41 protein-coding genes and 1 tRNA gene are annotated in these 44,471 nt (G+C 45.1%); 12 read left to right on the plus strand and 30 right to left on the minus strand.

What is annotated here, in order from left to right:
- Positions 1-447 precede the first annotated feature (447 nt).
- Positions 448-524, minus strand: a tRNA-Pro gene (locus B9J84_RS06140).
- Between the two features lie 275 nt (positions 525-799).
- On the opposite strand from B9J84_RS06140, the gene B9J84_RS06145 reads away from it, so the two are divergent.
- Both B9J84_RS06145 and rluF read left to right on the plus strand, forming a co-directional pair.
- The gene (locus B9J84_RS06145) at positions 800-940 is read left to right on the plus strand and encodes a DUF3149 domain-containing protein (RefSeq protein ID WP_010319399.1); all 141 of its coding nucleotides are present in this window, start codon (positions 800-802) and stop codon (positions 938-940) included.
- 391 nt (positions 941-1,331) lie between these two features.
- The gene (gene rluF / locus B9J84_RS06150) at positions 1,332-2,309 is read left to right on the plus strand and encodes a 23S rRNA pseudouridine(2604) synthase RluF (protein ID WP_094123760.1); all 978 of its coding nucleotides are present in this window, start codon (positions 1,332-1,334) and stop codon (positions 2,307-2,309) included.
- Between the two features lie 119 nt (positions 2,310-2,428).
- Here the strand turns inward: rluF and upp are convergent, their stop codons facing one another.
- A complete protein-coding gene (gene upp / locus B9J84_RS06155; protein WP_026027908.1) occupies positions 2,429-3,055 on the minus strand; it encodes a uracil phosphoribosyltransferase in 627 nt (208 codons plus the stop codon).
- Positions 3,056-3,223: 168 nt separating this feature from the next.
- On the opposite strand from upp, the gene purM reads away from it, so the two are divergent.
- A complete protein-coding gene (gene purM, locus B9J84_RS06160) occupies positions 3,224-4,264 on the plus strand; it encodes a phosphoribosylformylglycinamidine cyclo-ligase (RefSeq protein ID WP_010320092.1) in 1,041 nt (346 codons plus the stop codon).
- A gap of 3 nt (positions 4,265-4,267) precedes the next feature.
- Entirely contained in the window at positions 4,268-4,909 is a 642-nt protein-coding gene (gene purN / locus B9J84_RS06165) for a phosphoribosylglycinamide formyltransferase (protein ID WP_013856233.1), read from the plus strand.
- Between the two features lie 110 nt (positions 4,910-5,019).
- Here purN and B9J84_RS06170 read toward each other — a convergent pair whose 3' ends face one another.
- The gene (locus tag B9J84_RS06170) at positions 5,020-5,853 is read right to left on the minus strand and encodes a class II glutamine amidotransferase (protein ID WP_094123761.1); all 834 of its coding nucleotides are present in this window, start codon (positions 5,851-5,853) and stop codon (positions 5,020-5,022) included.
- 63 nt (positions 5,854-5,916) lie between these two features.
- On the minus strand, positions 5,917-6,492 hold the full coding sequence (gene lpcA / locus B9J84_RS06175; RefSeq protein WP_010320095.1) for a D-sedoheptulose 7-phosphate isomerase: 576 nt from the start codon (positions 6,490-6,492) through the stop codon (positions 5,917-5,919).
- Between the two features lie 347 nt (positions 6,493-6,839).
- Between lpcA and fadE the strand changes: the two genes are divergently transcribed.
- Entirely contained in the window at positions 6,840-9,284 is a 2,445-nt protein-coding gene (gene fadE, locus B9J84_RS06180) for an acyl-CoA dehydrogenase FadE (protein ID WP_094123762.1), read from the plus strand.
- A gap of 93 nt (positions 9,285-9,377) precedes the next feature.
- On the opposite strand, the gene B9J84_RS06185 is transcribed toward fadE, so the two are convergent.
- On the minus strand, positions 9,378-10,628 hold the full coding sequence (locus B9J84_RS06185; RefSeq protein WP_179217530.1) for a TIGR03503 family protein: 1,251 nt from the start codon (positions 10,626-10,628) through the stop codon (positions 9,378-9,380).
- Positions 10,629-10,636: 8 nt separating this feature from the next.
- Entirely contained in the window at positions 10,637-11,380 is a 744-nt protein-coding gene (gene dnaQ / locus B9J84_RS06190) for a DNA polymerase III subunit epsilon (protein ID WP_013856229.1), read from the minus strand.
- A gap of 56 nt (positions 11,381-11,436) precedes the next feature.
- Between dnaQ and rnhA the strand changes: the two genes are divergently transcribed.
- Positions 11,437-11,904 carry a ribonuclease HI gene (gene rnhA / locus B9J84_RS06195; protein WP_094123763.1) on the plus strand — a complete coding sequence of 156 codons (468 nt, stop codon included), beginning with the start codon at positions 11,437-11,439 and terminating at the stop codon, positions 11,902-11,904.
- On the opposite strand, the gene B9J84_RS06200 is transcribed toward rnhA, so the two are convergent.
- Positions 11,889-12,653: a methyltransferase domain-containing protein gene (locus tag B9J84_RS06200; RefSeq protein ID WP_094123764.1), complete on the minus strand. Its 765-nt coding sequence runs from the start codon at positions 12,651-12,653 to the stop codon at positions 11,889-11,891. The genes rnhA and B9J84_RS06200 overlap by 16 nt on opposite strands.
- Before the next feature lie 36 nt (positions 12,654-12,689).
- On the opposite strand from B9J84_RS06200, the gene gloB reads away from it, so the two are divergent.
- From gloB to B9J84_RS06215, 3 genes are all read left to right on the plus strand, one after another.
- Positions 12,690-13,448: a hydroxyacylglutathione hydrolase gene (gloB, locus tag B9J84_RS06205; RefSeq protein ID WP_026028526.1), complete on the plus strand. Its 759-nt coding sequence runs from the start codon at positions 12,690-12,692 to the stop codon at positions 13,446-13,448.
- Positions 13,449-13,520: 72 nt separating this feature from the next.
- Positions 13,521-15,092, plus strand: a complete 1,572-nt coding sequence (locus B9J84_RS06210) for a LysM peptidoglycan-binding domain-containing protein (protein WP_064625806.1) — start codon at positions 13,521-13,523, stop codon at positions 15,090-15,092.
- Complete coding sequence (locus B9J84_RS06215) at positions 15,089-15,775, plus strand: YIP1 family protein (RefSeq protein ID WP_013856224.1); 687 nt, start codon at positions 15,089-15,091, stop codon at positions 15,773-15,775. The genes B9J84_RS06210 and B9J84_RS06215 overlap by 4 nt, the downstream gene beginning before the upstream one ends.
- Before the next feature lie 7 nt (positions 15,776-15,782).
- Here the strand turns inward: B9J84_RS06215 and B9J84_RS06220 are convergent, their stop codons facing one another.
- The 21 genes from B9J84_RS06220 to rpsB form a co-directional block, all read right to left on the minus strand.
- Positions 15,783-16,625, minus strand: a complete 843-nt coding sequence (locus B9J84_RS06220; RefSeq protein WP_179217531.1) for an endonuclease/exonuclease/phosphatase family protein — start codon at positions 16,623-16,625, stop codon at positions 15,783-15,785.
- Between the two features lie 80 nt (positions 16,626-16,705).
- Positions 16,706-17,044 carry a nitrogen regulatory protein P-II gene (gene glnB, locus B9J84_RS06225; protein ID WP_010320105.1) on the minus strand — a complete coding sequence of 113 codons (339 nt, stop codon included), beginning with the start codon at positions 17,042-17,044 and terminating at the stop codon, positions 16,706-16,708.
- 110 nt (positions 17,045-17,154) lie between these two features.
- Positions 17,155-17,466: a cytochrome c gene (locus tag B9J84_RS06230; RefSeq protein ID WP_026028528.1), complete on the minus strand. Its 312-nt coding sequence runs from the start codon at positions 17,464-17,466 to the stop codon at positions 17,155-17,157.
- 60 nt (positions 17,467-17,526) lie between these two features.
- Positions 17,527-18,837 (minus strand): tRNA lysidine(34) synthetase TilS, encoded by a 1,311-nt coding sequence (gene tilS / locus B9J84_RS06235; RefSeq protein ID WP_094123766.1) that lies wholly within the window; start codon positions 18,835-18,837, stop codon positions 17,527-17,529.
- Between the two features lie 132 nt (positions 18,838-18,969).
- Complete coding sequence (gene accA / locus B9J84_RS06240) at positions 18,970-19,929, minus strand: acetyl-CoA carboxylase carboxyl transferase subunit alpha (RefSeq protein WP_013856219.1); 960 nt, start codon at positions 19,927-19,929, stop codon at positions 18,970-18,972.
- A gap of 47 nt (positions 19,930-19,976) precedes the next feature.
- Positions 19,977-23,456 carry a DNA polymerase III subunit alpha gene (gene dnaE, locus B9J84_RS06245; protein ID WP_017047313.1) on the minus strand — a complete coding sequence of 1,160 codons (3,480 nt, stop codon included), beginning with the start codon at positions 23,454-23,456 and terminating at the stop codon, positions 19,977-19,979.
- An 81-nt stretch (positions 23,457-23,537) separates the two neighbouring features.
- Positions 23,538-24,149 carry a ribonuclease HII gene (gene rnhB, locus B9J84_RS06250; RefSeq protein ID WP_026027914.1) on the minus strand — a complete coding sequence of 204 codons (612 nt, stop codon included), beginning with the start codon at positions 24,147-24,149 and terminating at the stop codon, positions 23,538-23,540.
- Positions 24,150-24,195: 46 nt separating this feature from the next.
- Positions 24,196-25,344: a lipid-A-disaccharide synthase gene (lpxB, locus tag B9J84_RS06255; RefSeq protein WP_094123767.1), complete on the minus strand. Its 1,149-nt coding sequence runs from the start codon at positions 25,342-25,344 to the stop codon at positions 24,196-24,198.
- A 105-nt stretch (positions 25,345-25,449) separates the two neighbouring features.
- Positions 25,450-26,238, minus strand: a complete 789-nt coding sequence (gene lpxA / locus B9J84_RS06260) for an acyl-ACP--UDP-N-acetylglucosamine O-acyltransferase (protein ID WP_010320113.1) — start codon at positions 26,236-26,238, stop codon at positions 25,450-25,452.
- A gap of 1 nt (position 26,239) precedes the next feature.
- Entirely contained in the window at positions 26,240-26,671 is a 432-nt protein-coding gene (fabZ, locus tag B9J84_RS06265) for a 3-hydroxyacyl-ACP dehydratase FabZ (RefSeq protein ID WP_179217532.1), read from the minus strand.
- Between the two features lie 116 nt (positions 26,672-26,787).
- Positions 26,788-27,819, minus strand: a complete 1,032-nt coding sequence (gene lpxD / locus B9J84_RS06270; protein ID WP_017046602.1) for a UDP-3-O-(3-hydroxymyristoyl)glucosamine N-acyltransferase — start codon at positions 27,817-27,819, stop codon at positions 26,788-26,790.
- Positions 27,820-27,826: 7 nt separating this feature from the next.
- Positions 27,827-28,336: an OmpH family outer membrane protein gene (locus tag B9J84_RS06275; RefSeq protein WP_013856212.1), complete on the minus strand. Its 510-nt coding sequence runs from the start codon at positions 28,334-28,336 to the stop codon at positions 27,827-27,829.
- 15 nt (positions 28,337-28,351) lie between these two features.
- Complete coding sequence (gene bamA / locus B9J84_RS06280; RefSeq protein WP_094123768.1) at positions 28,352-30,784, minus strand: outer membrane protein assembly factor BamA; 2,433 nt, start codon at positions 30,782-30,784, stop codon at positions 28,352-28,354.
- A 48-nt stretch (positions 30,785-30,832) separates the two neighbouring features.
- The gene (gene rseP, locus B9J84_RS06285) at positions 30,833-32,191 is read right to left on the minus strand and encodes a sigma E protease regulator RseP (protein WP_013856210.1); all 1,359 of its coding nucleotides are present in this window, start codon (positions 32,189-32,191) and stop codon (positions 30,833-30,835) included.
- The gene (ispC, locus tag B9J84_RS06290) at positions 32,188-33,396 is read right to left on the minus strand and encodes a 1-deoxy-D-xylulose-5-phosphate reductoisomerase (protein WP_094123769.1); all 1,209 of its coding nucleotides are present in this window, start codon (positions 33,394-33,396) and stop codon (positions 32,188-32,190) included. The genes rseP and ispC overlap by 4 nt, the downstream gene beginning before the upstream one ends.
- A 48-nt stretch (positions 33,397-33,444) precedes the next feature.
- Positions 33,445-34,287 carry a phosphatidate cytidylyltransferase gene (locus tag B9J84_RS06295; RefSeq protein WP_017047317.1) on the minus strand — a complete coding sequence of 281 codons (843 nt, stop codon included), beginning with the start codon at positions 34,285-34,287 and terminating at the stop codon, positions 33,445-33,447.
- A gap of 13 nt (positions 34,288-34,300) precedes the next feature.
- The gene (locus B9J84_RS06300; protein ID WP_013856207.1) at positions 34,301-35,056 is read right to left on the minus strand and encodes an isoprenyl transferase; all 756 of its coding nucleotides are present in this window, start codon (positions 35,054-35,056) and stop codon (positions 34,301-34,303) included.
- 95 nt (positions 35,057-35,151) lie between these two features.
- Positions 35,152-35,709 carry a ribosome recycling factor gene (gene frr, locus B9J84_RS06305; RefSeq protein ID WP_010320122.1) on the minus strand — a complete coding sequence of 186 codons (558 nt, stop codon included), beginning with the start codon at positions 35,707-35,709 and terminating at the stop codon, positions 35,152-35,154.
- Positions 35,710-35,744: 35 nt separating this feature from the next.
- Positions 35,745-36,476 carry a UMP kinase gene (pyrH, locus tag B9J84_RS06310; protein ID WP_010320123.1) on the minus strand — a complete coding sequence of 244 codons (732 nt, stop codon included), beginning with the start codon at positions 36,474-36,476 and terminating at the stop codon, positions 35,745-35,747.
- Positions 36,477-36,628: 152 nt separating this feature from the next.
- Entirely contained in the window at positions 36,629-37,474 is an 846-nt protein-coding gene (gene tsf / locus B9J84_RS06315; RefSeq protein ID WP_013856205.1) for a translation elongation factor Ts, read from the minus strand.
- Positions 37,475-37,602: 128 nt separating this feature from the next.
- Complete coding sequence (rpsB, locus tag B9J84_RS06320; protein ID WP_013856204.1) at positions 37,603-38,334, minus strand: 30S ribosomal protein S2; 732 nt, start codon at positions 38,332-38,334, stop codon at positions 37,603-37,605.
- Positions 38,335-38,718: 384 nt separating this feature from the next.
- Between rpsB and map the strand changes: the two genes are divergently transcribed.
- From map to B9J84_RS06335, 3 genes are all read left to right on the plus strand, one after another.
- Positions 38,719-39,561, plus strand: coding sequence for a type I methionyl aminopeptidase (gene map, locus B9J84_RS06325; protein ID WP_017044011.1), 843 nt, complete (start codon positions 38,719-38,721; stop codon positions 39,559-39,561).
- A 117-nt stretch (positions 39,562-39,678) separates the two neighbouring features.
- Positions 39,679-42,303, plus strand: coding sequence for a bifunctional uridylyltransferase/uridylyl-removing protein GlnD (gene glnD / locus B9J84_RS06330; RefSeq protein ID WP_013856202.1), 2,625 nt, complete (start codon positions 39,679-39,681; stop codon positions 42,301-42,303).
- A gap of 128 nt (positions 42,304-42,431) precedes the next feature.
- Positions 42,432-42,815, plus strand: a complete 384-nt coding sequence (locus tag B9J84_RS06335) for a DUF3461 family protein (RefSeq protein ID WP_026027637.1) — start codon at positions 42,432-42,434, stop codon at positions 42,813-42,815.
- Between the two features lie 144 nt (positions 42,816-42,959).
- Here the strand turns inward: B9J84_RS06335 and pgpA are convergent, their stop codons facing one another.
- Together pgpA and thiL are read right to left on the minus strand one after the other, a co-directional pair.
- A complete protein-coding gene (gene pgpA, locus B9J84_RS06340) occupies positions 42,960-43,463 on the minus strand; it encodes a phosphatidylglycerophosphatase A (RefSeq protein WP_047689286.1) in 504 nt (167 codons plus the stop codon).
- Positions 43,460-44,434, minus strand: coding sequence for a thiamine-phosphate kinase (gene thiL / locus B9J84_RS06345; protein WP_094123770.1), 975 nt, complete (start codon positions 44,432-44,434; stop codon positions 43,460-43,462). Before thiL ends, pgpA begins: the two co-directional genes overlap by 4 nt.
- Positions 44,435-44,471 lie beyond the last annotated feature (37 nt).

Genomic DNA, 44,471 nt, shown 5'->3' on the forward strand with positions numbered 1-44,471 from the left:
AAAGATCACATAAAAATGCATAACAAAAATGAATATATGAATAGAAATCACTACTCACGACAAGGCGAGAAGTTCATTAAAGGGATTTGACAGGTTAAATTGTGATATAGGTCATAAATTGTAATGACTCATCAAACGTCAAAATGCGCTAAAGTGACGTTTTTTACACATTCTAATTCTATTCATTATCGTGGAATATTGACTGCTATTTTCAATAGTTGAATTTGCTCGGTGAAGGGTGGACAGTGAAAGAGGCGAACCCTTTTCTCTTTGGTAACGAAAACTTACCGCTTCCAAATGTAACAAAGCCCCGCATTACTGCGAGGCCTTTAATGTGGTCGGTGAAGAGCCAGATAGTGAAAGAGGCGAACCCCTTTCTATTTGGTAACGAAAACTTACCGCTTCCAAATGTAACAAAGCCTCGCATTACTGCGAGGCTTTTAAATATGGTCGGTGAAGAGGGATTCGAACCCCCGACCCTCTGGTCCCAAACCAGATGCGCTACCAAGCTGCGCTATTCACCGAAATTTTTGCTCTGCACTTAGCGAGCAGTTCCGAGCTTTTTGCCTAGAACGGATGCGTATATTACTCATCTAAAACTAAGACGCAAGCCTTTAATCTTATTTCCATCAAATAACAAACTCATTGGCTAAATCACCATCAAATACACATAAAAACGTGACTAATTACACACCAATAGAAACATCAAGTTAACCTATGCAACATAATTGATCCAGATCAGTGTCAGCAAACAGAGCAAACTTTAACTTGGCTGTGTCTTCGAAACTTTGGAGGAAACATGGACTTTTGGCTTGATCTCCTATTTGGTAATGCTGTGGGACTATCTTCAATGATAGTAATCTTTGGTGCTTTTGGTCTTATGCTGTTTTATGGCGGTTTCTTCATTTATAAAGTGATGAATGACAAATCTCCTCACTAGATCGCTTAGCACCTATTGAAAAATAGTGTGACGCTATGCACCGGGGTGGATTATCTGTCTGCCCCGGTTTTTTATCGCGTTAATAACTCTATCTTCTTGATGAATGGCATCATTCGGCTACTCAAGGTCGGTTCGATAAGAACACCTGTCTCAAAATAGTTTCCATTTTCTCATACAAATAAAAGCATTCCCTCTTCGCATAAATAAAGACGTCAATGCCGTCTATATCTTGTTGAGGAAAAGTGATGGGGAAAGGCTGGAAACCATGAGTGTCATTAAAAACGCCTTGGTTAATTAATATTAACTGCTAAAATATCGCAACGTTAATAGGCAACACTTAGAGTGTTGCTTTCTTTTTATTCACCGCCGTTGGGAAACGTAAGAGCAATCTATGTCACAACAAGCCACCATTCGTTTAAACAAATACATCAGTGAAACTGGTTTTTGTTCTCGTCGAGAGGCCGATAAGTTAATTGAACAAGGCCGAGTAACCATCAATGGACTATTGCCGGAAATGGGCACTAAAGTCACGCCAAACGATGAGGTGTGTATTGATGGTAAGCCATTAAAATCAAAAGAAAAACCGATATACATTGCCCTTAATAAACCGACTGGAATCACCTGTACAACAGAGCGCGATATTCCAGGTAACATTGTTGATTTTATTGGCCACCACAAACGTATTTTCCCGATAGGTCGATTAGACAAACCATCTGATGGACTGATCTTTCTGACTAACGATGGTGACATAGTCAATAAGATATTACGTGCTGGTAATAACCATGAAAAAGAGTACGTCGTCCGAGTAGATAGACCCATCACCGATGAATTTCTACATAAGATGGCCTCTGGTGTGGAAATTCTTGATACGGTGACACTGCCTTGCAAAGTAACCCAAGAAACGAAGTTCTCCTTTAGAATTGTGTTAACACAAGGGTTAAACCGTCAAATTCGTCGTATGTGTGAGGCCTTAGGTTACGAAGTGTTTAAACTACGCCGAGTTCGTATTATGAACATCAGCCTAGACGGTATCCCTAATGGTGAATGGCGTTATTTAAGCGACGAGGAAGTCGCTGAAATATTAGCTATGTGCGAAAGTTCTTGCGGTACGGAAGGCGCGTCCAAGCTTGATGTGACGGGTAAGCGTATTCGCAAAGCTACCGATGCAAAACTGTATGATAGTCGTGAGCAAAATCAAACCTCGACGGCACGCAGAAATCAAAAGCCAAAAACGTTCCAAGGACGCAATGCCGATGAGTTTCGCCATGCTCCAAATACAAAAAGAGCACCGCGCCGACCCACAAATTCATCACAAGGTGCGCCAGCTAATAGCCACAGAAAAAGCAGTACGTTAAGTCTTAAAAAATAATCATCGAACAATGCGTTAATTCTGTTGAGCAATAAAATGACCGTAATGACGCATCACTGAAGCAACTATAAAAAAGGAGAAACTTTCGTTTCTCCTTTAAGACAGTATAAAATTAACGCTTATTTCGTACCAAAAATCTTATCACCAGCATCGCCAAGACCAGGAACGATATAACCTTTATCATTCAATTTCTCATCAATTGCCGCCGTATAGAGCTCAACATCAGGGTGCGCTTTTTCTAACGCCGCGATGCCTTCAGGCGCTGCAACTAAAACGAGAATTTTAAATTGGTTACAGCCGCGCTCCTTGAGCAAATCGATCGTCGCAATCATGGAACCGCCAGTTGCCAGCATTGGGTCAACCACAAGCGCAATTCGCTCCTCAATATTAGAAGCGAGTTTGTTGAAATAAGGGACAGGCTCAAGCGTTTCTTCATCACGATAGATGCCAACAACACTAATCCGCGCACTTGGAATGTGCTCCAAAACGCCGTCCATCATGCCAAGACCAGCACGCAAAATAGGTACTACCGTTACTTTTTTACCTTTGACTTGATCAATTTCAACTGGGCCATTCCAGCCTTCAATCGTCACTTTTTCTGTTTCAAAGTCTGAGGTTGCTTCATAAGTTAGTAGGCTACCCACTTCTGTAGCTAACTCACGAAAACGCTTAGTGCTGATATCCCCTTCCCTCATTAACCCAAGTTTATGCTTAACTAGAGGGTGTTTAACTTCAACAACTTTCATTTTCATCTCCGACGACATTTAAACAAACCTTCGAATTGTACACACTTTTTATGCTAATTTCAGTGCCAATTATAAACAAAAAAACTGACGCAAACGTTTTCCTTTTTGTTTTAAGCCCTGTTAGAATAGCGCCGTTTTCATATCCAACTTATGACCGAGGACTTCCCCGTGAGCGGTAATAACACTTCTCTTAGTTACAAAGATGCTGGCGTAGATATTGATGCAGGCAATGCACTTGTTGAACGAATTAAAGGCGCCGTCAAACGCACTCGTCGCCCTGAAGTTATGGGTGGCATTGGTGGTTTTGGCGCGCTTTGCGAGCTACCAACCAAATATAAACATCCTGTTTTAGTCTCTGGCACCGATGGAGTTGGCACAAAACTTCGCCTCGCATTGGATATGAATAAGCACGACACCATTGGCATTGACTTGGTTGCAATGTGTGTTAACGATTTGATTGTTCAAGGTGCTGAACCGCTTTTCTTTCTGGACTACTACGCCACGGGCAAATTGGATGTAGATACAGCTGCTGATGTGGTGTCGGGTATTGCCGATGGTTGTGTGCAAGCAGGTTGCGCTTTAATCGGTGGTGAAACCGCTGAAATGCCGGGTATGTACGAAGGTGAAGATTACGATGTCGCTGGCTTTTGTGTCGGTGTGGTTGAAAAAGAAGAGATCATCGATGGCTCAAAAGTAGCAGCAGGTGATGCTCTGATTGCGGTTGGCTCTAGCGGCCCTCACTCAAACGGCTATTCATTAGTTCGCAAGATCCTCGAAGTATCAGGTGCCGACAAAAATGAAGACTTGGCTGGCAAAACGATTGGTGAGCACTTACTGACACCAACCAAAATTTACATCAAATCAGCGCTTAAAATGATCGCCGAGCACGATATTCACGCCATTTCACACATTACTGGCGGTGGTTTCTGGGAAAATATTCCTCGCGTTCTTCCGCAAGGGACGAAAGCGGTGATTGACGGCAATAGCTGGGAATGGCCAATTATTTTCCAATGGCTGCAAGAAAAAGGGAATGTAACCACTCACGAAATGTACCGCACATTTAACTGTGGTGTAGGACTGATTGTTGCGCTTCCAATGGATCAAGCACAAGCGGCCGTTCAATTACTGCAAGCGGAAGGCGAAAATGCGTGGGTTATCGGTCATATTGCTGAAGCTCAACTCGATGAAGAGCAAGTAGAGATCAAATAACTGATGAAAAGTATTGTTGTTTTAGTTTCAGGAAATGGCACCAACTTACAGGCTATCCTTGATGCGTGTGAAACGAAAATTAAAGATGGCAAAGTAACGGCTGTTTTTTCAAACAAAGCAACTGCTTATGGCTTAGAACGAGCTAAAAAAGCAGGTGCGGCGGCGGTGCATATTGACCCAAATGCCTTTGACACGCGAGATGCGTTTGATGCGGTATTGATGGAGCAAATTGACCAATACGCGCCTGACTTAATCATTCTTGCTGGCTACATGCGTATTCTGAGTGGTGAGTTTGTGCGTCACTATTTAGGACGGATGCTCAATATTCATCCTTCTTTACTTCCTAAATATCCTGGGTTGAATACCTACCAACGCGCGATTCACGCGGGTGATGAAGAACATGGCACCAGTGTGCATTTTGTGACTGAACAACTTGATGGTGGCCCAGTCATTCTACAAGCAAAAGTGCCTATTTTTGATGAAGATACCGTTGAGATTTTGACTCAACGTGTCCAAGCTCAAGAGTATCGAATTTACCCACTAGTGGCACAATGGTTCGTTGAAGGGCGCTTGGAAATGCGTGAAGGTAAAGCCTATTTAGATGGCCAATTACTTGGCATGCATGGTTATGCTTTCGATGAATAAATCGTATCTCTAAATAGTGCGAAAAAGGTTGCCTCAACAGCAACCTTTTTTATTGTCATCTCAAATACAATTCAAACAGCAGTAAATAGACAAGCTTAAGAATACAAAACTTAAATGGGTGCTTGGCAGCTTGGCTTTGCCGCGGCAAACGGAATGTCAGCTAAGAACTGCGCATTGCCATCAACGTATTCGCCATAATGGAAAATCGCATATTCGCCTGGCTTCATTCGTTGCCAAGTTTCATTTCCCGTCAGTGGCTGAGTCGCAATCACTGACACAACATCATCAGGCGTTGTTTCTTCTTGGAAGTTAATCTCGACATCTTCATCAAGTAAACTTGCTTTCCCAAAGGGGGCACGTCGAGTAATCCAGTACAGATGATTCGTGCAATAGGTCACCACAAACTCACCGTCAGAAAGTAGCATATTAAACACACCTTGCTGCTTAAGTTGATCGCAACACTTCGCAACGAATTGAAACATGCTGAGCATATCTTGAGGCGGTTCAGGATAACGCGCTTCTAACTGCTTTAACAACCAACAGAAAGCTTGCTCGCTATCGGTTTCACCAACAGGGCGATAGCGCCCAGTTTCTAGCTGCTGGTGATCCGCCAATTGTCCATTGTGAGCGAACGTCCAATATCTCCCCCACAATTCTCGAGTGAATGGGTGAGTATTTTCCAAATTCACCCCACCCCGATTTGCTTGACGAATATGGCTAACCACTGCCCGACTTTTTATAGGGTAACTCTGCACAAGCTCTGCAATTTTTGACTGAAAGCTAGGGTTAGGATCTTTAAAGGTACGAAACCCCTTCCCTTCATAGAAAGTGATTCCCCAACCATCACGATGCGGCCCCGTGTTGCCGCCACGCTGAATCAACCCAGTAAAACTAAAGCAAATATCAGTCGGCACATTGGCACTCATACCGAGCAATTCACACATGGTTTAATGCACTCCCTTTTGCAACCACAAACACATTAAAAGAAAAGAACGATGTGGAACTTCTTACGCCATCTCTTTTTCAATCAGTTGGATAACGATGTGGATGATCTTGATATGGATTTCTTGGATACGATCCGCGTAGCCGAAGTGCGGGACACGAATCTCGATATCCGCTAAACCTGCCATTTTCCCACCATCTTTACCGGTCAGTGCAATGGTCTTCATCCCTTTGGCTTGGGCCGCTTCAATCGCTTTCAAAATGTTCCCCGAGTTACCAGAAGTCGATAGGCCAAACAGGACATCGCCTTTTGAGCCCACAGCTTCCACATAGCGAGAGAATACAAAATCGTAACCAAAATCATTGCTAACGCAAGACAAATGGCTTGGATCTGAAATAGCAATACCAGGATAACCCGGACGATTCTCGCGATAGCGCCCCGTTAGCTCTTCAGCAAAGTGCATTGCATCACAGTGGGAACCGCCATTGCCGCAAGAGAGCACTTTTCCGCCTTGCTTAAATGAGTCGGCAATCAGTTTTGCGGCGGCCTCAATTTGAGCGATGTTATGCTCATCATTAAGAAATTTGTTTAGCACGTCAGCCGCTTCGGTCAATTCACTTTTAATTAAATCCTGGTACATAGATATATTCTCTTTTTAATCTGTTTACCGATAGGCTCCATCAATCAAGAGCCAGTAACAGGCTTGAGTTTACCCAAACCATCCTTTCTGTCGATAGTTCGACTTCAAGAATTGTTGTTTTCTCCCGCTTCCCACTCCCAAAAGCCCTCTATGAGTTGTTTATTTTGAGGTTTTGCCCTACATGGATCACTTTTTGAACAATACAAGGTTTTACATTTCGTTAATAATTTGATTACACTTAACACTGGTTAGACCACTTACACAAACGAGACGACTAACAACACTTCCCAATGCACTGAGAAAAATCAGCCGCAATGGCGTGAATACAGTCTCAAAGGAATGAAATTATGGACATCTTGCTCTCTATACTTGGTTTTCTCACCGTGTTCGGTGTGTGCCTCTACCACCGAATGTCACTTTTTAGCGCATTAGTTGCGCTAACGGTAACCATGGTGGTTCTTACCCTGCTGGATTACACCGGGGTGATTGGATGGTTGCTGTATTTAGCGGCTATCGCTTTATTAGCCGTTCCCTCTATCCGTCAAAGCGTGATTAGCGAAAAAGCATTAACACTGTTCAAAAAAGTGCTGCCAGCAATGTCACAAACCGAAAAAGAGGCATTAGATGCAGGAACCGTTTGGTGGGAAGCTGAACTGTTTAAAGGCAAACCAAACTGGAACAAACTACACAAAATTGCAGCGCCGACATTAAGTGCACAAGAGCAAGCCTTTATTGATGGACCAGTCAACGAAGTGTGTGCCATGGTTAGCGATTATCAAGTTACGCATGAATTAGCCGACTTACCTCCTGAGGTTTGGCAATATTTAAAAGATCATAAATTCTTCGCCATGATCATTAAAAAACAATACGGCGGCTTGGAGTTTTCAGCTTATGCACAATCCATTGTGCTACAAAAGCTAACGGGCGTGTCTGGAGTGCTTTCATCCACCGTTGGTGTACCGAACTCTTTAGGCCCGGGCGAACTTTTACAACATTATGGTACTGAAGATCAGAAAAACCATTACCTGCCACGTTTAGCGGAAGGTAAAGAGATTCCCTGCTTTGCATTAACCAGCCCAGAAGCGGGTTCCGATGCAGGTTCAATTCCTGATTTTGGCGTGGTATGTAAAGGGAAATGGGAAGGAAAAGAAGTGTTAGGGATGCGCCTAACGTGGAACAAGCGCTACATCACGCTCGCCCCGGTTGCAACCGTATTAGGCCTAGCATTCAAACTGCGCGATCCTGACGGCTTACTTGGGGATAAAACAGAGCTTGGCATCACTTGTGCGCTCATCCCAACCCACTTAAAAGGAGTTGAAATTGGCAATCGCCACATGCCATTGAACGTTCCATTCCAAAATGGTCCGACACGTGCTAACGACTTATTTGTGCCGCTTGATTTCATTATTGGCGGACCAAGCATGGCAGGACAAGGCTGGCGTATGCTTGTAGAGTGTTTATCGGTTGGACGTGGCATTACGTTACCTTCTAACTCGACGGGCGGAATTAAAACTGCGGCGCTAGCAACAGGAGCTTACGCTCGGATTCGTCGTCAATTTAAGCAACCAATTGGCCATATGGAAGGTGTCGAAGAGCCATTAGCACGTTTAGGTGGTAACGCTTATGTGATGGATGCGGCGAGCAATTTAACCGTAGCTGGTATTGATCTGGGCGAAAAACCCTCGGTCATTTCCGCTATAGTCAAATACCACTGTACCCACCGTGGTCAACGCAGCATTATTGATGCAATGGATATCGTGGGCGGGAAAGGCATTTGTATTGGTCCTGCTAACTTTTTAGCTCGCAGCTACCAAGGTGCACCGATTGCCGTAACCGTCGAAGGGGCCAATATTCTGACTCGCTCAATGATCATCTTTGGTCAAGGCGCTATCCGTTGTCATCCTTATGTTTTAGAAGAAATGAACGCCGCTTATTCACAAGATTCTGATGCCGTTGAGAAATTTGACGCCGCTCTTGCAGGTCACGTCAGCTTCACCATGAGTAATCTTGTGCGCAGTATTTGGTTTGGTGTCACCGATGGTTTTGGTTCATCTGCACCGACTAATGATGCAACCAAACGCTACTATCAACAACTAAACCGTTACAGCGCTAACTTAGCACTGCTTTCTGATATTTCGATGGCTGTATTGGGAGGCTCTCTCAAACGTAAAGAGCGCTTGTCAGCACGCCTTGGCGATATTTTGAGCCAACTCTACCTCAGTTCTGCCACACTTAAGCGTTTTGAAAATGATGGTCGTCCCGTGGAGGATCTTCCTTTGGTTCATTGGGGCCTGCAAGACAGTTTGAAGCAGACGGAAGTCGCCATTGATGAATTCTTAGCCAACTTCCCGAATAAAGCGATTGGTAAGGTACTTCGTATATTGTTGATGCCGATTGGTCGAGTACGCAAAGCACCTAGTGATAAATTAGATAGCCAAGTTGCGCAGATCCTGCAAACACCGAGTGAAACTCGTTCACGCATCGGTCGCAACCAATATCTCGCCCCAACGGCGCATAATGCGGCGGGTAAGATTGAACAAGCACTGGACATCATTTTACGTGCAGAGCCTTTGTTCGATAAAGTGTGCAGCGTCACCAATCAACGCCGTCCATTCTTGCGTTTAGATGAAGTGGCCGCCATTGGCTTACAACAAAAAATTCTAACCGAACAAGAAGCACAGCTATTAACGGAAGCTGAGGCTCATCGTTTGTATACCATTAATGTCGATGATTTTGCGCCACAGGAACTGGCCGCAAAGCCTCAATATCCGGTAATGAATGATGTTGCGTAAGTCAATCTATTGAATGTCAAAGGGCGTTTTAAACGCCCTTTTTTATGACTGGAATACAGAATCAAGAGGTTGCCAACTCGGCAACATCCCTTGTTATTTCTTCGGCATATTCAACTGTAATTCGGGTTGCAACGCCTTTTTCGCTTTAATCTTACGCATCACAAACCACGCCAAAAGCCCAATCAATATCGCACCAATATTACCAATCACGATGAACATAATACTGCGGCTCGTTGCCTCTTCTCTCATCTGAATAATCAACTGCTCCTGTTCAAGCTTACGCTGCTGGATTTCTTCTTCCATCTGCAAACGGCGAGTCTCCTCAATGTTGACATCATCAACCACGCTGTAAGTATGCTCAGCAAGCGGGAAGTAAAGTGGACGCTGGCTGGCAAGCTCTGTCGCATACAACTTTCCAGACCAACGATAGTTACCGTTGTCTCCATTGTATGGAATTTCTAAACTTAACTTTAGCGCCTCTTTTTCTGACTGCCCCTCAGTAATAAAGATATCATCATAAATATTCGCATGTTCGACATGGGCAACGATGGAGCCTGGGGCTATCATTCCTTGCTCACCCGAAAAAACAATTTGATGTGGCGCACCATCAACACGAGATTGGATAAAGGTGGTTGATACTGGAGCTGGGTAAACCAGCACCTCTTGCTCTTGGGCGCGTAAAAACACGCCGTTGCCAGAGGTGATCCTAACGCGATACTTACCCGGCATTGGAGTGATAGGCAGCGCTACAGTGAAAATGCCATCACCTGGCTGTTCATCTAAACCACGTCCATCATCAGCAAATTCACCAATAACCTCAGGTAATGGACGCGCCTCTTTGATCAGTTCTTCTTCATTTTCAACGAACTTAGTAAAAGTCACTTTTAAGTTGACTCTATCGAGAAAGTCTCTCAACAATAAAGGCTTACCGTCGGAGGTTAAGCGAGCTGTAAATTTTAATTCTTCACCATGATACAAACGGCTAGGAAATACATCTGTATCCAATTGCAAGTGTGAGATTAGCTTAATGCTATTTTGTGGCGAAACCTTTCCTATAGCCTGCCAAGGGCCAGGCATTGGCTTATCAATTGAAATGATATCCATTGTGGGTTCTTGATACCAACGCATATTCTCATCGTACCGCCACGCGTAATATTTCTTACCATCTGGCCGCACAAGCACCACTGGCTGAGATGACTTTTCGCGATACACGACAAAAGTAATTTGTGAAATGGTTGGATCCACTCGAAAACGATTATCGAGTAGCGACATCGAGGAGGGATTTGCCGCAAAAACGCCAATACTCCACATTAGCGCAGCAATAGCCACCATTATCCTCAACATATTTTCTCCTACTGACGCCAAAGGCAACTTCCACTCTTTTCGACTAGATCCAATCTTTCTTGGTGTGCTTGTAATTCATCGGCACAAGCCTGCAAAACCTTTAGCTTTTTCCGACCTGCGACAGCTCGTTTTATTGACTCTCCTCCCACACTGCCATCACTGCGCGTTCCGGCACTGAACTGTAACGAGGTTTGCCCGCCAGTCATCAGCAGATAAACGTCCGCTAATATCTCCGCATCGAGCAATGCACCGTGCAAGGTACGATGTGAGTTATCGATACCATAACGATCACAAAGTATATCCAAGTTATTGCGTTTACCGGGGAAAATACGCTTTGCCATAGCAAGCGTATCGGTCACTTTGCAATACTGCTCCGTCTTACCGATTTTAGCGTCGAGCTTGCGAAACTCGTAATCCATAAAACCGACGTCGAAGGGAGCGTTGTGTGCCACCAGCTCAGCTCCCTTGATGAAATCTAAAAACTCTTGATGCACATCGCGATATTGCGGTTTGTCCATCAAAAACTCATCGGTAATACCGTGGATTTCAATCGCTTCTAACTGAATCTCACGATCGGGTTTCAGGTAGACATGGAAGTGGCGGCCTGTCAGCTTGCGGTTGATAATTTCAACGGCACCGATTTCAACAATGCGGTGTCCTTCATAGTGAGGGCCGCCTTCACGGTTCATACCCGTGGTTTCCGTATCGAGAACGACGATACGTTGGGATTGGGAATTGCTGCTAGTATTCATAAGGATATGTATGTCAGACTATGCCAATAATGTGCGTAACCTAATAGTATCAAATCATGACAAAACAGGTGGAAATTTTCACTGATGGATCTTGCTTAGGTAATCCTGGCCCGGGTGGTTATGGGGTTGTCCTTCGTTACAAAGAAACCGAAAAAACGTTAGCCAAAGGCTACCGACTCACCACTAACAACCGAATGGAAATGTTAGCGGCAGTGGTTGCACTGCAAACACTGAAAGAGCCATGTAATGTTATTCTCACCACAGACAGCCAATACGTTCGTCAAGGTATTACTCAGTGGATCCACAACTGGAAAAAACGCGGTTGGAAAACATCGGATAAAAAACCAGTGAAGAATTCCGATTTATGGCAAGCACTCGATAAAGAAAGCGCCCGCCATACTATTGACTGGCGCTGGGTGAAAGGCCATGCGGGTCATCGTGAAAATGAAATGTGCGATGAATTAGCACGCAATGCAGCAGAAAATCCAACCGAAGACGATATTGGGTATCAAGCATCCGAATAAGGGTAACAGGCCTTATCTTGGTTCTGAGTTGATAAACGGTAGTTCAGGCTAACTGGCGAAAGACGCCGTTTAAAACGCCAATGAGGTTTAATCGGTTTCAAGGGATAAGTACGTTTGCGCGCTACGATGAAATACAGGCTACCAAATGGAGCGGCCCAGTCGCCAATACCATTTTCCAACCACGCCCACATGGGTTGATATTTTTGCATCGGAAAAAGGGCATATTGGTCACAGTCAATCACTTGATAGTTCAAGACACTCAGCCAGTCCTTAATTCGGTTAGCGGTAAACATACGACCGCTCCAAGGTAAGTTATGTTTTCGCCAAGGCATCAAACTTGCGATCCCCGTAAAACTGATTGGATTAAACCCCGTAATAATGATGTAGCCATCATCCATCATCACGCGATCAACTTCGCGTAAGATACGGTGCGGATCGCCACAATAATCCAGTTGGTGCGCTAAAATAGCCACATCAAAACTCTTTTCGAGAAAAGGCAGTTCGTAGCTATCGGCAATCACCGTATGGAGTGGGTTTTCAATATCAAGATGAACTTGGTGTTGAATATTGCAGTTGCAACTGGCAAGCTCACAACTCAAACCACCGAGCTTAAGCATATGATAGCCAAATAATTTAGAGCACCATTCATCAAGCCGAGTCTGAATAGAATCACTAACCCACTGGCCATTTTTAAGTTGGGACCAAGAATGAGGCTTATCTAATTTTTTTTCGCTACGCGCTGGCTTCATCGATAACCTATTTCACCTCGGTGATTGGAGATACTCATGTTACAGATCAAAAGCATACCCGCATTTAATGATAATTACATCTGGCTGATCCAAAATAGCGATCAGCGTTGTGCTGTGGTCGATCCCGGTGATGCAGCACCAGTGCTTGAGTACCTCTCGAAGCATCAATTAACGCTCGAAGCAATATTAATTACCCACCATCACCATGATCACATTGGTGGTGTTGCAGAACTGGTTCGCCAGTTTCCCAGCATTAACGTTGTTGGTCCCGCTCATGAACCTATTCCTACCTTAACGCACGCGGTTGAAGCTGGCGATCAGCTAGAACTGTTCAATGAAATCTTTATGGTGCTTGATCTCGCAGGACACACAAAAGGCCACATAGGCTATGTCGGTGACAATAAACTGTTTTGTGGCGATGTACTGTTCTCCGCAGGGTGTGGCCGTGTTTTTGAGGGCACAATGGAGCAAATGTTTACGTCACTGTGTAAACTTGCCGCATTGCCAGAAGAGACTGAGGTCTATTGCGCGCACGAATATACCGCAAGTAACGTCGCATTTGCTTTAGCCGTTGAGCCCGATAATGACCAACTTCAACAGTATCGAGATACCGTCAACCGGCTCCGAGCCCAGCAGAAATCGACATTACCGACCACGATCCGCCAAGAAAAATGGATCAATCCATTTTTGCGGACCCAGCAAGAGAGTGTGATGAAATCCGTCGCGAATCGTACTCAACAAACCGATCCTCTATCAATTTTTACCGCGTTACGTGAGTGGAAGAACGAATTTTGACGATTTGCTGCTTGTCATAGCAATAAAGTGCCAAGTATTATCAGCAGCCATTAAGTCAAAGGGCTGAGATAGATGCGATTTCAATTTAGCTGGGTGATGGTGCTCTTGTTAGCGGGGTGCCAAATCACTCAGCCAACAGACCAAACAACAGCGCCAAATGCCAAAGAGGCAAATAGCCCTCAGATTCAGACACAAAAAGAGATGGCTAAACAAAAGTCGTCATCTGCAAAAAAGACAACGCCGAAAGTGATCACGCCACAAGAGCAAGCGGACGTATGGCAGCGCATCGCAATGCAGTTGTCGATGGATATCCCAGATCATAAATCAGTGAATTATTATCGAACTTGGTATCTTAAACACCCTAATCACCTACAAACTGTTGCCGAGCGAGCAAAGCCATTTCTTTACCTTATCACTGAGAAAATTGAGCAGCGCGGCTTACCACTTGAGTTAGCACTCTTACCTATTGTTGAAAGCTCGTTTGATGCCTTTGCCTACTCACACGGTAGCGCTGCGGGGCTGTGGCAATTTGTGCCGAGTACGGGAGAGATGTATGGCCTAGAGCAAAATTTTTGGTATGACGGAAGACGAGATGTAGACGCCGCCACCGATGCGGCTTTGGATTATCTCACTGCATTAAATAAGCGTTTTGATGGTGATTGGAGCCATGCGATTGCCGCCTATAACAGCGGTGGTGGGCGGATCTCTAGCGCGATTCGTAAAAATCACAAGGCTGGTAAACCAACCGACTTTTTCTCACTCGACTTACCCGATGAAACCACAGGCTACGTCCCTAAATTACTCGCACTGGCCGATATTGTTGCCAATCAAGAAAAATATGGCATTGAAATCCCAGCAATCGCTAACAAACCAGTGTTAACGTTAGTCGACCCTCAAGAACAGCTTGATCTTGCCATTGCCGCCAATTACGCCGGAATGAGCGTGAAAGAGTTGCAAAGTTACAACCCAGCTTACAATCAATGGGCGACCTCGCCGACGGGACCTCATCAACTGCTTATCCCAGTAGATAAAGTGGAACGCTTTGCTCAGAAAGTTGAAGAGAATCGCGGTAAGGGGATGAAGTTAGTACGCTACAAGGTAAAATCCGGCGATAGCTTGAGTGTGATTGCTCAACAGCACAATACCACCAGCAAAGTGATTCAGACGGCCAACAATCTCAATGGCAACGTCATTCGCGTTGGGCAGTATTTAATGATCCCAACATCCGTAAAAGACGAAAAAGCATACGCACTCAGTGCCAGTAACCGCTTGGCAAAAACGCAAGCGATGGCCCGTGGTCAGTATAAGCTGTCTCATACGGTAGCCAAAGGTGATAGCTTATGGAGCATTGCCAAACAGCACAATGTTTCCCATCAGTCCTTAGCAAAATGGAACGGTATGGGGCCAAGAGACACGTTGAAGATTGGCCAAAAACTGGTCATTTGGAAAAATAGCAGTGAGGGTGCCATCATTCGCACCGTCTTTTATCAAGTGCGTAGCGGCGATACACTCAGCGCCATCGCTAATAAGTTTAAAGTCAAAAGCCTCGACATTGTAAAATGGAACGAGCTTGCAAACCAAAAGTACTTAAAGCCGGGCCAAAAACTCAAGCTCTACGTCGATGTCACTAAGGTCAGTGTATGAATCCTTCCAGTAACCCGTTAATCATGTTGGTGGATATTTTCCGTTCCCCCACGTCTTGTTTTTTAGCCCTTTATCAACGCGGCATGTGGGGTTGGCAACCTTATCTCTTTTTAATCCTGAGTCCCTTTCTATTTTGGGGGGCTTATTTTGACGTAGTTAACCTTGAATGGTTAAAAGCGGGGCTCTCGGCGCAGTTGGCTATGATCAACCCCGCTCAGCTTGAAATGTTAGATGCCAACACCTTGATGGCAAGCGAAATTATCAGTGATGTGGTAGGCCGCACGCTAACGATTTTCATGTTGGCATTATGGTTCAATTTGGCGACCAAGCAGAGCCAACATCAGCACGGTTTCTGGCGTTGGTTTGCCGCAAGTGCTGTCATCACTTTCCCAGCCGTGTTGGGCGATCTCGCCAGTTACGCGAGCTTATTACTCAAACATGGCCACGTGATGACTTACGCTGCTGACCTTAATAGTTTAAATGGCCTAATTAAGTTGCCACTGACTAATGATTGGTCTCAATTTGCCAGCTCCTTTCCACTGCTTTTGCCTTGGTACATCGTACTTGGCTACGCGGCGGTGGGCGCATGGACAGAGCTTGAACGCGGCCAAGCTCTGGTGATTTCGGCGCTGCCTTGGATTGGCTATTACCTGATTTGGGCGCTGTACATCGCCATCAGTTAGAAAGTGGTTATAAACTAAAACTCGCCAATAGTGGGTTATGATCAGAAGCGTCCGTTACGGGCGCTTTGGCATTGAGCAGTGTTAAACCACGATAAAAAAGATGATCAAGCACCAAGCCCGTCACAAACTGAACACGGTGATCGGGTTCGAACGACACGTCCTTCAAACCCACACGATTTAATGCAGTGGTTAATGTGTCCATTCTTGCTTGACTCCAGCTATTAAAATCGCCACCGACAATCACCGGCCCTTGATGTGTTTTTAATTGAACGAGTAACGCTTCCAACTGATTGGTATACTCTTGCGTTCCATAGGTAAAGTTCACTGCATGCAGGTTTACAACCGCCAGAGTTTGACCATCACTTAAACGGTACAGGGCGTAAATCGCCGATTTGGGTAAGCGCAACCAAGGCTCTAATTCGGTGTAAGCACACGCTAATACTGGCATCTGCCTGCCAAGATTTAACACTCCGGCTGATTCACCAAAAACACGAAAAGCATCCGCTTGCGTCCCCCCCCACTGCTTTTGGCTGATCCACTCTTTCAATGACAAGGTCATGCTCGCTTCTTGTAGCAACACCAATTGGGCATCTTGGCTGAATTTATCCAGCTCACTTTGCCATGTTGCTCTATTTTGTTTATAGATATTCCAAACCAGTACATTAAGCTGACCACGCACATCAATTGCGCGAGCGTTTGGATTATCGTAACAAATCAGTGGAGATGAAGCGTTTTTCCCATCAATAGTCAACAATTGCGGCGTTGAAGGAATAGTAAAAATAGAGAAAAAACTAACCACAGCCGCGGTAATCAGCAACAGCGGCAAAACAAGCAGATATTTTCTTTTCATAACGTTCAACAAAATTGGTAGGGATGTATTAATAAAGAGACAAAAAAGGAGCCATTGGCTCCCTTCTTCTCGGTGTACGGCTAAATAGCGTCTTCGTCTTCTTCACCGGTACGAATTCGTACCACTCGTTCAATATTGGTAATGAAAATTTTACCATCACCAATTTTTCCCGTTTGCGCCGTCTCAATAATGGTGTCAACGCAGCGATCAGCGACATCGTCAGTCACCACAATTTCAAGCTTCACTTTAGGTAAGAAATCCACCATGTACTCAGCGCCACGGTACAATTCAGTATGCCCTTTCTGACGACCAAATCCTTTTACTTCAGAAACAGTCATACCCGTGATCCCGACTTCAGCTAACGCTTCGCGGACGTCATCAAGTTTAAATGGCTTAATAATGGCTTCGATTTTTTTCATGTTCATCCCTTACACTTTCGTCAATTGGTGGCATTATCTGCTAGCAAAAAAAAACAATCAATAAAAAGCCCAAGCAACGCTTGGGCTGATTGAAACCCGTTCACTGTCATTTACTTAAGACTTGCGAAATAGGCCGCTAAGTTTTCAATATCGGCATCACTGAGCATTGCCGCTTGCGCTTGCATTACGACGGCTAAACCACCATTACGCTCTTTATTCTTGTAGGCTTTAACTGATGAGATAAGGTATTGCTCATTTTGCCCTTTTAGATTTGGGTATCCCGGAATAAGGGCAATCCCGTCTGCGCCGTGACACGCCGCGCAGATAGCTGCTTTGGCTTGCCCTGCGGCTGGGTCTCCAGCAAACGCACTTCCCGCTAACAACGTTAAACCCATAACTATTCCAATCGCGACTTTTTTCATTGCTCCACCTTTATGTCCATATTCATGGTATGTTTTATACGAATTTTGCATGAAAAGCGTTCATTTGTCCCAGATGAGTTCACAATCTTGCCCACTGAAGTCACGATCAACAAATAAATTTGCAATCGCAACCACTTGATTCCGATGCATCAATATTGGCGTTCTTCGTCGTAACCAACTGGGCACGCCATACTCTTGAAACAATTTTTTTAGCTTTCGACTTCCCACTCGTCCGACAGGGCATGCTGCCAGCCCTTCAGGATTAAACGTAACGCTTAATTGATGGCAATCATCAGGCAAGGCTATTCCCTTGCTAGCACCATGAGACGATAACGTCAGATTACCTAGTCCATCAGGCAAGGTTAATGATTGATCGGGCACAATCATCGCCTGCCAATCTGAAATGTCTTGATAAGTTTGGATGCAATATAGCTTTTGGTCAAAGCGGCGGATCTCACTTTGCCCTAGTTTAAGACGAGGATTCGCATCAATACGCGCAGACGCCACTTGTTGCCAAATCATCGCTAAATGTTCTTGAGTCGGCATTGGCTCCCCCAATTGAGCAAGCCACATTCTTAGCAATTGATAGCGTGCTAATTCGCTGCGATGAGAAAGCGCGGTAATTGATAAACTACCATCAGGCATTTTTGCCTCTTGCATTGCCTCTTGTAGCAGCTCTTCAAGCAACACCTGCTGCTGAGCACACAATGTCGCACTACGAGCAACCGCTTGGTGAATATGCGGCCAGCGCTGCGTAAGAACTGGCGTGATGTGATGGCGGATAAAATTACGATCAAAACGGGTATCTTGGTTACTTTCGTCCTCGACCCAATCCAAATTCTGGGTTACGGCAAAGCTTTCGATCTGTACGCGAGTCGCCGCAAGCAAAGGACGGACGATTTTCCCCGCGCCAAATGGCATCGCTTGTGCCATCGAAGAGAGTCCTTTGGGTCCACTACCACGCTTTAACGCGAGCAAAAATGTCTCGATCTGATCATCGCTATGCTGTCCAGTTAGCAACAAATCGTCAGTGTTAATGTATTTCGCTAAAACTTGGTAACGCGCCGTACGCGCCAATGACTCCACACTTTCACCGCTAGCGGTATCGAGTTGCACCCGTTCAATAAAAAAAGGGATCGCGGCGTGTTGGGCCCAGCGCTGGCACTGTTTGGCCCACTCATCGGCATGTTGACTTAATCCATGATGAACATAAACAGCGCAGCACTCACAGGAGGTTTCGTCACGATATTGCGCCAATAGTTCAAGCATCACCCGCGAGTCCATGCCACCACTAAAACCCAAGACTAATTGGCTGCTTGCTAAGCGATGACGATTGATAACGTGTGAAAATAGCGAATAAAGTTCAGACATGGGTTTTCAGTGCTAAGAGGAATTGATGCCAGTTTACCTTGAAACGCGCCAAGCAAACCAGTCCTGAAATCGGGCCGATAAAAAAGGGCTGGACAGAATCCAACCCTTTTTATTTATTGTCCGCTCTGCTATTTAGCAGTAGCCGTAGTTCATCAAACGTTGATAACGACGAGCCAATAATGCTTCTTCATTCAGCGGCTCTAAATCAGCAAGCTGTTTTAGCAGTGTTGCTTTCATGTTGGCGGCCATTTGTATTGGATCGCGATGCGCGCCACCTAATGGTTCTTCGATAATTTCATCAATCAGCTCAAGCTCTTTTAAGCGAGGAGCGACTAAGCCCATCGCTTCAGCCGCTTGCGGCGCTTTATCTGAATCTCGCCACAAGATTGAAGCGCATCCTTCTGGCGAAATTACCGCGTAAGTGGAATATTGCAGCATGTTCACGTAGTCACCCACGCCAATCGCCAAAGCACCACCAGAGCCACCTTCACCAACAACATTACAAATTACTGGCACTTTCAAGCCTGACATCACTTTTAGGTTTGTAGCAATCGCTTCAGATTGACCACGTTCTTCAGCGCCAACACCAGGATAAGCACCTGCGGTATCAATGAAGGTAATAATAGGCATGCCAAAACGTTCAGCCATTTTCATTAAACGCAGTGCTTTACGATAACCTTCTGGTTTTGGCATTCCGAAGTTACGTCTTACTTTTTCTCTCGTTTCACGTCCTTTTTGGTGACCAATCACCATCACCGGACGTCCTTCTAAACGAGCAATGCCGCCGACAATCGCTTTGTCATCAGCAAAAGCGCGATCACCAGCCAACTCGTCAAACTCAGTGAAGACATGGTTGATGTAATCAAGCGTGTAAGGGCGTTGTGGATGGCGTGCCAATTGAGCTACTTGCCATGCCCCTAAATCACCAAAGATTTTCTTCTTAAGCTCTAAGCTTTTCTTTTCTAGCTGTTCGATCTCTTTGTCGAGATCAACGGACTTATCACCACCATGGCGAGACACGTCGCGTAGCGCCTGAATTTTAGCCTCAAGTTCAGCAATTGGTTTTTCAAATTCTAGAAAATTTAGGCTCATCTACCGATCCTTTTATACTCAGCGTTCAACATATTTGACGCCAAATTTTAGTTAAATTCGAGTTCTACCTGATCTTTGCCAAGTAGCTGTTTCAATTCGTCTAACAATGTATCACTTGGGGTTACACGCCACTGCGTACCAAGAGTGAGTCGCACTCTCGCCTCTGCGCGTTGGTAGTATACATTGACAGGTATAGTCCCTGCTCGGTGAGGCTCTAAGATCTGACTAAAGCGCTCAAAAAACTGGCTGTCTATCTGTGATTGTTCAATCGATATCGACAAGCCACGGGCATATTTTTCACGCGCACTGCCCAAGTCCATGACTTCGCGCGCCGACATTTTAAGGCCACCATTGAAGTCATCAAAGCTGACCTGTCCAGAAATCACTAAAATTCTATCTTTTTCTAACAGCTCTGCATACCGCTCTAACGCATCAGAGAATAACATCACTTCCATACGTCCTGAACGATCATCTAACGTCATGATACCAATCCGCGTACCACGCTTGGTGGTCATCACTTTAGCTGCAATCACTAACCCCGCTAAAGTGACGGATTGATCGCGTCGCGTTGGCGTGGCATCTTTTAGTCGACAACTGGTGTACTTCGCAAGTTCCTTAATATGTGCGTTTATTGGATGCCCGGTCAAATAAAGGCCCAATGTATCGCGCTCACCTTCAAGCCAAACTTTCTCAGGCCACTCGGGGACTTGCGTATATTTATGTTCTACTTCTTCTGGCGCATCAGTCAATACACCAAACATATCAACCTGACCAAAGGCTTCAGCTTGGTGGAATTGGCTGGCCGCTTTCACAGCATCATTTAATGAGGCCATCATGGCAGCACGGTGTGGGCCTAAACGATCCAAAGCACCCGCATAAATAAGCTTTTCAATCACACGCTTATTGACTTTTTTCAAATCAATTCTGGCGCAAAAATCAAACAAATCTTTAAAATAGCCGCCTGCTGTGCGCGCTTCTAAAATCGCTTCAATCGGCCCTTCACCCACACCTTTGATCGCGCCAATACCATAGACAATCGCGCCATTTTCATCGACGTTAAAGCGGTACAAGCCGGCGTTAATATCCGGTGGTAACACTTTAAGATTCATGCGTAAACATTCATCCACTAAGCCAACCACCTTTTCGGTGTTGTCCATGTCGGCCGTCATTACTGCCGCCATAAATTCGGCTGGGTAGTGGGTTTTTAACCATAAGGTTTGATAAGAAACCAGAGCATAAGCCGCAGAGTGCGATTTGTTAAACCCGTAACCGGCGAATTTTTCTACTAAGTCGAAGATTTTCATCGACAATTCGCCATCCACGCCGTTTTTTATCGAACCTTCTTCAAAAATCGCCCGCTGCTTGGCCATCTCTTCTGGCTTTTTCTTACCCATCGCACGGCGCAGCATATCCGCGCCGCCTAGTGTGTATCCGGCTAGGACTTGGGCGATCTGCATCACTTGCTCTTGGTACAAGATGATGCCGTAGGTTGGGTCTAGAATTTCTTTTAATGACTCATGTTGCCATTTTTCATCTGGGTAGGAGATCGCCTCTCGGCCATGTTTACGGTCGATAAAGTTATCCACCATCCCCGATTGCAAAGGCCCAGGGCGAAACAGGGCCACTAGTGCAATGATATCTTCGAAGCAGTCTGGCTGGAGACGTTTGATCAGATCTTTCATGCCGCGCGATTCTAACTGGAATACCGCCGTGGTTTCAGAATTTTGCAATACACGAAATGAAACTGGGTCTTCTAACGGGATAGCTTCAATACGAACGGGCTCTTTGCCTTCTCGTTGTAAGCGCGGGTTAATCAGCCCTAGAGCCCAATCGATAATGGTTAAGGTGCGTAAACCTAAGAAGTCAAACTTGACCAAGCCTGCGGTTTCAACATCGTTCTTATCAAATTGAGTGACGGGGAAATGCCCTTCAGCATCCGCATAAATCGGCGAAAAGTCGGTAATTGTGGTTGGGGAGATCACCACCCCACCCGCATGCTTACCGGCGTTACGCGTGCAACCTTCTAGAATTCGGCACTTATCAATCAGCTCTTTGACGTCTTCGTCATTGTTGTACAGCTCAGGTAACGCGGGTTCAGCCTTAAACGCCTTTTCGAGTGTCATTCCTGGATCTAGTGGAATAAGCTTTGAAATGCGGTCGACAAATCCAAACGGATGACCAAGCACGCGTCCCACGTCACGAATGACCGCTTTGGCAGCCATAGTACCAAAGGTGATGATCTGTGATACCGCATCACGACCATACATTTCAGCAACGTGATCAATAACTTGGTCACGTTTATCCATACAGAAATCGACGTCAAAATCGGGCATTGAGACCCGTTCTGGGTTCAAGAAACGTTCGAAAAGTAAATCATATTGTAGTGGATCTAAATCGGTAATTTTGAGCGCGTAAGCCACCAATGAACCCGCACCCGATCCGCGCCCCGGTCCCACCGGAATATCGTTATCTTTTGACCACTGGATGAACTCCATCACAATCAAGAAATAACCGGGGAATCCCATGTTATTAATCACTTCGAGCTCAATTTGCAGCCGTTCATCATATTCAGGGCGACGTTGTGCGCGAACATCAGGATCGGGGAACAGAAATTCAAGACGCTCTTCAAGGCCTTCTTGTGATTTCATCACCAAGTATTCGGTTTCTTTCATTCCTTCCGTTGGGAAGGCGGGCAAGAAATATTCCCCCAAACGGACGGTAACATTACACCGTTTGGCAATCTCAACACTGTTTTGCAGCGCTTCAGGAATGTCGGCAAACAGCTCACACATTTCCGCTTCGGTGCGCAAATATTGCTGTGGGCTGTAATTTTTTGGCCGACGAGGATCTTCCATGGTGTAGCCATCATGAATCGCTACTCGAATTTCATGCGCTTCAAAAAACTCTTCGCTGAGAAACACCACTTCATTGGTTGCAACGACGGGCAGATCGTTATTTTCAGCCAATTCTAGAGCAAAGTGCAGATAGCTCTCTTCGTCGGCTCGCCCTGTGCGAGTCAATTCAAGGTAAAAACGATCGACAAAATGAGTTTGATAAAACTCGACACATTTATCGACTAACGCCTGATTACCTTTAAGCAGTGCTTTGCCTATTTCACCACTTTTTCCACCCGAAAGCACAATCAAGCCTTCTGCATATTTCACTAGCCACGCTTTATCAATCACAGGTAGGTGTTGCACATGACCGCGTAGATAAGCATCGGAGATCAGTAAGGTCAGATTTTTATAACCAACATTATCACTCGCTAGAACCGTCAGCTTGGTGAGCTCATCACCAAACTCCTCGGATTGCATGACAAAATCTGCACCGATAATCGGCTTTACCCCACAGTTATGAGCGGTACCATAAAATTTGACTAAACCACATAAGTTCGTGAAGTCGGTCAACGCTACGGCAGGCATCCCCATCTCGGCCACTTTTTTCACAAGCGGTGGCACTTTGGACAAGCCATCGATCATAGAAAAGTCGCTGTGGACACGAAGGTGGACAAACTTTGGTTCTGGCATGCAATAAAATCCTAGATGCTAGGTTTGGTACAAGATTTGGCGGTTATTCTACGCGAATCTGCTCGTGGCTGACACCCGCAATTAGTCAATTCCCAGCACGCGTTTCACTGGCTTAAAGCTTTTACGGTGCTCTGCGATGACACCATGCTGTTCGATCGCGGCAAAATGCGCTTTAGTTGGATAGCCCTTATGTTGAGCAAAGCCAAATTGTGGGTACAATTTATCGAGCGCTTCCATCTCTTTATCGCGTACCACTTTGGCAATGATTGAGGCGGCGCTGATTTGCGCCACACGCATATCACCCTTGACGACTGCGATACCATGCATCGGTAATTGTGGGACACGGTTGCCATCAATTAAAGCCAAATCAGGTTGAATCGCTAGACCTGCAATCGCGCGTTGCATCGCCACCATAGTCGCTTGAAGAATATTAAGCTCATCAATTTCAGCTGGTGAACAGCGGCCAACAGACCAAGCGAGCGCCTTTTGTTGAATTTCAGGAAAAAGCGCTAGGCGTTTTTTTTCTGATAACTTTTTCGAGTCTGCTAAACCTTCAATCGGATTATTCGGATCCAAGATTACTGCGGCAGTCACTACGTCGCCCACTAATGGACCTCGACCAACTTCATCCACTCCTGCAATCAAAACATAGCCCTTAGGGTATTCAAAAGGAGTCAGTGTTTGTTCTGCCATCTTGTCTATTTTCCTCTCGTTATTTTTCAATCGCTCTTTTTAATCGTTAACGGTTAATCAAGCTTAAAACCGCTTTGGCAGCTTGTTGATCGGCACCTTTGCGGATCCAGCGATGCATTTCAGTAAAACGTTCAATTAAAGAGGAATTATCACGGCTGAGCATGCTATCGACCGCAGGAAACAGATGTTGCGGGTCGCATTCATCAAGAATGAACTCAGGAACCAGTTCTTCTCCGGCTAAAATATTGGGCAGTGAAACAAATTCGGTTATCGCAAGCTTCTGAACCAACCATCCGGTGAGCCAGTTCACTTTGTATCCCACCACCATCGGCCGTTTGAGCAACATGCATTCCAGTGCGACTGTGCCAGAGGCAAGCAGCACAGCATCTGCGGCCGTGATTACATTGCGCGCGGTGTCTTCAATAATAACAAAATCGAGCTCTGGGGCGATCTCCTGCCAAATGGTTTCAAACTGCAGTTTACGTTTGAGATTGACGGCAGCTACCACAAAACCAATATCAGGGTATTTCTGTTTGATTTGTCGACATGTTTCAATAAATGGCTTGGCAATTAAACCGACTTCTCCCCCTCGGCTACCGGGTAGCACAGCCAGCCACTGTTTATTTGTCTCTAATTTCAACAGTTCACGAGCGGCGATTTTATCGGGTTGCAGTGGAATGGCATCGGCCAGTGTATGGCCGACAAATTCGCACGCAACCTGATACTTGTCGTAAAACGCTTTTTCAAACGGAAGAAATACCAACACTAGATCGGTCGCTGCATCGATTTTAAAAATACGTTTGGGACGCCATGCCCATACAGATGGGCTCACGTAGTGGACGGTTTTGATGCCCGCTTTTTTGAGATCAAGCTCTAATCGTAAATTAAAATCTGGTGCATCAATACCAACAAACACATCCGGCGGATTGGCTTTAAAATACTTCACCAACTGCGCTTTAACTTTCAGTAAACGCGGTAAGCGGCCAAGCACCTCAACCAGCCCCATCACGGCTAGCTCTTCCATATCAAATAAAGATTCACAACCTTGAGCAATCATCTTAGGGCCACCAATACCGACAAATTGTGCATTGGGGTATTGCTGCTTGATGGCTTGAATAAAGCCTTCTCCTAATGTATCGCCAGAAAGCTCTCCGGCAACAATACCGATTCTTAGGGGATTTTCATGTGAGTGCATATCGTTTCCTAACAGAATCCGCTCAGCCGTTATGCGGCGTCAAAAAGACAAAAGATCGCTAAACAAGTAGCGATCTTCGGATATTAATCAAAACTCAGTGGCGAACTAACGAATAATGCCACGCTCAGTTTTTTCTAGTAAATCAGTAAAACGTTGAATCGATGGGTACTCTTTCGCCATCTCAACCAATATAGGTAAGACCTCTGCTTGCGTTTTACCTGATCGGTAAATCTCTTTATACGCTTTTTGTAGCGCGCGAATTTCGGCTTTTTCAAAACCATTTCGCTTCAAACCAACAAGGTTAAGGCCAAATGGTGAAGCATGGTTACCTTGTGCTAACACGTAAGCAGGGACATCTTGCACCACTGCAGAACAACCACCGATATAGGCATAAGCACCAACGCTACAGAAAGGATGAATCGCCGACAACGCCATAACACCGGCATAGTCACCGACCGTCACATGGCCGCCAAGAATTGCGTTGTTACCAATGTGCGTATGATTACCAACAATCACATCGTGCGCAATATGGGCATTCACACACAATAGGTTGTCGTTGCCAACAACTGTTTGTGTTTTATCTTGCATAGTACCACGGTGAATTTGCACCGCTTCACGAATAACATTGCGATCACCAATGACGACTCGTGTATCTTCACCACCATATTTCTTATCTTGGTTCTCTTCGCCAATGACGGCGTGAGGGAAAATACGGTTCTCTTCACCAATGACGGTGTTTCCTTTGATGACCACATGCGACATCACTTCCGTACCTTGGCCAATGCTTACCCCAGAGGTGATGTAAGTAAATGGACCAACAGTGACGTTAGCTCCGATGATAGCGCCATCTTCAACCACCGCACTTGGGTGGATTTGTGCAGTTTCATGAATCATATTAAAACTCTCTACGAGCACATTTCATTTCAGCTGAACACACAACCTCACCATCAACTTTCGCTACGCCATTAAACAACGCAATACCACGACGCTCTTTAATGAACTGCACTTCGATGATCAGTTGGTCGCCAGGACTTACAGGCTTACGAAACTTCGCATTATCAATACTAGCAAAGTAATACAATTCGTTATCTTTCGGTGCCCCAAAGGTTTTGAATGCTAGTAGGCCCGTTGCTTGTGCCATTGCTTCTAAAATCAGCACACCTGGAAAAATAGGTAACTGCGGAAAATGACCAGTGAACTGAGGTTCATTAACTGACACATTTTTCAAGCCAACAAGGTATTTGCCTTCTTCAAAGTCAATTACACGGTCAATCAACAGAAATGGGTAACGGTGAGGAAGCAGCCTCTGAATTTCAGTGATGTGCATCGTTTTCGTTTCAGTCGTCAAAGTCATATTCCTATACAGTAAAACTTTCAAAAATTATTTGGCATTATAGACGAAAAAGACTCGCAATTGGCGAGCCTAATCGGGAAAAAGTAGAATTAGGATTCCGCTTCCTGCTCTAAGTACTTTTCAAGTGCTTTAAGTCGCTTGTGCATATCTTCGATACGGTGAACGCGAGCGGCAGTTTTACGCCATTCTTTGTTCGGTTGCAACGGAATACCAGAAGAGAACATGCCTTTCTCGGTGATGCTGCGCATCACCATTCCCATGCCAGTAATGGTGACCCCATCAACAATCTCGATATGGCCATTGATCACCGCACCGCCACCAATAATGCAATATTTGCCTATGTGGGTGCTGCCAGCAATGATGGTACCGCCAGCAATTGCAGTGCCATAGCCAATACAGACGTTATGTGCAATCTGTAATTGGTTATCGAGAATGACGTTATCTTCAATAATCGTGTCATCTAATGCGCCACGATCAATTGTCGTGCAGGCACCGATTTCAACTCGATTACCGATCCGGACTGTGCCAATTTGCGGAATTTTAATCCACTCACCTTTCTCATTGGCATAGCCAAAACCATCAGAACCAATCACGGCACCTGACTGAATAAGGCACGCCGAGCCAATTTCCACTTCGTGGTAAACGCTGACATTTGCCCACAACTGGGTGTTAGCGCCAATTTTGGCGTTTTTACCGATGAAACAGCCGGCACCAATGGAGACGTTATCGCCCAGTTGCACGCCCGTCTCAATGACCGCGTTTGCACCAATAGAAACGTTCTGCCCTAGCTGGGCATCCGGTGCAACAACCGCCGAAGAGCTGATATCACTCGCAGGTCGCGGTGTCGTGTCCAGCGCTTGCGCCACCTTTGCAAAAGCAACGTATGGATCAGCGACGACCAATACATTGGTTGTACACAATTCACGTTCACTAGCCTTGACCATAATCACCGTTGCGCGGCATTGACCAAGGTGTTTATTATATTTGGGATTAGAGAGGAAAGTTACGTAACCTTCCTGCGCCTTATCCATAGGTGCGACAGCGGAAACTGTCGCAGAGCCATCACCAAACAGCTCTCCCCCGGTGATGGTTGCCAATTCGGCTAAAGTAAGTTTTGCCATAATAATATTATTTTAGTTGTTTAATTACTTTCTCTGATAAGTTGTAGTCCGGCTTACCATATTGCATAGCTTGCACGTCAACAACGATGTCATAACCTTCTTTTTCCGCAACTTTCTTCACAGCGTCTTGAATCACCATGAAGAGTTTTTGCTTCTCTTCACTCTCACGACGCGCTGAGGCTTGCTCTAACGCTTGCGCTTTGATTTTGTACTTGCTGTCTAATTGACCAATTTCAATACGCAGCTTCTCGATCTCATCTTGACCTAGCAGTTCGCCATCACGTTTAAGTTTTTCAATTTTGGTTTTTGCTTCAGCTTGAATTGACTGTAGCTCTGCCCCTTTATCTTTAAACTCTTCTTGTAATTTTTGCAGCACAACTTCTCGTTGAGGTAATGCTTGGAATACTTGCGCAGTATTAATGTAACCTACTTTCTGCGCCGCCTCAGCGGCTTGCGCAAAAAATGATGAACTCAGTACAACTAGGCCCAATCCTGCCGCTTGAATCGCTTTTTTCAAAATACTTTCCTCTAATTAGAATGTTCTGCCGATCGTGAAAGTGAAGAACTCTTCATTATCACCTTCATAAATTTTAATAGGTTTTGCAATTGAAAATACCAATGGCCCCATAGGTGACATCCACTGTAGTGCCGCACCATAAGAGGAACGGTAATTCATTGGATCTGAGTAATCGTAATAATACTGATCACCATAACCGAGTTTCTCATCTTTGTAATCGAACTCTGTATCCCAAACGCTGGCCATATCGAAGAAGATGCTGGTGCGAATTTGGCTACGAGTTTCATCAGAGGCAAATGGCGTCGGTACAATCAGCTCTACGCTGGCCAGCGCGACCGCGTTACCACCGACAGAGTCATCTGTTGCGCTATAGCAGCGGTTGTTGCCACCATTATTGCCATTACAGCCTGTCGCATCGTTATAAATCGCTTTCGGTCCAGCCGAGTTAGATCCAAAACCACGCAAAGTGGTAAAGCCACCTGCATAATAGTTTTCATAGAATGGGAACAAGTTATCGTTACCATCCGTTTTCCCGTAACCATTACCATACCCTAAGCGTCCTCTTAGCAAGAGTGAAAACTCATGTTTTTTGGTTAATGGGAAATACTGGCGGACATCGTACTGCGCTTTGAAATACTTTACGTCTGAGCCCGGCACTGTCATCTTGTAGAAAGCGCGTTGGTGATTCCCCGCTGTTGGGAAAATGGTTCGGTTTAAATTATTGCGCGTCCATGAGATGTTGACGTCAAAGTCATTGGTGATCAAACTGCCATCATCGCTACGGTTACTCGCTTGAGACTGTAAGAATTGACTAACTTGCACATACTCATCGATATTACCGATCTTGTTGTGCGTGTAACCGATACCGAGGTCAAAACGGTTTAATTCGTCAAATGGGAAACCCCACGTTAAACTTGTGCCGTAGCTTTCATTGGTATAATCAACAATACCAGCTTCAGAAGCCTCAAATTGGTTATAGAAAATCTTACCACCCAAACTGACACCATCAAGGTTCCAGTAGGGATCACGGTAATCTAAACTGATGTTCTTTTGATAGTCGTTCATCATGGCATTGATGCCAACTCGATTACCTGAACCAATGAAGTTGTCTTGTTGTAAACCAACCTGAAAACTCACGCCTGATTCTGTACCATAACCGACACCAAAGTTAACACTACCTGAGTTGGCCTCTTTCACGTTGTACACCAGATCGACTTGGTCTTCACTACCAGGTACACGTACGGTTTGCACATCCACTGTTTCAAAGAAGCCAAGACGGTTCAAACGGCTCTTACCCGTATCAATCGCTTTAGAGCTCAGCCAACTGCCTTCCATTTGACGCATTTCGCGGCGCAAAACTTCATCTTTGGTTGAGTTATTACCGACAAAGCGAATATCACGGACATAGATACGCTTACCCGCTTCCACATGAACAACCAAGGAAACTTCTTGCGTTTCATCATTAAATTCTGGGATGGTTCGAACTTGAGGATAAGCATAGCCAGCTTCACCCAATACTCGTTTTACATCTTCTTCAAGCTTGGTCACCAGTGAGCCGTTATAGGTTTCCTCGGCTTCAAACGGGATCAAAGCGGTAAATTCAGCCTCTTTGCCAATCAGCTCTCCGCGAAATTTAACGTCTTTGATTTTATAAGGCTGACCTTCGCTAATGCCTAAAGTGATATAAACGCCTTTTTTATCAGGAGAAATAGCAACTTGCGTGGAATCGACTTGAAACTTTAAGTAGCCACGGTCGAGGTAGAAAGAGCGCAAAGCTTCAATATCAGCGGCTAAGACCTGCTTTTGGTATTTATCATCAGAGAGGAAATTCCACCACGCCACATCGACATTCAAATTGAAGCGTGACAGTAAATCTTGGTCACTAAACACTTCATTGCCAATAAAGTTGATTTGCTGGATTTTCGCAGAAACCCCTTCACTGAACACAAATTTAAGGTCAGCACGGTTGCGAGGTAAAGGTGTCACCACCGCTTTTACGGTCGCGTTGTACTTACCCACGCTGTAGTAAAAATCTTCCAACCCCTTTTCAATGTTGCTCAAGGTCGTACGATCGAGCGCTTCACCGATGCGGATATTGGATGCATCAAGATTCTGCTGCAACTGCTCTTCTTTGATCGCTTTATTTCCAGAGAAGGAAACACTTGCAATGGTTGGACGTTCTTTAACCTGAACGATCAGAACGTTGTTGTCTCGTAATACTTTGATGTCTTCAAAGTTGCCCGAAGTGTAAAGTGCTTTGATAATATCCGCGACATCTTGTGCATCAACGGTATCACCAATTCGAACGGGCATTTTAAGCAATGCAGCGCCGAGCGCAACGCGTTGAAGCCCTTCAATTTGAATATCCTGCACTACGAAATTCTCGGCACTATGTGCTGAGAGGCTGGTTGCCAATAGTGTCGCGAAAAGGATCTGTTTCATTGCCATATTTATTCTTGTTATTCCTTGCTACAACTTCTGCCTAATGGTTACAAATCACAGGCGACTAAAATCATTAAATATTGCCACAGCCATCAAAGAAAAGATGATCGCCCCACCAATTCGGTATCCCATTTCTTGAATCTTCTCTGGGACAGGACGACGAATAACTGCTTCAATTGCAAAAAACAGTAAGTGTCCGCCATCTAACATTGGCAGTGGTACTAGATTGATAATGCCTAAGTTGACACTAATCAGAGCCAGAAAACCCAAGAAATAGACCAAACCATAGTCAGCGGTAGTTCCTGCTCCTTTGGCAATCGAAATCGGCCCACTCAGATTATTCAACCCCACATCACCGACCACCAGTTTTTTCAACATGCTGACGGTTAAGTTGATCACTTGCTGTGTTTTTTCAACCGCTTTTCCGACTGATTCAAATACACCATATTGCAGCTCAAATCGATAACTTTCCGGCCATTCTGCGACTTTAGGAGCGATTCCCGCAAAACCTATCGTTTTGCCTTGCGGTAACTCACGAACGTCAGGCGTAAGCTCGATAGTCAAGCGTTGTTCATCACGCACAACAACCAATGAAACTGGCTGATTGGGATGGCTTTGTATCAACTCCACAACTTGCTGCCAATGGTTTATCTTCGCACCGTTGGCTTCGATCAAGGTGTCGCCAACTTCTAACCCGGCCTTCTCGCCGGCGCTGCCTTGAGAAACATTGGTTAGCGTCAGCGATATTTCAGGAACAAATGGTTTAAAACCTAACGCTCCCATAGCAGACTCTGTTTCTGGGTTAAAGTTCCAAGAACGGATATCTAATGTTTTGATTTCATCCACACCAATTTCATTATTGGTTCCGACGGTGAGCGTTAATTGTTCATCACCAATATGGCTAATCAGCCCCATATTGACCGATTCCCAATCTAAGGTATTCACTCCTGAGACTGCTTTGATCTGCATTCCTGACTCTAAACCCGCTTGAGCGGCGATCGATTGCGGGGCAATTTCGCCAATCACAGGTTTTACCGCTGGAACACCAATTAAGAACACGAGCCAATAGGCAAAAATGGCGAAGAAAAAGTTAAAAGCAGGCCCAGCACTCACGACAGCGACACGTTTCCACAATGGTTTTTGGTCAAAAGCTAAGGGTTTTAATTCAGCTGGAACATCATCAACACGGCTATCGAGCATTTTAACGTAGCCGCCGAGAGGAATAATTGAGAGGTTGTACTCGGTGCCATCTTTGGCTACTCGGCTCCAAAGTGATTTACCAAAGCCAATGGAAAATTTTTCGACTTTAATTCCGCAGCGACGTGCTACCCAAAAATGACCAAATTCATGCACAGCAACCAATATACCTAACGCAATGATGAAAGAGACGAAATTCCACAAAATACCACTCATAATAAATGCTCTTGTATGATTTGCTGGGCAATAGTGCGCGCCATTCTATCGAGCTCTAACAAGCTTTCCAAGTCATAGCAATGTAACCGAGTATGTGCTGCACACACTTTTGACAATACACGTTCATTAACTTGTGCGATATCGGTAAAACGAATTTGCTTATTTAAAAAAGCTTCAACGGCTATTTCGTTGGCTGCATTTAAAGAGGTGGTGGCATGTTGCCCTTGATAGCAAGCATCAATCGCCAATCCCAAACAAGGATAACGCTCGTAGTCCACATCCATAAAACTCAAATTACTTAATTTGGTAAAATCCAGTGCCGGAACACCCGCAGTAATGCGTTCTGGATAAGAGAGAGTTAAAGCAATTGGCGTGGACATATCGGGTTCCCCCATTTGCGCAAGCACCGAACCATCGCGGTACTGCACCATAGAGTGGATCACCGATTGTGGGTGGATTAACACTTTTAATTGCTGTTTCGATGCATTAAACAGCCACTTAGCTTCAATATATTCCAAACCTTTGTTCATCATGGTAGCGGAATCAACCGAAATTTTCGGCCCCATCGACCAGTTAGGATGAGCAATCGCTTGCTGTGGTGAAACATCAGCTAACGAGGATAAATCACTATAGCGAAAAGGGCCGCCAGAACCCGTGAGCAGAATATGTTGCACACCATGTTCTTGTAAATCACAGCGACCCAAAGAGCCTTGAATTTCAGGGGGTAAGCATTGAAAAATCGCGTTATGTTCACTATCGACAGGGAGCAATTCCGCACCGTGTTTTTCGACCGCATCAATAAACAATTGGCCAGACATCACCAAGGCTTCTTTGTTTGCCAGCAAAACACGCTTGCCTGCCTTTACCGCAGCCATGGTTGGTAACAAACCTGCCGCACCAACAATCGCCGCCATCACCGTATCCACCTCATCTAATGCGGCGACGTGGCACATGGCGTCTTCACCAAATAATACGGTTGTTTTTAAGTTCAGTGACTGCAATTGAGCTAAAAGCTCATCCGCCGCCTTTTGGTTTGCCATTACCGCATAAACTGGCTGCCAACGCTGGCATAGCTCACGCATTTTATTGACATTATTTCCCGCGGCTAAAGCCACAACGGAAAAGTATTCGGGATTTTGAGCCACGACTTTTAATGTGCTTGCCCCAATTGAACCTGTGGCCCCGAGAATCGTTAACTTACGCATAGCAACAACCGTGAATTAAGATTGGGGTAAGACAGCTTAACCCAAGCATTAGAAAATGAAATACAGTAGAGCAAAAACAGGAAATGCAGCCGTCAGGCTATCGATACGATCCAAAACGCCGCCATGCCCAGGAATAATATTACTGCTGTCTTTAATTCCTGAAACGCGCTTAAACATACTTTCGACCAGATCACCGAGCACAGAGATAATCACAGTCGCTAATGTAATACCGACCATCGACAGCGTGTTTGTAAACCGGATATCAAACCAATCAGCAGTAAACCACGCCACAATCAATGCCGTAATAATGCCACCAATCAACCCTTCAATGGTTTTATTTGGACTGACTGCTGGTGCCATTTTGTGCTTACCAAAACTTTTGCCCGCAAAATAAGCGCCACTGTCTGCAGCCCAAACAATTAAGCAGACAAATAGCACCAACTTAGCACCGTGGTATGGCTCACTCAAAAAGGCTTCTGCGCGTAAAAAAAGGACGCTCCAGAAAAAAGGAAGTAGCGTAAGCACACCAAAAAGGTGCCTAAGTAGATTGGATTTTTCCCACCATGGACGGGATTTAGGATAGGTAATAGCTAAAAAGCTAGAAAACAGCCACCAAGCCACCCCAACACTTAATATCACATAGTGATTCGAGTTCATGTTGGCTAGGCTAACGGCATCAGGGGAAATCAGTAGGTAACTTGCTCCACCAATGATAATGGCGGGTAACAGCGCCAGATACCTAGATGTCGAATCGATAAACTGCGTCCATTCCCATACACCGACGAGCGCCACAAGGGCCAAAACGGCCATAAATAGGGGGAGTGGCAGTTCAAAAATGCCCAGCATCACCAGTGGAGCTAATATGAGCGCCGTGATAATTCGTTGCTTCAAACTAATGGATCCTTTATTTCTGTTCCATCAATGCCTTAACCTGTTCCCCTGTGCAGCCAAAACGGCGTTCACGGTTAACAAACCAAGTCACTGCTTCAATTAAACTTTCTTCACCAAACTCAGGCCAGTAAATCGGCGTAAAGTACATCTCTGCATAGGCCAATTGCCACAACATAAAATTACTAATACGACATTCACCGCTGGTACGAATGAGCAAATCCACTTCAGGAATATCAGACATCGTTAGCGACTGTGTAATCAGCGTCTCGTCAATCTGATCAGGAGAAAGCTCACCGCTCGCCACTTTGACCGCGATAGAGCGCATTGCTTCTGTGATATCCCATTTTCCGCCATAGTTTGCGGCGATATTAACGACCATGCCACTGTTTGATGAGGTTAACTCTTCTGCCTGAGCGATTTTTGTTTGTAAGCGTGAGCTAAAACGTGTTTTATCACCAATGACTCTAAGACGCAGATTGTTCTTATGCAGCTTTTTTACTTCTGTGGATAGCACAGTAATAAATAACTCCATCAACACGCCTACTTCAGCTTCCGGACGCCGCCAATTTTCACTGCTAAAGGCAAACAAAGTAACGGCTTTAATACCCAATTTCGCTGCAGTAGAAATCGTTCTTCGGACCGCTGCTACACCATTCTTATGACCAAATACACGAGGTTTACCTTGTGCTTTAGCCCAACGGCCATTTCCGTCCATAATGATTGCGATGTGTTGGGGTAATACATCAGATGAGAGGGATGAGTTTTGCATAAGAAATTAATTGATTACCAAACTGATAGGGCAAAATAGCATAAAAAAACGCTGCACTGTGAGCACAGCGTTTTAGAAAGGCTAAAAAGAGCGAATTAAACTTCCATTAACTCTTTTTCTTTTGCAGCAAGAACTTCATCAATTCTCTTAATCGCTACATCGGTAAGTTTTTGAATCTCTTCTTGCGCTTTATGATCTTCGTCTTCAGAGATTTCTTTATCTTTCAGTAGAGCTTTTAAGTCGCCATTGGCATCACGACGAATGTTGCGAACCGCAACGCGACCACCTTCGGCTTCACCACGAACAATTTTCACCAAATTACGACGACGTTCTTCGGTCAGTGGTGGCAGTGGTACACGAATAACCGTACCTGCAGACATTGGGTTTAGACCCAAATCAGACATCAAAATCGCTTTTTCAACTTTTGGCGTCAACTCTTTATCAAAAACAGTGATCGCGAGAGTACGTGCATCTTCAGCTACAACGTTAGCGATTTGATTCAGCGGTGTCGAAGCACCATAGTAATCGACAGAAATGCCGGAGAGTAAACTTGGGTGAGCGCGACCAGTACGTACCTTAGAAAGGTTGTTTTTCAGGGCATCTACGCTCTTATCCATACGCTCTTGAGCGTCTTTCTTGATTTCGTTAATCACAAATATCACCTACTTGTTTTTTTGTTTTGGAGTGATTAGTCAGCGGTGCTAATTAGTGTACCTTCCGCTTCACCCATTACCACGCGACGTAGTGCGCCCGGTTTGTTCATATTAAATACGCGGATTGGCATTTTATGGTCACGCGCTAGCGTAAACGCGGCCAAGTCCATCACTTTTAGCTCTTTTTCAAGCACGGTTGTATAAGACAGCTTATCATACAGTTCTGCGTCTGGGTTTGCCACTGGGTCTGCACTAAATACGCCATCTACTTTTGTCGCTTTTAGAACCACATCCGCTTCAATTTCAATACCGCGCAAACAGGCAGCAGAATCAGTTGTGAAGAATGGGTTACCAGTACCCGCTGAGAAGATCACAACACGGCCTTGACGTAGTTGGCTGATAGCATCGGCCCAATTGTAATCGTCACACACACCTTTAAGAGGAATGGCAGACATCACGCGCGCATTCACATAAGCACGGTGCAAAGCATCACGCATTGCCAAACCATTCATTACGGTTGCCAGCATTCCCATGTGGTCGCCCACAACACGGTTCATGCCCGCTTCAGCAAGACCTGCGCCACGGAATAAGTTACCGCCGCCGATGACAACACCCACTTGAACACCCAGTTCAACCAGTTCTTTTACTTCCTGTGCCATGCGATCTAACACCGCAGGATCAATACCAAAACCTTCTTCGCCTTGTAGCGCTTCACCGCTAAGTTTTAACAGGATACGTTGATAGGCTGGTTTAGGGTTCGTAGTCATGGAGCTTACCTTCCAAATAGAGAGTTGTTAATTAACAGTCATGATTTAAAACTGAATACTGAATTCTAAATCATCACAATTAGTCTCAATATGCCATTCGTAAAAAGACCGCAGCCTTGGCTACGGTCTCTTTTTAGGCAAAATCGCTAGGATTAACCTTTTTGAACCATTGCAACTTCTTCAGCGAAGCTAAGTTCTTGAGCTTTCTCAATACCTTCACCAACTTCTAGACGTACGAAGTTAGTAACGGTTGCGCCTTTAGCTTTCAGCATTGCGCCAACAGTTTGAGAAGGATCCATGATGAACGCTTGACCAGTAAGTGATACTTCACCTGTGAACTTAGTCATGCGGCCTTCAACCATTTTCTCAGCAATTGCTGCTGGCTTACCAGATTGCATTGCGATTTCGATTTGGATTTCACGCTCTTTAGCCACAACTTCTGCTGGTACATCTTCAGGGTTCACGTACTCAGGTTTTGCAGCAGCAACGTGCATTGCTACGTGTTTGATGGTCTCTTCATCCGCTTCACCAGCAACCACAACACCGATACGGTCGCCATGGCGGTATGAACCTACTTTAGCGCCTTCGATGTAATGAACGCGACGGATAGTGATGTTTTCACCAATTTTAGCAACAAGAGCAATACGTGCTTCTTCAAATTTAGCTTGAAGTGCTGCGATATCTAGACGCTCAGCAAGTGCAACCGCTAGAACTTCGTTAGCGAACGCTAGGAAGCTTGAATCTTTTGCTACGAAGTCAGTTTGGCAGTTCACTTCTAGAAGTGCTGCAAAACCATCAGCTTCTTTAATTAGGATAGTACCTTCAGCTGCGATGTTACCTGCTTTTTTCGCTGCTTTAGCTGCGCCGCTTTTGCGCATGTTTTCAATTGCTAGTTCGATGTCAGCGTTTGCTTCTACAAGCGCTTTTTTACATTCCATCATACCTGCGCCAGTACGCTCGCGCAGTTCTTTTACTAGAGCAGCAGTTACAGTTGCCATTCTCTATTCCTCAGTTGATTCTGGTGGTAAAAATCAGGGGCCGATTGTTTGGCCCCTGATGCTAACTATAACTTGTTCAATGCATCAATCGTGTGACACATATAATCAAGTGTGACTCAGAGCCGCTATTATTCTGCTTCTACGAAACCGTCTTTTGCAGCAGCAAGTGCAGCTGCATCTTTGTTACGACCTTCGTTAACCGTTTCTGCAACAGCATTTAGGTAAAGCTGGATTGCACGGATTGCGTCGTCGTTACCAGGGATAATGTAGTCAACGCCATCTGGGTTAGAGTTAGTATCAACAACAGCGTAAACTGGGATACCTAGGTTGTTTGCTTCTTTAACTGCAATGTGCTCGTGATCTGCATCGATAACGAATAGTGCGTCAGGTAGACCGCCCATATCTTTGATACCACCAAGAGATTTCTCTAGCTTCTCCATTTCACGAGTACGCATTAGAGCTTCTTTCTTAGTTAGCTTATCAAAAGTGCCATCTGTTGCTTGAATTTCAAGCTCTTTTAGACGCTTGATTGACTGACGAACAGTTTTCCAGTTAGTTAGCATGCCGCCCAACCAGCGGTTGTTAACGTAGAATTGGTTGCTTGCGATAGCCGCTTCTTTAACAGCTTCAGATGCTGCGCGTTTAGTACCAACGAAAAGAACTTTACCTTTTTTCTCGCCAACTTTTTGTAGCTCAGCTAGAGCTTCGTTGAACATAGGAACAGTTTTTTCTAAGTTGATGATGTGAACACGGCTACGAGCACCAAAAATGAATGGCTTCATTTTTGGGTTCCAGTAACGAGTCTGGTGACCGAAGTGAACACCAGCTTTTAGCATGTCGCGCATTGATACAGTTGCCATTTAAAAATCCTCTATGGGGTTAGGCCTCCACATTCCCCATGTATCCGACTCCTAACATCTATTCGGTTGTTGCCGATAGTTTTATTGTTGGAGCACCCCGGAACACGTGTCGGAATGTGTGTGATTTAAAGATAATGTGTTTAGAAAGGAAGGTGGGCTTCGTCATTTCAGAAGAAAACGCACTTCGATTCCGGCGCGCTTTATACCATATTTAGCCCTTCTCTGGCTAGAAAAAAATACGACACATCATGGCCTAGGTAAGCTGTAGTTATGCAAACAATTCTTACTTACCGACAGGGATCCCTTGCGATTCATCCATGCACTGCTAGAATAACGCCCATTCGCACAGTTAAGTGCTTAAGAATTAATGCATAGAGAAAGCCGATGTCTGTAAAAATCAAAACTGCTGAAGAAATAGCCAAAATGCGCGTCGCGGGTAAACTGGCTGCCGATGTCCTTGAGATGATTGAACCGCATGTAAAAGTGGGCATCACCACTGAAGAACTTGACCAGATCTGCCACAAGTACATCACTGAAGTACAGCAAGCTATTCCAGCACCATTGAATTACCACGGTTTTCCTAAATCGATCTGTACCTCTATCAATCACATTGTTTGTCACGGTATTCCGGCAACTCAAGATACGCAGTATGGGCAATTACAGCGTCCAGCGGTACTGAAAGAGGGTGATATTCTGAACATTGATATCACAGTCATTAAAGATGGCTACCACGGTGATACCTCAAAGATGTTCTTTGTCGGTGAAGTGTCGCCAGCAGATAAGCGCCTATGTCTTGTTGCGCAAGAGTGTCTTTATATCGGCATGAAGAAGGTCAAACCCGGTGTTCAATTGGGTGAGATTGGTACTGCGATCGAAAAACACATAAAAACCAATAATAAAAATAACCCACGCCTTAAATTTTCGATTGTGAAAGATTATTGCGGCCACGGTATTGGCGCTCAATTTCATGAAGAACCACAAGTGGTTCACTATAAAAACGGCGACAGAACCGTACTGCGTGAAGGGATGATTTTCACTATCGAGCCAATGATTAATGCGGGTAAATTTGGTTGCCGCCTTGATGATGAAGACAATTGGACGGTTTACACCGCCGATGGCAAAAACTCAGCGCAGTGGGAACACACCATTTTGGTTACCGCCACTGGCTGTGAAGTGCTGACGCTGCGTGAAGAAGAAACCATTCCGCGTCTGATGCATAACGCCTAATTACATCGAACCAAAACCTTATCAATCAATATCCCTCTTGCAGGGATATTTTTTTATCTGCAGTGATTTGATACAGTCAGTCTACGTTGTGACATATCACCAGCATGGATTGCCGTTATGCCTTTTCAGTCTCCCCTCACCTTTACTGACGCACAACTCACTATCGGCGAGCTTAAACAACAACTTGAACAGTTCACTCAGTATCAGAAACATCAATTTTTGCACCACCATCCGGTCAACGACCTGGTATTAGGCCGCTCTGAATATATGGACCAACTGCTCTACAGGTTATGGGAACATTATTCATTTTCGCAGGTTCCAGACATCAGTTTAGTGGCCGTCGGAGGCTATGGCCGCGGTGAACTTCATCCTCTTTCAGATATCGATATTCTGGTCGTCTCCAATCATACTTTACCCGCTGAACTCGGCAGTAAAATTAGCGAATTCATTACCTTGTTGTGGGATTTGCGTTTAGAAGTGGGCCATGCCGTGCGTACCGTGCAGCAGTGCGCTGAAATTGGCCGTGAAGATTTAACCGTCGCGACAAACTTACAAGAAGCTCGGCTATTATGTGGTAGCGAAGAGACATTTTATAAACTCAAGATGTTGATTCATTCCGAATCGTTTTGGCCAAGCGAAACCTTTTACCGCGCCAAAATTCAAGAGCAGCGCGACCGACACGCTCGTTACCATGACACCACTTATAACCTTGAACCCGATATCAAATCGACTCCTGGAGGCTTAAGAGACATTCATACTTTAAGCTGGGTGGCTAGACGCCACTTTGGTGCAACATCACTGCTTGAAATGAGTCGTTTTGGTTTTTTAACTGATGCTGAATATCGTGAGCTAGTAGAGTGCCAAGACTTTTTATGGCGTGTGCGCTTTGCGCTGCACATTGAATTAAAACGCTATGACAATCGGCTTATTTTTGCTCATCAAGCTCAAGTGGCAGAACATCTGGGCTTTACTGGTGAAGGAAATCGCGCAGTCGAGATGATGATGAAAGAGTTCTACCGTACTCTACGTCGTGTTGCGGAACTCAACAAAATGCTCTTGCGTCTGTTTGATCAAGCCATACTCAATAACGGCGAAGAAGCCGTGGCAGAAATTTTAGATGATGATTTTCAACGTCGTGGCAACTTAATAGAAGCTCGTAAACCAGCGCTTTTCCAAGCTCGCCCTGAAACGATCTTAGATATGTTTATTCATATCGCCAATGATTCCAGCATCGAAAGCGTTGCGCCCACAACCATGCGCCAGTTGCGTACAGCCAGAAGGCGGCTCAATAAATTCCTACACACCATTCCCGAAGCGCGTGAAAAATTCATGGCATTGGTACGTCACCCTAACGCACTACATCGTGCGTTCAGCCTGATGCATAAATTAGGCGTGCTCGCCGCTTATCTTCCCCAATGGAGCCAAATTGTTGGACAAATGCAGTTCGACCTATTCCATGTTTATACGGTCGATGAACACAGCATTCGTCTTCTCAAACACATCAATACCTTTAGCTACGCACAAAATCACGATAAACACCCCATCTGTTGCGAAGTCTACCCACGTCTCCAGAAAAAGGAGATGCTGATTCTGGCCGCTATTTTTCACGACATTGCCAAAGGGCGTGGCGGCGATCACTCTGAAATCGGTGCGGTAGAAGCCTATGATTTTTGTATTGAACACGGTTTATCAAAACCTGAAGCAAAATTAGTCTCTTGGCTGGTACAAAACCACCTCTTGATGTCGGTAACGGCGCAAAGACGCGACATTTACGACCCAGATGTCATTACCGAATTTGCCAAAAAAGTGCGCGATGAAGAGTATCTCGAACATCTTGTTTGCCTGACTGTCGCGGACATCTGCGCTACTAACCCTGAGCTTTGGAACAGTTGGAAACGCACCTTACTGGCAGAGCTATATCACTCAACACAGCGGGCACTTAGGCGTGGGCTTGAAAACCCGGTAGATGTGCGCGATCGCATTCGCCACAACCAACAAATGGCATCCGCATTGCTTCGTAAAGAAGGCTACAGCGCACGCGAAATTGAAGTGCTTTGGCAACGCTTTAAAGCGGATTACTTTTTGCGTCACACTCACAAGCAGATCGCTTGGCATTGTGAGCACCTACTCAAACATAGCGACCCAAGCCAACCGCTGATCCTGATGAGCAAAAAAGCCACTCGTGGCGGCACTGAATTGTTTGTTTACACTAAAGATCAACCCGCCCTCTTTGCGACTGTGGTTGCTGAACTGGACCGTCGAAATCTCAATGTTCATGATGCGCAGATCATGTCGAGTAAAGATGGCTACGTCCTTGATACCTTCATGGTACTGGATCAAAACGGCCATGCAATTGACGAAGAGTGTCACCCATCGTTGATCAAACACCTACTCAGTGGGCTAGAAACGGGTTGGCAGAACAAACTGAAATTGCGCCGCACGCCACGTAATTTGCAACATTTTAAAGTCAAAACTAAAGTCGATTTTTTACCCACCAAAAGCAATAAACGAACCTTAATGGAATTAGTCGCACTTGATACTCCGGGACTGCTAGCAACGGTCGGAGCCACATTTGCTGACTTAAACATTAACCTGCATGGTGCAAAAATCACCACCATTGGCGAACGAGCAGAAGACTTGTTTATTCTCACCGGTTCACAAGGCGGAAAATTGAGTGAAGAAGAAGAGTGCACGTTACGTGAAATGCTGATTAAAAATGTTTCTGAACTCGCGCCAAATTAAACGGAAAAGGAAAGCGATCTGGTCCACAACTTGAACCATTGATATCACGATGAACTATCTCGGGCGAGCATGGACTGCTACATTGAAATGGTTCATTGATGTGTCACAAAATACAATAGAGGTTGCCTATGTATCCCTACCTCACCGGTTTAGGCATTCAAGATCCTAAACAGATTGAGCGCTATTCACTTCGTCAAGAAGCCCATAAAGATGTGTTGAAGATTTACTTTCATAAGCAGAAAGGCGAGCTGTTCGCTAAAAGCGTGAAATTTAAATACCCTCGACAAGTAAAAAATGTATTGGTCGATAGCGGCAGCCATCAATACAAAGAGGTGACGGAGATCAACCGTAATTTAACCTTGGTGATTGATGAACTAAATAAAATCACTAAGCCGGTTCCTATGAGTGATCTCGATCTGAAGCAAAAAATATTGACTGACTTGCGCCATTTGGAAAAAGTGGTCACGAGCAAAATCGCTGAAATTGAAGCTGACTTAGAGAAGCTAAAATAGTCTCAAGACGGTAAAGTAACTTTAGATACCCAGAGCGTCGAATAACCCTGTTTCAGATAACTCTTCACTGACAAAAAAGGTTCCCAAAGGAACCTTTTTTGTTGCTAAGTCTAAGCCGTCAGTCAATATTGAACGCTGATCATGTTATAACCAACCCGCCCAAAAGCCGACCCAATACAGCGCAATCGCGGATACAACACCAGCCACGATATCATCGAGCATAATCCCCAAACCACCATGCACTCGTTTATCTAACCAACTGATCGGCCACGGTTTGAGCATATCGAAAAAGCGAAACAGCACGAATCCAGCCACCAGCCATTTCCAATCTAAACTGGGCAATTCAAACAGTGGCACGACTAGCATTGTTATCCAAAAACCGGCAAATTCATCCCACACAATCGAACCGTGATCATGCACTTTCATGTCGTCAGAAGTCACTTGGCAAATTTTCACGCCCACCAAGCAAGCCAGCACAACCACAGCACAATACACTGTGATAGGTAGCTGTACTAACAGTAAATAAAAAGGCACTGAGGCAAGCGTTCCCATTGTGCCGGGCACGATAGGCGATAGGCCACTGCCAAAACCCGTGGCCAAAAGATGCCAAGGGTTCTTTAATGAGATTAATGCGATAGGGTTTGTCATCCGTTCACCTTAAAATGATCATAGCCGCTTAACTGCCAATTGAGTTTTTTGCCTTGATGCTGGAGCTCAAAAATACCCTGCGGGCGAATTTGGCCAATGCAACTCACCTTACAACCACAATGAGCAAGCGCACTTTCGATGGAACCTCGGTTATGCTCTGGAACAGTGAAACACAACTCATACTCTTCACCGCTGGTTAGTGCATATTGCTGGGCTATTTGTCTCTCGCCCACAAACTGCAACAGCTCTTGCGAGATAGGCAACGCACCGACATCTAAACTCACCCCAACATTTGAACGATGCAAAATATGTTTGAGATCAGACACTAAACCATCGGAAATATCAATTGCAGAAGAAGCCAAATGAAGCAATGCTTGGCCAGCAAGAATTCTTGGCGTTGAGAGATAGTGACGCTTTTCAAGCTCTTGGGCAAAAGGTTTATGGCGTAAGCTTGGGTCAAGAACCACATCGAGCCCTGCTTGGCTATCACCAAGCTCGCCAGTGACATAAACCCAATCTCCCACTTTGGCTCCACTGCGCAGCAGCGCCAATTCTTGTGGCACAAAACCTTGTACTGTCAAGGTAATGCTCAGTGGTCCTTTGGTTGTATCTCCACCAATTAGCTGAATATTGTAGTAATTCGCAAGTTCGAAAAAAGCATCACAAAAGGGTTTTAGCCATGCTTCATCGACACTAGGTAGAGTGAGTGCGAGCGATACCCAAGCAGGCGTTGCCCCCATAGCAGCCAGATCACTGATGTTAGATGACAATGCTTTATGAGCCACCCAAGCCGGATTCGCATCGGTTAAAAAATGAGTGCCTGCGACTAAGGTGTCGGTACTGATGGCGATCCGAACATTTTCTGGTGCTTTGACCAATGCACAATCATCTCCTAGAGCAAGAGAGACATCTTTACGTTGTGACTGACGGTTAGAGAAATAGGTATCGATTAAATTGAATTCACCGAACATAAAAAATTCCCTGCCCTGAGTTTTTATTATGTACATC

Origin of the sequence: Vibrio sp. V03_P4A6T147, from assembly GCF_002241085.1 — a bacterium.
In the GTDB taxonomy this organism is placed as follows: Bacteria; Pseudomonadota; Gammaproteobacteria; order Enterobacterales; family Vibrionaceae; genus Vibrio; species Vibrio anguillarum.

Bases quoted from the DNA above. Each gene is read 5' to 3' on its own strand.
- B9J84_RS06145 (WP_010319399.1), top strand. From the start codon at position 800: ATGGACTTTTGGCTTGATCTCCTATTTGGTAATGCTGTGGGACTATCT.
- rluF (WP_094123760.1), top strand. From the start codon at position 1,332: ATGTCACAACAAGCCACCATTCGTTTAAACAAATACATCAGTGAAACT.
- upp (WP_026027908.1), bottom strand. From the start codon at position 3,055: ATGAAAGTTGTTGAAGTTAAACACCCTCTAGTTAAGCATAAACTTGGG.
- purN (WP_013856233.1), top strand. From the start codon at position 4,268: ATGAAAAGTATTGTTGTTTTAGTTTCAGGAAATGGCACCAACTTACAG.
- B9J84_RS06170 (WP_094123761.1), bottom strand. From the start codon at position 5,853: ATGTGTGAATTGCTCGGTATGAGTGCCAATGTGCCGACTGATATTTGC.
- lpcA (WP_010320095.1), bottom strand. From the start codon at position 6,492: ATGTACCAGGATTTAATTAAAAGTGAATTGACCGAAGCGGCTGACGTG.
- fadE (WP_094123762.1), top strand. From the start codon at position 6,840: ATGGACATCTTGCTCTCTATACTTGGTTTTCTCACCGTGTTCGGTGTG.
- B9J84_RS06185 (WP_179217530.1), bottom strand. From the start codon at position 10,628: ATGTTGAGGATAATGGTGGCTATTGCTGCGCTAATGTGGAGTATTGGC.
- dnaQ (WP_013856229.1), bottom strand. From the start codon at position 11,380: ATGAATACTAGCAGCAATTCCCAATCCCAACGTATCGTCGTTCTCGAT.
- rnhA (WP_094123763.1), top strand. From the start codon at position 11,437: ATGACAAAACAGGTGGAAATTTTCACTGATGGATCTTGCTTAGGTAAT.
- B9J84_RS06200 (WP_094123764.1), bottom strand. From the start codon at position 12,653: ATGAAGCCAGCGCGTAGCGAAAAAAAATTAGATAAGCCTCATTCTTGG.
- gloB (WP_026028526.1), top strand. From the start codon at position 12,690: ATGTTACAGATCAAAAGCATACCCGCATTTAATGATAATTACATCTGG.
- B9J84_RS06210 (WP_064625806.1), top strand. From the start codon at position 13,521: ATGCGATTTCAATTTAGCTGGGTGATGGTGCTCTTGTTAGCGGGGTGC.
- B9J84_RS06215 (WP_013856224.1), top strand. From the start codon at position 15,089: ATGAATCCTTCCAGTAACCCGTTAATCATGTTGGTGGATATTTTCCGT.
- B9J84_RS06220 (WP_179217531.1), bottom strand. From the start codon at position 16,625: ATGAAAAGAAAATATCTGCTTGTTTTGCCGCTGTTGCTGATTACCGCG.
- glnB (WP_010320105.1), bottom strand. From the start codon at position 17,044: ATGAAAAAAATCGAAGCCATTATTAAGCCATTTAAACTTGATGACGTC.
- B9J84_RS06230 (WP_026028528.1), bottom strand. From the start codon at position 17,466: ATGAAAAAAGTCGCGATTGGAATAGTTATGGGTTTAACGTTGTTAGCG.
- tilS (WP_094123766.1), bottom strand. From the start codon at position 18,837: ATGTCTGAACTTTATTCGCTATTTTCACACGTTATCAATCGTCATCGC.
- accA (WP_013856219.1), bottom strand. From the start codon at position 19,929: ATGAGCCTAAATTTTCTAGAATTTGAAAAACCAATTGCTGAACTTGAG.
- dnaE (WP_017047313.1), bottom strand. From the start codon at position 23,456: ATGCCAGAACCAAAGTTTGTCCACCTTCGTGTCCACAGCGACTTTTCT.
- rnhB (WP_026027914.1), bottom strand. From the start codon at position 24,149: ATGGCAGAACAAACACTGACTCCTTTTGAATACCCTAAGGGCTATGTT.
- lpxB (WP_094123767.1), bottom strand. From the start codon at position 25,344: ATGCACTCACATGAAAATCCCCTAAGAATCGGTATTGTTGCCGGAGAG.
- lpxA (WP_010320113.1), bottom strand. From the start codon at position 26,238: ATGATTCATGAAACTGCACAAATCCACCCAAGTGCGGTGGTTGAAGAT.
- fabZ (WP_179217532.1), bottom strand. From the start codon at position 26,671: ATGCACATCACTGAAATTCAGAGGCTGCTTCCTCACCGTTACCCATTT.
- lpxD (WP_017046602.1), bottom strand. From the start codon at position 27,819: ATGGCAAAACTTACTTTAGCCGAATTGGCAACCATCACCGGGGGAGAG.
- bamA (WP_094123768.1), bottom strand. From the start codon at position 30,784: ATGGCAATGAAACAGATCCTTTTCGCGACACTATTGGCAACCAGCCTC.
- rseP (WP_013856210.1), bottom strand. From the start codon at position 32,191: ATGAGTGGTATTTTGTGGAATTTCGTCTCTTTCATCATTGCGTTAGGT.
- ispC (WP_094123769.1), bottom strand. From the start codon at position 33,396: ATGCGTAAGTTAACGATTCTCGGGGCCACAGGTTCAATTGGGGCAAGC.
- B9J84_RS06300 (WP_013856207.1), bottom strand. From the start codon at position 35,056: ATGCAAAACTCATCCCTCTCATCTGATGTATTACCCCAACACATCGCA.
- pyrH (WP_010320123.1), bottom strand. From the start codon at position 36,476: ATGACTACGAACCCTAAACCAGCCTATCAACGTATCCTGTTAAAACTT.
- tsf (WP_013856205.1), bottom strand. From the start codon at position 37,474: ATGGCAACTGTAACTGCTGCTCTAGTAAAAGAACTGCGCGAGCGTACT.
- rpsB (WP_013856204.1), bottom strand. From the start codon at position 38,334: ATGGCAACTGTATCAATGCGCGACATGCTAAAAGCTGGTGTTCACTTC.
- map (WP_017044011.1), top strand. From the start codon at position 38,719: ATGTCTGTAAAAATCAAAACTGCTGAAGAAATAGCCAAAATGCGCGTC.
- glnD (WP_013856202.1), top strand. From the start codon at position 39,679: ATGCCTTTTCAGTCTCCCCTCACCTTTACTGACGCACAACTCACTATC.
- B9J84_RS06335 (WP_026027637.1), top strand. From the start codon at position 42,432: ATGTATCCCTACCTCACCGGTTTAGGCATTCAAGATCCTAAACAGATT.
- pgpA (WP_047689286.1), bottom strand. From the start codon at position 43,463: ATGACAAACCCTATCGCATTAATCTCATTAAAGAACCCTTGGCATCTT.
- thiL (WP_094123770.1), bottom strand. From the start codon at position 44,434: ATGTTCGGTGAATTCAATTTAATCGATACCTATTTCTCTAACCGTCAG.